Genomic DNA, 57,096 nt, shown 5'->3' on the forward strand with positions numbered 1-57,096 from the left:
AAAGAGCGTGTCATCGGTGAACCTGCGGTTTACAATGGCCTGAGTGTGGCTCCAAGTGATGACTATCTTTTGGTAAGCCAGCTTAAGCGTCCTTATTCTTACGCAGTACCTCATTATCGTTTTCCTGAAACTACGGAAGTCTGGTCACCTACGGGTAAGTTAGTTTATCAAGTGGTTGAGCAAGGGTTAGCTGATAACTTACCAATTGCGTTCGATGCCGTAGTGCAGGGACGTCGCTCGATTAGTTGGCGTAATGATGCGGATGCTACCCTGGTTTGGGCTGAAGCCGCAGACCAAGGTGACCCGGCGGTTGCTACTGAAGTACGCGACCAAGTGTTCCAGTTAGCTGCTCCATTTAAGGGCCAGCCGCAAAAATTAGCCGATTTGAGTAAGCGTTTCAGCGGCTTGCTTGCTGCAGATAACGAGCATCTTCTCATTTGGGAGCGCTGGTGGGCAGACCGTGACGAGAAACTTTGGTTGGTGGATGCATCAGGTAAGCGCAGCACCGAGCTGGTATGGGAGCGTTCATGGGAAGACCGCTATAACGATCCAGGCGCTCCGTTCACCGTACAAACCGATGAGGGGCGAACGCTGTTGTACCTGAAGGACGGTAACTTGTTACTGCGTGGTAGTGGAGCATCGGATGAAGGTGATCGGCCTTTCATCGACAGCTATAACCTGATGGATAAGAGCAGTGAGCGCTTATGGCGCAGTGAGGCGCCTTATTATGAAGCCCCTCGAGAACTGATCGATGCAGAAGCCATGACCTTCTTAACACAGCGAGAAGGGGTGAACGATCCTGCCGATTTCTTTATTCGAGATATTGATGATAATAAGCTCACGGCGTTAACTGAAACACCGCATCCGATGCCGCATACTTTAGGCATTACCCGCGAGCAAATTACCTATACGCGGGACGATGGTTTACCGATGTCGGCTGAACTGTATTTACCGGCTGGCTACGATAAAGATCGTGATGGCCCGCTACCAACGATTGTTTGGGCCTACCCGCGTGAATACAAGAGCTCAGCAGCAGCAGCACAAATTTCAGGATCACCTTATGAGTTTGTTCGCATTAGCTATTGGTCTCCTCAGTACTTGGCAACCCAAGGTTATGCCGTACTAGATGCTGCTACTATGCCTATTGTGGGTGAGGGCGATGCCCAACCAAATGATACCTTTATTGAGCAGTTGGTAATGAACGGTAAAGCCGCGATTGATGCTGGTGCCAAACTAGGTGTGACTGACCCAGAGCGAGTCGCATTAGGTGGCCACTCTTACGGTGCCTTTATGACTGCTAACATGCTTGCGCATAGTGATCTGTTTAAGACAGGTATTGCTCGCAGCGGCGCTTATAACCGTAGCCTGACACCCTTTGGCTTTCAGCGCGAAGAGCGCACCGTGTGGGATGATGCTGACTTATACATTCGCATGTCACCGTTCTTCCATGCCGATAAAATTAACGAACCTTTGTTAATGATTCATGGTATCAACGACAACAACTCAGGTACCTTCCCGATGCAGTCGGAGCGTCTGTATCAAGCCATCAAGGGACTTGGTGGCACCGCACGATTGGTGATGTTACCTCATGAATCACATGGCTACCGAGCTCGCGAGTCAGTATTACACATGCTGTGGGAGCAAACTCGTTGGTTAGATGAACACCTTAAGGGTGAGTAGAACCCAAACCAAAAGCCCAGCAACCATGCTGGGCTTTTTTATTTGTGCTTGCTTGTCACAATATCACTAACGTTTATTGCTTCACTAACCGTAAGTTATGAAAATCAAAGCTGAAATCAGTAAAATCAGCAACCGCTTCTAAGCGCGCGCCAGTAACCTGTTGCTCCCGGTTCACACTAAAATCAATAAAAGCATCGGCTTCTAGCAAGGGTTCATGCCAACGAATCACAAAAGTATCACCGCTATAATGTTCTAGCTGCCCCTGCAACATGGGGGTGTGCGCAAAACTAATGGCTAATTGATCGTCGTTAACACTAATGTTGACGTCACCGTACCAAGCATCCCGATAAGTGCCGCTATACGAGGCTAGGTCTAAGGCCGCACGTGTCGTACTCGGTGCCGGCAAGGTAAATTCGGCTTTAGCTTGGATCATATCGTCGTATTTAGCTTGTTCACTAGCTACCCAGTCTTTATCGGATAAATCGAGAACGAGCTCCAGTGCTTCTTCAGTGACGGCTGTTAAAGCGCCAAAAGCTTGCTGATTACTGATAACAGTGATAGCAAAATCATGTTCAGGAATAAGAGTGGTTAGTGAGAGCATGCCCAAAATACCGCCGCTGTGTGATACATGTTTCACCCCGTGGTAGTTTTTGACAAACCAACCGAGTCCGTAGCCGCGAAAGTGGGTACCCTGAGCGGCAGCTGCTGGTGGTACCCCAAGAGGTGTAGTTACTTGCCACATTGCCTGTACATTGCGCTCACTTATTAGCTGTTCGCCGGCAGGGCTGACGCCATGATTGAGAAGGGTTAGCAGCCACTGCGCAAAGTCCTCAGCATTGCTGGCAATCGCACCGGCTGCGCCAAAGTCTTCTAAATAATCTAGCGCAAAGCGATGGAGCTGCCCTTGTGCTTCAATCGATCCCACCGCGAAGTTCGTGTTAGTGGCTGGAATCGTTGAAAACCCAACGTGAGTGTTATTCATGTTGAGGGGCTTGAAGAATGTTTCTGCAAGGTAGTCGGCGTAACTCATTCCGCTAACACGCGCAATAACTTCGCCGGCAACAATAAACATCAGGTTGTTGTAGTCAAAGCGTTCACGTAAGCCGTGGGCGATAGGGACATGAGCCAATCCCGCCAGTAGATCGGCCGTGGTTTTATCAGTATTCGGCCAAATCATCAAATCTCCAGCACCTAAACCTAAGCCGGTGCGATGGCTCAGCAAATCACGTAGCGTTAGCTGCGCACTTAACTGAGCATCAGCCAACTTAAATTCGGGAAGATGTTTTACTACAGGATCATCCCAACTCACTTTGCCTTGATCAACTAGGGTTGCCATAGCGGCAGCGGTAAAGGCTTTAGTGTGTGAGGCAACCCCAAACAAGGTCTCTTTGGTAACAGGCAGCTGAGATTCTAGGTCGCGAATGCCAAAACCCTCAGCTAGCACTACTTTGCCTTGATGCACCGCGACTACCGCCATACCAGGTACGTTAAACGCAGGTAAGCTAGCGGCAGCGGATGCTCTAATATGTTCGGCTAAAGCTGGCTTTTCTGCCTCAACAGCGGTGTTCACAAGTGTATCGGTAGCTTGGGCATAACTGCTCAGGCTCGGCATCATAAGGAGTGCCAACGCTAAAACCGTTGGCTTCAGTTGTTGGGATAGTTTAACAACAGACATTTGCTTCATTAAAATCATCCTATCTCATTATCAAAAAAGTTTATTATCAGCCAAAGCTGTTTTTAACAACCCCAGCTCTGACCAACCCCAGCCATTACCATCCAAGAATGCGTGGCCAAACCTCATGCGCTTGTGTTTCAGTGATGACATGATAGTGGGTATGCATGGCAGCTGTGGCACAGGCATGGTTCGGCAAAATGCGCAGCAACTGACCTATGTCAAATTGCTCACAACGGATAGCCGCTGGCAGTACAATCACCCCATGCTCTTGGTTAACTCCATTAACCACAATGGGTTGATCCGCAGCTAAGGGCTGGCCTGCAATATCACAAACTAGTCCATAAGATGGCTCTTGTGCGTTACGAGTTGCGCCTAGATCGCGCGAGAGCGCCATCCATCCTGCATCGATTAAAAGCCAGTTTTTTTCATGATTGTAACCAATAACTGCAGTAACAACGCTCATCGCTATGTCGTCTAGCGCACATACTCCAAGTTGCTGCATCACTAAGTCAAAGGTGGTGTATACCCCTGCGCGAACCTCAGTGATACCAGTGAGGTCGTCAACGAAATGTGCGGTAGGAGTAGAGCCTACACTCAACATGAGTGGTTCGATACCAACTGCAGCAAGTTTAGTAGCAGCTGTGCGTACTGCTTGGCATTCAGCTTCAGCAACCTGTTTAATGGCGCTAACCGAATCAGTGTCGTAGGAGCCGCCTGCGTGGGTCATAAGCCCAGTGATTGCTGGGCCATGTCGATTAACCGGATAGGCAACTAGGTAGTTCGCCAAGGCGATGAGCACCGGATCTTCCGGGCTCAAACCACCGCGGTGGTCATCGCAGTCAATCTCAATAAAGACTGAAAAATCAACTTGATGCTGCTGTGAGTAGTGATACACCGCAGTTGCTTGTGCTAGGGTATCTAACAGAATATGTACCTTAGCACCCTGCTGAATTAAGTTGGCAATTCGGGTTAATTTGAGCGGAGTAATACCAACCGCATAGAGGACATCTGTATATCCGGCATAAACAAAGGCTTCTGCTTCAGCTAAAGTCGATACCGTGATAGGAGCCTGTGGGTTAGCGACCACTCGCTCAGCTGCGGGCAACGACCTTAGTGTCTTTAAATGTGGCCGCAATGCGCAACCTAACGCTGCCATACGCTGCTGCAAGCGCCGCACATTACGGTTTAACTTGCGCTCATCTATAAGCAACAATGGCGTGGTAAGTTGGGTTAACCAAGCGTCACTGGCAGTCATGAATTTTCTCCTTTGGATTCGATTGGTCAGACTAACCATTCTGCGGCAACTAATAAACCTAGTCTTGTCGCATGAATTAGACGATTTACCCGAACCGAGTTAAGTAATAAGCTGCACTGAGTAGAATGACAATCATGTCTACCTTAAGAGGATGTATCATGAAGTGGTTAAAAAGTCTTGCGCTGATGAGTGCAATGGTTATAAGCGTGGTAGCTCAGGCCAGTCCTGCTGCCATCAAACATCAGTTTACTGAGCAAACCAAGGCTGATGCCAAAGTGTCAGTGTTACTGGTTGGCGCCAATCAAACGGCACAAGTGACAGGTTGGAGTGCGGATACGCAAGCCATGGTCAGTGCTGCATTGGCAGCTAAAGATTTTACCGGAGCCCCACAGCAAATCGTTGAGATACTTGCACCGGTTGGTTTAGCCAGCGAGCGTTTACTAGTTGCTGGAGTGGGTGATAGCGAGAGCTTTAACCGCGTTGCCGCCGAGAAGCTTGGAGCCGCCTTATGGAGCTATTTACCTGAAACCGCTGATGCAAAGCATACCGTGAGCGTGGATGCTCGGTTGCTCAACAATGCCAACTTAGTTGCCGCGATCGCACATGGCATGGATCTGCGAGATTACCGTTTTGATCGCTATAAAAGCAATCCTGCAAAAACCGAAGTTAGACACGTGCAATGGGCGGTAAACCAAGCCCCGTCCGTAGCAGACCATTACGCTGACTATGCGGCTATCGCTGGCGGCGTATTCATGGCTCGTGACATCATCAACTTGCCAGGCGGAGACGGTTATCCACAGGCCATCGCTGAGATGGTGGAAAAAGCGGTCAAGCCGTTAGGAATTAAGGTGACGGTGCTTAATCCTCGTCAAGTTGAACGAGCCGGCATGGGAGCTCTTTACGGCGTAAGCAAAGGGAGTGAGCATAAGGCTTATCTGCTGGCTCTACAATGGCAGGGCAGCAAAGATGCACCTATTGCCTTGGTGGGTAAAGGGAATACGTTTGATACGGGTGGCTATAACTTAAAAACGTCATCAGCATCTATTTTACGGATGCAAACCGATAAAGCGGGCGGCGGCGCAGTGATTGGTGCGGTGATGGCTTTAGCGGGCCAGAAAGCTCCAGTAAACGTTGTCGCAGTGGTACCGTTATCGCATAACTTAATTTCTGGATCAGCGCTGTTACCGGGTGATGTGGTTACCGCAGGTGATGGTACTCGGATTGAAGTTGCTAACACCGATGCCGAAGGTCGACTTATTTTGGCTGATGGTATCTGGTATGCGCGTGATAAGTTCAAACCTCGCGTCATTGCGGATATTGCTACTTTAACCGGCTCGAAAGTGGGCGCTTTAGGCACAGCTTATTCAGCTGTATTTACGGAGCAAGACGATGTTTTGCGTAGTATGCAACAAGCCGGTGAAGCAACCGCAGAACTGGTCTGGCAATTACCTTTGGGGCCATACCCAGGGATTATCAAAAGTAACCTAGCTGATATTGCCAACGTGGGTTCACCGGGTGCACAGGCGGGTGCGGTATTTTTACAACACTTTGCTAAAGATACCCCATTCATTCATATCGACATGGCGGGAAATGCGTATAGCACGAGTGCGAATGGCATCCACCCTGCTGGCGGGAATGGTTACGGCGTGCGCCTACTGACTGAGTGGGTAAAAATCTACGCCGATATAGCTGAATAATCTGAAAGCCACTACTGAAAAGTAGTGGCTTTTTTTATCGTCCTGTTAAACCAAGACGCTCTTAGGTATGTTGCGTAAGCTATTTTTGCGCAGCTAGGTAGCTATCAATCACGTCTGTGATAGTCGTATCGGTAGGTGTTACCTTGCTCACAAAGCTTGATACTTGGCTTCCATCAGCGGCCACGATGTACTTATGAAAATTCCATTGTGGGCTTTGCTGTGCGGCAGCGCTTAAGGCTTGAAACACCGGGTTAGCATCACTACCGCGTACCGGTGTTGTGGCCATCATTGGGAAAGTAACGCCAAAATTCACAAAACAGACATCGGCAGTTTCAGCCTCGTCATTATGCTCTTGCATAAAGCTATCTGACGGAAAGCCAAGGATCACAAAATTCTCGTCTTTATAGCGCTGATATAAGGCTTCTAAATCTTCAAACTGGCCGGTGTAACCGCACTTGCTGGCGGTGTTAACCACCATCACCACTTTATCTTTCGTTAACTCACACAAGTCGTGAGAGTTCTTAGTATGCAAGCCGCGCAGCTGATGGTTAAACACAACTAAGCAGCCGTCACTTCCCGTACTAAACTGGTCGCTTGCTTGAGCACTAGGAATGATGTGTTTGGCTGGCTCGCCCGGTAGCGCAAATAACACCACGGCACCCACGACAGCTCCTGCAATGGCAAGAGATACCCCTTTTACTGCTGTTTTAAGACGAATTGCCATAACCTGTAACTCCAAACCTCGGACAATAATGAAAAGGAAAGTTTAGCTGACTTTTCTATGAGTCTAGATGAAATTAAGCGTTGTCACCTATAAAAGATCACTTTTAATGACTTTAGAAACATTTGCACACAGTTTAATCAGCTTTATTGATAGCAGCATTGCAGCAATATGGAATAATTGTACTTTACTGATGACAACCCATCATTCTTATAAAAATAAGTTGCTCACCAAAGCAAGGACCTGTTACATGCAAATTAAAGTGGAACAAGTGGTTAAAGACTATGCAACCGTGCGAGCGGTTGATGCAGTCAGCTTAACCGCAGTTGGAGGCGAAATTCTCGCGTTACTTGGGCCCAACGGGGCCGGCAAATCATCTTTAGTACGAATGATGGTGGGATTAACCCGGCCAGATAGTGGTAGCATTCACTACTTCAGCGATGCTAATCGCGGGCAAGCAGCTCAATTACAAACCAGCGATTTTGGCTATTTACCAGAAGATCGAGGGCTGTATCAAGATCGCACCTTGCTTGATAACTTGCGGTATATAGCAAGCTTACGCGGGCTTCCTAAAGCTACCGCAGCAGCAAACATTGATCACTGGTTAGCAAGATTTAGTTTAACTGAGCGGGCCAAAGAGCCCATGCGTCAATTATCGAAGGGCAATCAGCAGAAGGTACAATTAATCGCTACCTTGTTGCATCACCCCAAATTGGTTGTACTGGATGAGCCCTTTTCGGGTTTGGATCCGGTTAACCAAGAATTTGTGTTAACCGTATTAGACGAACTCAAACGGCAGGGCTGTACTGTGATTCTTAGCGCGCACCAAATGGCTTTGGTAGAGCGCATGGCCGATAAATTAGTCCTGATGAACAAAGGCCGAGTGATCGCTCAAGGCAGCTTGGCAGAAGTGCGTAAGCAATTACAGCAGCAGCATAGTCTAGAGGTCGCATTTACCCAGCCGGTCGCTATCCCTCAATTACAAGCTATGGTAGGTGTGGCCCAAGTAACTCAAGTGGATGAATACAGCTATCGTTTGGTTTGTACTGAGCAGTTGGTTGCCGCAGACTTATTGCAGCAACTACAACAGCTGGCGCCAGTAAAACAATTTAGTCCGCAGCAACAAAACCTTCACGAACTTTATCTTCAGGCGGTGCAAGCATGAATCGATGGCAACATATCTTACGCATTGGCGGGTTTGAATTTCGGCGCTTCTTTAAATGGAAGCAAGAGGTTTTTTCATTGGTATTGATGGGAGTGCTGTTTGCTATTTCAATAGGTTGGGGACAACTTAAAGTTGCCTTAGAAGAGACCCATCAAGTTGCAGTCGTGGCGCCTCTGACCATGCCAGAATTAGACAACATTACATGGGTGCCGGCCACGAATACCAGTCAAGCTATGACAGAGCTGGGAACAACTTATGCTGGGGTACTGACAATAACCGTAGACGCCGAGCAAGGTTACCTCGCTGAGTTGGCAGTATTAAGTAACGCTGGTTGGCAAGACCGTATGAGTCAGGCCATAAGTAGTTATTTGCAACAGCAGAAGCTCAACGACCTAGCTTTGAATGAGGAGCAGATCGCCTTTTTAAATCAACCGCCAAGTTTTGTGGTGGCAGTGCAAAACCAAGATCGGGCGCGAAGCTCTGCCAATAAAGCCTTACCCACGCTAATTTTGGTAAGCATCATGGTTGCTGTATTTGGTAGTTTTGGTCTGATGATGACGGCCATTACGCAAGAAAAACAACAGCGTGTTACTGAACAGTTGCTCACCTTAATTACCCCGAGCCAATGGATGGATGGCAAGATTCTTGGCATTACGCTGCACTGTTTGAAAAGCATGGCGACAATTTTGATCTTGATTGTGTTGGTGGTGTTAGTCATGAGTGTGGTGGCTGGTGATGCGATGACGTATCCAGAAGTGAGCTGGCAGTTGTTTGTCGCTACGACGTTATTTGCTCTGCTAGGCTTAGCTATGATTAATGCGATGATGGCAGGTTTTGCCGCTACTATTGACGATCCTAATCATTCAGGGCGTAGCGCCATGATGCTGATTCCTGCGTTGTTCGTTGGTGCGGGCTTTGGTGTGATGGATACCCCGCAAGGGTTATTGGCACAAATCTTAAGTTGGTTTCCGTTAACGAGCTTTGCGGTGATGCCTATTCGTGTCGCTGATGGCGGTGTTGCTTGGTGGGAATGGAGCGGTAGTTTAGTGGTGTTGTTCTTAACCACCTATATTATTCGTTCAGCAGCAGTAAGATTATTTACGTTAGGCATTACCATGTACGGCAAAGAACCATCGTGGCGATCCATGGGTCGAGCGCTTATCGGCCGCTGATCTTAAACCGCCGTTGCAGGGTATATTGAAGCTACCGCAAACATCGCAACCGGTATAAGGTAGTTATTGGTTATGTTACACATGGATTTTTCGCAACGCGTGGTGATTGATACCCATGCACAGGCTTGGCAACCAAGTCCAGCCGCAGGGGTGGAACGGAAATTACTAGAACGCGAAGAAGCTGAACGAGGGCGAGCCAGCAGCATTGTAAGATATGCTGCTGGGGCGCGTTTCAATACTCATCAACACCCATTAGGTGAAGAAATTCTGGTGCTTGAGGGTGTCTTCTCAGATGAAAACGGAGATTACCCAGCTGGTACCTACATTCGTAATCCGCCAGGGTCCGCTCATGCACCCTACAGCGAGCAGGGCTGTACTTTATTGGTAAAACTCCATCAATTTGATCCTGCCGATCTCGCCTCCGTGCGAATTCAAACCCAAACTGGGCAATGGTTGCCAGGGCAAGGCGGCTTAAAGGTGATGCCACTACATAGTTTTGCCACGCAGCACACAGCTTTAGTCAAATGGCCAGCGGGAGAGGTGTTTAAACCTCATCGTCACTTTGGTGGTGAAGAAATTTTCGTATTAACCGGAGAGTTTATGGATGAACATGGTCGCTATCCAGCGGGCTGCTGGCTGCGTAGCCCGCACATGAGCCAACACACGCCTTTTGTTGAGCAAGAAACCATCATCTTAGTTAAAACGGGCCATTTACCCTTAGCTGATGAGTCAGCAAAAGTTACAGCAATGAGGTTGTTAGAATGAATCAGTGGGATGAACGTTACAGTAAAGAAGATTATCACTACGGTACCGAACCGAATGACTTTTTACGAGACCATGCCGCAAGCCTATTGGAGCATGGAAAACAGCCAGCTAACATCCTTTGCTTAGCCGATGGTGAGGGGCGTAACAGTGTCTATTTAGCTAAGTTAGGTGCTCATGCAACGGCTTTAGATATTTCACAAGTTGGTTTGCAGAAAGCGCAGCGCTTGGCGCAAGCTGAGCAGGTTACCATTACCACTGAGTGGGCTGACTTGAGTAAAACAGAGCTTCCAGAACAGGCATATGATGGTGTCGTCATGATTTTTTGTCATTTACCCCGTGCCCATCGTCCTTTCTTGTACGAGCAGATAGCAAAAACTCTCAAGCCCGGCGGTTGGTTTCTGGCCGAATGTTACACTCCTGCTCAGCTAGGGCGGGGTACAGGCGGCCCACCAAGTGCAGACCTTATGCTAACAGCAGCAGAGTTTTATGAAGCTTTTCAAAGCTTTGAGGTTACCCATAGCCAGGAGCTAGTACGTTCGCTACATGAAGGAACTGGCCACACAGGTGCTGGTGCGGTGTGTCAGTTTATTGCTTTTAAACCTGCTTAACATAGGGCAATAAAAGCGCTTATATTGGGCTAGTAACAGGCGTATAATTTATGCACTTGTTCCTAGCCTTATTAGCTCTCATGGATACCCAGCATATTATTATCGTCGGTGGTGGTGCCGGCGGCCTCGAGTTAGCCACCAAACTTGGCAAGAAGTACCGTAATAATAAAAAGATTTCGGTCACTTTAATCGACCGCAATCTAACCCATGTCTGGAAACCGCTACTTCATGAAGTAGCAGCGGGCGCGCTTGATGCAGACATTGATGGTGTCGATTATCGGGTTCAGGCTGCTCACGCTGGTTTTAACTTCTTACCAGGTGAATTGAATGATATCGATACAACCGCACGTTTAATTAAACTCGCTGCTATTACTGATGATCAAGGACAGCAAATCGTTGCTGCCCGTGAGCTGCCATATAGCACACTGGTATTAGCCATTGGCTCCGTCACCAATGATTTCGGTACCAAAGGTGCCGGTCAGCATTGTTACTTCCTAGATAGTGTCAAACAAGCGGTGCGTTTTCACCATCGCCTCATGAATAAATTCTTATCGCTGCAAGCTGAGCGCTATCCACGTCCTTTAAAAGTAGCCATCGTGGGCGGTGGAGCGACCGGAGTTGAGCTTTCTGCTGAGTTATTTAAATCAGCAGAACTGATTAGGTCGTATGGGTTTGCTGACTTTGAGTTAAATAAACTGCAAATCACCTTGGTTGAAGCCGGACCACGTATTTTACCGGCGCTACCGGAGCGTATTGCCGCAGCTGCGCAACAGGAGCTAGAAAAATTAGGCGTACGTATTTGTGATAATACGCAAGTGGTTGAAGTAACAGACCAAGGCTTGGTCACTAAATCAGGCGAACTCATCGAGGCTAGTATTAAAGTATGGGCAGCTGGTGTAAAGGCCCCCGATTTTCTTGCCAAATTACCAGGTTTTGAAACCAATCGAGCCAATCAGATAGTGGTTAAGCCGACCTTGCAAGCCAGCACCAATGACGATGTTTTTGTGATAGGTGATTGTGCAGCATTTACCCAAGCTGATGGGTCTAGGGTTCCACCACGAGCACAGTCTGCGCATCAGATGGCGGCCACCGCCTATACCAATATTGTTGCTAAGCAAAAGCATAAACCCTTACGTACTTTTGTCTACAAAGATCATGGTTCATTGGTGTCGTTATCAAGCTACACCGCAGTTGGTAGTCTGATGGGGAACTTAACCAAAGGTGCCATGAAGGTTGAGGGCTGGTTGGCGCGTATCATGTACAAGAGTTTGTATCGTATGCATCAAGTGGCGGTACATGGCTATTTTAAAACCTTCTTATTTATGCTGATCAAGGGCTTAAGTCGACGGTTGCGGCCGCGCTTGAAGCTACATTAATCAGGGTTGAGTGCTTGCTACTCAGCTAGTACAGGTTAAACTGGCAATCTCGCTCATAAAACTCTATGTTTAAACATAAAGTTATCGACAAGAGATTGCCAATGCCCGCGAATCAGATACTGTCACGTTACTGCGTTACCCAACATGTCCAGCAGGTAAACCCTAATGACTCGGTACCCACCAGGGTGCTCTTCGGGCATGGCTTTGGTTGCGATCAGCTTATTTGGACCCCGCTGCTGGCCGAATTACCTTCATCAATAGCCCCCGTTACCTTTGATTTTTGCGGCTGCGGTCGTTCTGACTTTAGTTATTATGATGCTGAAACCTATTCAAGTTTCACCGGCTATGTCAACGATCTTATTGCAGTCATTGAAGCGCTTGAGTGCGGCCCTATTCATTATGTCGGGCATTCCGTTGGTGGCATGATAGGCATGCTCGCATCCATCAAGCGACCTGACTTATTTCGCCAGATTATTGCGATTGGGCCTTCTCCGCGCTATTTGGATACTGATAATTATCAGGGCGGCTTCAAGTTAGATGAGATTAACGAGCTATTGAGTTTAATGGAGCGTAATCATTTTGAATGGGCTGGCTATTTGGCGCCGATTGTGATGAAAAATAGTCACCGACCATAATTGAGTGAGCAATTGCGACAGAGTTTTGCTAACGCCGATCCAGCAATCTCAAGACGCTTTGCTGAATTGGTTTTTTTGAGTGACAACCGTTCACTACTACCACAAATTACCGTGCCCGTGAGTATCTTATATTGCGACGTTGATGTGATTGTACCTACTGCTGTGATTGATTATATGGCAGCTAGAATTCCCCATTGCGATACTGCAAAAATCGGCTGCAGTGGCCACTATCCCCATGTTAGTTCACCGCAATTAGTGCGCGATAAGATCATTGAGTGCCTCTTGAGATGACAAGTACTGTGTCTGATTTTTTTAATCCACAACAGGTGCCAGTAGGATTATTGGCAATCAACGCCGAGCGCCAAATAGTAGATATCAACCAGCCTTTATTAGAGTTACTTGCCTACCAAGTAAATGAGCTAATGGGGCAGTCGATTGATAAGCTGTTCTCGGGTGCTGGGAAACTGTTTTTTTTGACGCATGTTTTTCCGCTGATGCAGCATCAAGGTACCGTTGAAGAGATGTACCTTCGTTTAAAAGATAAACAAAATAATGAATTGCCAGTATTAGTGAACGCCGTCAAATTACCCGCAGCGAACAATGGCTTTGTTATGGTGTTACTGCCGATTCACCGGCGCTTTATCTTTGAAGACCAGCTAGTAGCAGCAAAAAAGGAAGCTGAGCGTGCGCTACGAGAGAAGCAACTGGTGGTGGCAGAATTAGAGCGTGCGCGGGCTGAACTAGAACACAAACATCAGCAATTAACTGAACTAAATAAACAGTTAGAACGTTTAGCAACCACAGACTCATTAACCCAACTGGCAAATCGACGCACCTTTGAGCAGCAATTAGAGCTTGAGTTGGAAAAGGTAAAACGTGGCTATGCCAGTGCTGCGTTGCTGGTGATGGATATCGATCATTTTAAATCGATAAACGATAATTTTGGGCATGCTGAGGGCGATGTTGTGTTACGGCGGATGGGACAAGTCTTAGCCGAGCAGACGCGTGCTATCGATACGGTTGCCCGCATTGGTGGTGAAGAGTTTGCATTGATTGTAAGCGGGGCAAGTTTGGCTGAAGCTGAACAAGCCGCACAGCGCATTCGCGAACTGGTTGAACAGACTGGTTGGGCTCATGGTCAGGTCACCATGAGTATTGGGGTGACCAGTATGCTTGTAGAGGATGATTTAGTAGCGGTCTTGCAACGTGCTGATCGAGCTCTTTATGAGGCGAAGCATAAGGGCCGTAACCGCGTTGAAGTTTCTGCTGAGAATTAAGAACTAGAGTATTGATAACAACGCCTTAGAGGTGCATGTGCGAAACGGAGAGTTAATTCAACAGCTTGCTGATCTTGAAAAGGACCAGCGGGTGCGGGTCTATTCTACATTCCACTTACCTTAGTGCTTTGGGCACTAGCTATCAGCGCAATGTGCCAAAGTACGATGCTTGTAGCAGTTCGGCTAGCCTCGGGTGTTGGTATTTACGAGTTAGCGTCACCGCATAAAAGTTTTCAAAAGCATTGGGCAGGTCAAAGCGTTTGACTAAGAGTCCGCTTTGCAACTCATCGCGCACAACTACTGCAGGCATGACAGCGAGGGCGCCACTGTCGCGAGCGAGTAACCGCAACATGGCCATGTCGTCAGCTTCCGCGATAATTTCGGGGCGCAATTGATGCTGGGTGCAGAAAAACTCAAATGCAGCACGCAGGGGCGATGCTGCACCTGGTACCACCCATCGCTGTTGTTGATAACTAGCGTCTACTTCCGCTGGCAAATGGGCAAGGCGACTAGGGGCAATAACACTCAAGGCTTGGCGCGCTAACAGCTGAGATTGCCACCCCACATCATCACCACTAGCAAGCTCTCGGTTAGTAAGAATCACGTCAAGTTGATGGTGTGCCAATAACTGTTCTAGCTCGGACTGCGGTCGCGCAATGAGCTGAAAGTGAACATCTAAGCCTTGGGTTAAAGGCTTGATAAAAGCATCGACAAAGTTGCGTGACATACTGGATAGCACCCCAATCTTTAAACTAGGCACGGTAGGTGTTCCTTGGCTGAGTAATTGTTGCAACTCTTCGCCGCGCTGATAAATATCCTCAGCATAATTCAGCACCGTACGGCCTAATTCGGTAAGCACCAGAGAACGACCGACACGATTGAACAGAGGTTGGCCAATGGTATGTTCTAACTGGCTAATTTGAGCAGATAAAGCCGATTGAGATAGTGCCAGTTGTGAAGCGGTTGCGGTGAGGTTGCCCTGCTTAGCTACCCGCCAAAAATAGTAAAGGTGATGGTAGTTAAGTCGTGCCATGGGAGTTATTCCTGAGTTTGTCTTAAAGAAAGAGTCACGATAAACCTATCGTTCTATTTTAGCGAACGAATAAATAAAATATATGTATTTTTATAATGTATTTGAATCACGCACAATGCCGCCACTTGCACTAATCTCAACATCAATGGATAACTTTTGGAGGCCATATGCGCTGGCGCATTAGTACCGCTACGATTGCTCTGCTATGTGGTTGCTTTCTGATCACCAGTTTGCTCATAGGTAACACGGGTTGGACAGAGGTTAAAGCCTTTGGTTTTGCGTTAACAACCCTGAGCACTGGATTTGCCGCAATGATCTGCTTTATCGGTTGGGTTGTGTTGCGTTTCGCCGCGGTTCAAGTGCGTGGTGAGCAAGAAGAACACCGGTTTCATCGCTGGTTGGTGTTGGTGTTGGTATCCATTCTGACCACGGCGTTAGCGGATCATTATCTGCTATTTTGGTTGGCTTGGGTGACCGTGAGCTTAAGTTTGCACCAGCTCCTATTATTTTATCCTCAGCGACCTCGAGCACAACTAGCAGCCCATAAAAAATTTATCTTTGCGCGTATCGCAGAGTTATTGCTGGGGGCGGCGCTTATTTGGCTGTGGTATCACACGGGTACCACCCATATCAGTCAACTAACCGAGCAAGGCTCCTTAATGAATCAACAGGTACCTGCGGTGCTGCTGGTACTGGTTGCCTTACTTAAATGCGCGCAACTTCCTGTACATGGTTGGTTATTGCAGGTGGTTGAAGCTCCAACCGCAGTCTCAGCCTTACTGCATGCCGGCATTATTAATCTAGGCGGATTCTTGTTGCTACAATTTGCACCAGTACTTAGCGATGCTCCTCTAGCGCGGTGGTTATTGGCCCTAGTTGCTGGATTGAGCATGTTAGTTGCAGCGGTAGTCACCATGACCCGGATTAGCATCAAAGTACGCTTGGCTTGGTCTACTGTGGCGCAAATGGCGCTGATGTTGGTTGAAATCAGCTTAGGCTACTACACCTTGGCTGTCCTGCATTTACTGGCACATTCTTGCTATAAAGCCTATGCCTTTTTAAGTTCAGGTAGCGCAGTCGAGTTGCGTGAGCGGCAGCGTTTTGTCGGACTAGCGTTACCACCGTTTAGCGCCGTTATTGTTACGTTAGTCAGTGTTTGCAGCTTAGTACTGATCACAGTTATGGAGTTGGATTTGCTTACGTATGTGGCGCCTTGGTTGGCGGTGAGTTTAGCGCTGAGCTTATGGCTAGCGAGCTATTTTGAACGCTTTGCGTGGGCTGAGTTCATACCAGCAATGGCTATCGCCATGATTTGGCTGAGTTGCTATGGCGCGGCACTGTGGTTATTAAAGCTGCATCTAGAGTTTGTTGAGGCTCCGCTTGTCGTTGGGCTGGATCTGTGGGTATCTAGTGTCTTAATCGCTATTACAGGAGTTTACCTATGGTTGTTGTACCGACCCCAAGCAGCCCATAGCAGTAAACTTTTTATCATGTTGAATGCAGGCTTGTACCTGGATGAATGGGCTACTCGCCTCACCTTAACGCTTTGGCCTTTACGAGTATCTTCTGCAACTACCGGAGTACCCCGTTAGTATGTTTACAAACTTCCATTCTAAACAAGAACAAGACGTGACCCGCTTGGCCAATTGGATACAACAAGCGACAGCTACGGTCGCTCCGGTATGGCCACTAGACCGTAGTATTGCTGTTAATCCTTGGTGGCAACAGCGTACCGAATCAATTCACGAGGTTGCGGCAGAGCAACTAGCATGGTTTAACATACCGCTTGTAAAAGGAGCTGAAGGGTTGTTGTCTGAAGGGAGGTTTCATGGCAGCGTGGCGGCATCTTACGATGCGACACAGGCTCAGCGTAAGCTGCGTACCTTACCGTGGTTAACTGAAATTCAGCAACAAATGAGCCAATTCTGTGCATTATGGGTTAATTATCCTGCGCAAGTGGGACAGCACCATGACATCAATCAACGTATGTTTAAACAATGGCTGAAGGTGGTGCGGCAAGACCGTGGCATCGCATTGTTGTTGAATCATAAAAACATACAACAGCATTTAGAGAACTTGCCAGAGGATATTTTCGAGCTTTACCCAATAGCCTTACATCAGCTTCCACTAACAGCAGCACAGTGGCCAATCTATCTGCAGGTACTGCTGCATGATCTGTATGGTTGGGCGAGTATTTTTTCCCAAAGGCGTTGGCAACGAGAGTTAACCCAGCAGCAGGATTTTAATGACGAGCTTAATCAGCTACTAGCGATTCGCTTGGCCTGGGACCTCGTTTGCTGGCAAAGCTCCGATGAGGCACTACAGCAACAATTCAAGCTAACCTGGAGTCATTATTTAGAGCGTAAGCAACAGGTCGCTATACAGTTACAACCGCTGTGGCAACAGCAATCAAAACGCGAGCAGGACTATCAGCAGCAGTTAACTACCCAATTGATGACGCCATCGACAAAGCAATCCGAGAACACGCTGGGTAAACCGCCAAAGCTGCAAGCTGTATGCTGTATAGACGTTCGCTCTGAACCTATGCGCAGAGCGCTAGAGGCGCAGCATGAGGGGATTCAGACCATAGGTTTTGCCGGCTTTTTTGGGTTACCGGTTGAATATCAAGTAAGCGCAGAATTGAGCAAGCCCCAACTGCCGGCTTTACTGGCACCTCAGTGGCAGGTGCAGTTATCCGGTCATCATGAAACGAGTGAGCAGGTGAGTAAAATCTGGCGTTCCGCCAGTTGGCACCGTGCTCACGAGAGCCCTGCAGGGGCTTATGGTTGGGTTGAAATGAGTGGCTTAGCAAAGATTGCTAAATTACTTAAGAAAACCTTAACCTACCAGCCCCAACAGCGTATCGCGGCAAGTTTGGTGAATACTGGGCCGTGGCTGATCACTCGTCATCAACAACCGGTCAGTAACCGTGAGTTAGCTCAAGTTGCTGCGCAAGTGCTAACGGGTATGAGCCTCACCGAAGCTTTTGCCGAGTCAGTGTTGCTGATAGGCCACACAGCATCAACTCATAATAATCCACATGCTGCTAGTTTGGAGTGCGGCGCTTGTGGCGGTCAGTCTGGCGCAGTTAATGCGCAAGTGCTGGCGCAAATCCTTAATGAGCCTTCAGTACGGCAGCTATTAACTGAACACCATCAGATCAGCATTCCCTCTCAGACACGCTTTATTGCAGCGCTTCATAACACCACATTACAGCAGCTACAGCTTTTAAGTGCAGATGTCCCTCAAGATGTGGCTACCTGGATAGCAGCTGCAAATACCCAAGCGCAACAAGAACAAGCCCAGCGATTATTGGGGCAGCAGGCTGCCACAGTCCCCCCTCAGCAATTGTTGCGACAACGGGCAGGAAGCTGGGCAGAAGTTCGTCCAGAATGGGGCCTCGCGCGTAATGCGGCCATTATTTTTGCACCGCGCAGTGTTACTCGCAGCTTGAACTTTGATGGTCGTGTTTTTTTACACGAGTATGTCGCCGAGCACGATCAAGACCAAAGCCTATTAACCCAGTTGTTAACGGCACCTATGGTGGTGGCTCATTGGATCAATATGCAATATTACGCGTCAACGGTGGCACCGCAGCAGTTTGGCAGTGGTAATAAGCTACTGCACAATGTTGTAGCTGATGGGTTGGGTGTCTTTGAGGGGAATGGGGGAGATCTGCGTATTGGCTTAGCACGCCAATCTGTACATGACGGACAAGATTGGTACCATGAGCCGTTGCGACTTACCGTTGTGATTGCAGCAGATACGGTCGCAATTGATCAGGTGATAGCTGCGCAACCGGTCGTCAAACAACTGGTTGACAACGAATGGCTGTGGCTATGGCAGTGGCAACCATCAACAGCAACGTTGCAACAACGCACCGCTACCGGGTGGGTAGCGGTACCTAAAACCTAAATCACCTTATAGAGCCATTGGTCAGAGCGAAATTTATTAGCAACAAGCTGTGCTGATGTCGCTAACTCTGCCGCGCTGTAATTGTCAGTATGGGTTTGATAAAGCTGGGTAAACTGCTCCATAAAGGCGTCGATAATCTGGGCTCGCGGTAAACCGGTTTGACTGCGCATGGGGTCGACCCGCTTGTTAGCACTTTTGGTGCCCTTGTCAGAGAGCTTTTCGCGCCCAGTACGGAGTACTTTGAGCATCTTATCGGCGTCAATGTCATAGGCGAGAGTGGCGTGATGCACAATCACCCCATTAGAAAAACGTTTTTGTGCAGCACCCCCAATTTTACCTTGGGTTGAGGCTATATCGTTTAATGGCACGTAGTGCGCCTTAATTCCCACTTCAGCTAGTGCAGCTAACACCCAAGTATCAAGAAATTGATAGGATCTTTCAATACTCATGCCATCTACCAAAGAACTAGGCACGGTTAACGAATAAGTAATACAGTTACCTGGCTCCATAAACATGGCGCCGCCACCAGTAATGCGCCTAACAACATTGATATTAGCAGCCTTGGCTGCGTCCATGTCTACTTCATTTCTAACCGATTGAAAACAGCCAATAACCACAACTGAATCATCCCAATCCCAAAACCTGAGGGTTGGTCCGCGCGTACCTTGTGCAACAGAGGTCGCAAGCACTTCATCTAGCGCCGCATGTTGTATCGCTGGTAAGGTGACAGGTGGAATCACAGCAAAGTCATGGTCAAACCAGCTGCTGGCTTTGCCTAAAGCGCGACGTACCGCCGTAGCTACTGCCTCAGCAGAGAAGCCAAACATCACCACATCGTCCGCTAGGGCAGCGGTAATGGCCTTACTAATAATGGCATGGCTAGCATCAATGGATAGGCCCACCAACGCTTGGTTAATATGCTCTAGTGCCGTATCAGGCTCCAAAAAGAAATCGCCAGAAATACTAGCTGAGGTAATAACCTCTTGATTAGTTTCAATATCTGCCACTACTAGCTTACCGCCAGGAACTTTAAATTCTCCGTGCATGATGCCACCTCTGCTATTCGTATCCAACGATGTGTAAGTTGCCCTGAGCTTAGCATTTTTAGCGGCTCGAATCTTTGCTCTAACCCGCCTTATTGAATCGCATGTGGTTATTACTGGCAGAACCCTCAATAAGGTCTAAAATTTAAGATGAAAGAGGATAGCAACACATTAGGGAGAAGCATGATGCAACCATACAGATTTTTCACCGCTCTATTAACGCTTGGGCTATTTACCGTTTTCTTGGCCCCGGTCTATGCCGTGGCTGCACAAGGTGGTAGTGCAGTCATGATAGACGATGGTGAGCGGATAAAGATAGAATATTCAGGCACAGATAAGTTACGAATCACTTCTGACTCCGATGACGGCTACATGATCATGCGTGATAACAAAATGTACACCGTAATGCAGCAAGGTGGTCAGACGATGGTTTTTGACTTAACCGCAGCAATAGCCTCAATGAATAAGATGCTTGATCAGGAAAGCGTTTGGGATGAAGAAATTCAGGATGTGCTCGAATTAAGTAATACGGGCAAATCTGAGATGGTGGCAGGCATTAGTGGTGAGGTTTTCACCATGACTTATGTTGATGGACAGGGACAAAAGCAAACCAGCACCATGGTTCTTAGCCAAGAAGATCATATCGTTGCGCTAGCTCGAGCGATGAATGCCATGACTAAATTGATGATTACGGCTAGCGGTCGTCAATTACCGCCCAGCGTGACTAAAATGGAAAAGCAGATTCTAGACCAAGGTTATGGTGTGTTGCGGCAAGGCAGTGAGTTTGTAATTACCAAGAGCTCTGCCACCACGCCGCCCGCAAGTTACTTTGAGCTGCCAGCAAAGCCGATGCAATTACCAGGAATGTAATCCCTTTAGCTCCTACCTTTCTGGCTCTAAACAAGTTCAGGAGGACTAAATCTCACTCCGTTTTGAGCCAGTAGGTGACCGATATGTAGTAAGCGCCCTTCATGATGATGAGGGGCGCTGATAGAAATACCAATTGGTAACCCTAGCTCGTCACATCCGCTGGGGACGGTAAGTACCGGCTGACCGCTTAAGTTATATAAGGCTACAAAAGGGAAACAATAATCCATGTAAGGTATTTGCTCTCCATCTAAAGCTATGCGTTGATGCTGATGATTATGCTGAAATGCTGGGCCTAAGGCGGTGGGGCTGAGAACCGCATCACAAGCCGCAAAACTTCGGTTGAGTTCTGCAATCACCTCACGGCGTCGATACAGCGCTCTGCTCAAATGTTTGAAGTCTAGGCTTAAACCACGTTTTAGCGCAGGAATGAGCGTCAATGAGCTATCTCTGAGGGCAGGACGAAACTTCATGTAGAAAATTTTACGAATCAGCCAGGGTAAATTTTGGGCGATTGAAAAACCGAATAATTCAGCCCATAGCTCCATCACCTGTGCAGCTAGCTGCTTGTCGATAGTAACGGGTTTCAGTGTGGCTCCCTGAGCCACTAATAGCTGCTTTAATTTGCCCAAACCTAGCTGCACTGATTGGCCAGCAGTAAGACCATGAAAGTTATCAAAGTAACCAAAGGTGTATCCGCTTAACGGTCTCCCTTCAAGCTTTAACTGCTGGTCTGGATAAAGCACTCGATAAGCGAGCTCTAAGTCTTCCGGGGCGCGTGCTAACGGGCCAGTACAATTCATCACACTAAAGCCGAGCTTATGCTCAGGTAAAGGGGGGACATGGCCATCATGGCTGTGCCCATTTTCGGTGGGTTTTAATCCGAACAGGCCGCAGTAAGCCGCTGGGTTGCGAATAGAGCCACCGATGTCACTGCCTAGTTCTAGTGCACACAAATCAGCTGCTAACGCGGCAGCACCACCACCAGTGCTTCCACCCGGAGTTCGGGTTACATCAAAAGGATTATTGGCGGTCGGGTAGAGAGGGCCAAAGGTTTGACTATCAGCAAGTAATTGCGGCACATTGGTCTTGCCGAGGATCACTGCTCCGGCATCAAGTAAGCGTTGAACCAAGGGGGACGTCTGCGAACCTTGGTAATTCTTCAACGGCGGATAATTGAGCGTCGTTGCAGTGCCCTGATACAAAAAGCACTCTTTAATAGAAATGGGAACGCCATGCAGCGGACCTAGACGGTTGGCGTTGTCATCGCGCTGTTTCGCTTGCACCAACGCTTGGCTGCGATAGGTATCTATGAAGGCATTCAGCTTTGGATTATGTTGCTCAATACGAGTTAAATAGTGCTCAGTAATCGCGGTAGACGTTAAGTCGCCCGCTTGAATCGCATTCGCTATGGTCGTTGCTGATAAATAGTTCATAGATGCCTTTTGCTGTCAGTTGCCGCTATAGTTTAAAGCGGGCATAGAGCGGATTATGATCAGACACTGCACTGGTATCAAGTGCCGCTGCCTGCTGCAATGACAAATTACGGTAGAAAATAAAATCCAACGGGTGTTGTCGATAGGTTTTAATATGATGAGGATCGGCCATAATGGCGTGCTTGAGGCCGATGCTTCGACAGAAGCGCAATAAACGAAGGCGGCGTTGGCGGCTCCAAACATTAAAATCGCCAGCAACAATAAGCGGCCCTTTGTGATCTAAAATCTCGTTCTTAATCAGCTCAATTTCTTGTGAAAATTGCTGTGTGCGCACAAAGTTAATCGCATGGATATTTACCACTAACAGCGCACCGCCTTCTGCTAGTGTGTGATAAGAAAGCATGTAGCTTTTGTGGGTAGCGAACATGCCCTCGCGCTTTCTACTTAATCGAGCTTGTGCTTCGGTAAACGCATACTGACTGGCTGTGAGCACACCATAAGTAGAACGCCGCATTTGCATATTTGGTGCGACAGCGTAAGACCAATGCGGTAAGAGCCAATTGGTTTTAGAGCTAAGCTTGGCTTCTTGTAGTAGTAAAAATAGGCAAGGAAACTGCGCTAAAAGGCGCATAAGAGTGCGCTGAAACTCGGGTGTATCTGTGAGTTTCTGCGTATTCCAACACAACACGCCAAACTCTTCGCCATGACGAATAGGTTGTTCGTGAAGGAACTGCTCAGGAACCAAAACTTTAGGTTTAAGCAAACGGGATCTCCGAAGGTTCTGTCTTGGCACATCGTACCACCTTCTAGTAGACCTTCTTCTAGTCATTTTGGTTCGGCTTGTTTCTATCTTAGTTGGATACTAACTAAGCTGTAAAAACCGATTGCCGCGATAGCTTTTATTCAACAACGGCGCTGGCAAAGAAGGGTAGAATAATGCAACCCATGGCATTAATGAACCAATAAGGAACACTTTACATGTCTGCACTTTTTCAGCCTTTTCAATTAAAAGACGTAACACTACGTAATCGTATTGCAGTTCCACCAATGTGCCAATATATGGCAGAACAAGGTGTGCCCAATGATTGGCATCTTAACCATTACGCCGGTTTGGCCCGTGGTGGTGCAGGTCTAATCATCGTAGAAGCAACCGCTGTCTCACCAGAAGGTCGGATCACGCCAAATTGTACCGGGCTTTGGAATGATGAGCAGGCACAAGCGTTTGTACCTATTGTCGAAGCTATTCAAGCCGCTGGCGCAGTACCAGGTATTCAACTTGGGCATGCTGGGCGTAAGGCCAGTGCAAATCGTCCTTGGGATGGCGACGATCATATCGCCGAAGCAGATGCCAAAGGCTGGCAAACCCTGTCGCCTTCTGCTATTCCATTTGGCGCTAACCTACCTCGGACGCCTATGGCAATGACCCTCGAAGACATCCAACGGGTACAACACGACTTTGTCGCTGCAGCCGAAAGAGCCCGTGATATTGGTTTTCAGTGGTTAGAACTACACTTTGCCCATGGCTATCTAGGACAAAGCTTTTTGTCGCCTCACGCCAATCAGCGTGACGACAACTATGGCGGTTCGTTCGAAAACCGTGCACGCTTTTTGGTAGAAACTGTGCGAGCTGTGAAGCAAGTTTGGCCAGATAATTTACCGCTCACCGCACGTTTAGGCGTGATTGAATTTGACGGCAACGATGAACAGCAACTTGAAGAAGCTATCGCACTGACCAACCTATTGAAAGCCGAAGGCTTGGATTTCTTGAACGTTAGTATCAGCTTTTCTACCCCAACCGCATCTATTCCTTGGGGACCCGGTTTCATGGCTCCTATCGCAGAACGTATTCGGCATGCGGCAGCCATCCCAGTTGCCTCGGCCTGGGGAATTGATGCTCCGCAACTGGCCGAGCATACAGTTGCCCAAGGTCAGTTAGACTTAGTGATGATAGGACGTGCCCATTTAGCTAATCCGCATTGGCCTTACGAAGCAGCTAAAGCACTGCGTGTGGAGAAACCATCATGGGTGTTGCCAGCCCCTTATGCACATTGGCTAGAACGCTACTGATGCTGGCAACCTTAGCCAACTTAAACCCAGTAAAACGTACTCCCGGGTACGTTTTACTGGGTCTACTCGGGCTTGAAGTTTGCTGATTTGCGCATGCCTGCAGCTCTAATGGCTTCTAATTGATTATCGATGGTTGCTCTATCAAGCCACTGGCCTGCCACCATGACACCAGAGCGTCCGGCGAGCGCTGCAGGGTCTTCCAGCGGATTTTGCTGTAACAACACCAAATCAGCACGGTGACCTTCTGCAACGCGACCGAACAAATCTTTATCGGCAAAATACTCCCCAGCTGCGACGGTTGCGCTGTGTAAAATTCCAGCCAGCGGAATTCCGGCGTCGTGTAATACTGCAATTTCACGTAAGGCTGAGAAGCCCGGAACACTGAATAATTGGGGCGCATCGGTGCCAAAAATCATGGGTACGCCACCGTCAAATAGGGCTCTAATTAGCCGCTGGCGATTGTCTTGTTGAATGGCGGCCGCTTCGGCGTTGAAGTACCCTAAACTTGGCTCTTCTAAGTAATTAAACCAGCCGGCTCGCACTGCTTCAGGTACATAGTCAATTTCTTCGTACTGGCGCAGCTGCTCTATGTCACTGGCACCAATAATCGTAGCCCACAATGCCTGGGTTGGCACCACCGCGGCACCGTGACGCAGGGTTAAGTCAACGAGGTAATCCAGTTCGTATTTACTAGCAGGCCGATTTAAAGCGTCGATGGCTTCCAAGTAGCCGTCTAAGTGGTCAATGGTACGTTGGCCTTCTGTTAATGCCACTTCAAGACCCACGTCTTTCGGTACATGACCAGTAAAGTCGATGTTTGCGTCACGCGCAGTTTTTGCCATTGCTTGATATTCGCTAAGCGTCAGCCCTGGATGGACTTTAAGTAAATCCCAGCCTTGATCACGTTGTTCAATAACGCGTTGAGTGGCCTTTCCTGGTGCGGACGGTTGAGCAGGCTCGCACGCTGCGATAAAGATTAGTAGGGTAACAAGTGTGATGAAGCGAACCATTGTGTTCATGATGTACTCTCAGTTGTCTAGCGCAGGGTATGATTAATCGCGTCGAGGCCGCACGCCTCGCACATCAAAAGGGCTGGTTATGACTATAACAACCATGAAACAAAACTACCAACGCGCAGTACATCTTGAAGAAAAATTAAGTGTGATGCCGAACGCCGATGCATTTGCGAAATAACTTTGGGACGCAACGCTTTACAGCAGTCTGTAAATTTCTGGTACGAGCATTTACGAGCCTTGGTAAGTAAGGTTAAAACTTACGCCGATCTACATGGCGAGGTTGCAAAAACCTCAACCAAATAGTCGATCATCGCTCTTACTTTGAGTGGTAATCGACGATCTGGCGCGAACAATACATGCAAGCCGCCGAGATCCAATGGGGGGTGATTCAATTCTAAAGCAACCAGAGCACCACTGGCCAATGCCTCCGACACGATAAAATTGGGTTGATATATGATTCCTTGGCCCTTAACGGCGGCAGCAAGAAGTGCGTCGCCATTGTTACACATGAGGTTGCCTGTTACGGGCACTTGAATTTGGCCATCTTGGCCGAATGCCCAGGTGCCGCTGCTTTGTGCTGAGGAGAGGTTGTAGCTCAGGCAATTATGGCTTGAGAGCTCAGCTACACGGTTAGGCTTTCCGTGTTTTTTCAAATACTCAGGAGAGGCACAAAGTCGCATCGGGCAATTACCGAGACGGCGAGCTTTGAGATTGCTGTCAGCGAGATGTCCGATGCGAATAATCAGATCCCAGTTCTCTTTCAGCAGATCCTGTTGGGTGTCGCTCAGGCCAAGATCCACCTCTACCAGAGGATAACGCTGGGTAAATTCGGGTATTAATGGTGCTATGAAGCGTGTGCCAAAGGATAGCGGTGCATTTAAACGTAATCGACCCATGGCTTGGTGCTGCTGCGAAGATACCTCGGACTCGGCTTCTTCAATATCTTGAAGAATGCGCTGACAGGCCTGTAGGTATTGCCGTCCGGCATCTGTTAGTGACAACTGTCGAGTCGTGCGATGAAGCAATTTGGTGCCGAGTCTAGTTTCCAAAGAATCCACATGTTTTGTGGCCATTGCTGGCGACATGTTGAGTTCTCGGCCTGCAGCAGACAGACTACCTTTGGAAACTGCCTGAATGAACACCTGCATGCTTGTGTATCGGTCCAGCATTTTATTTCCTACTTTTAGTTAAAATAGCTCCTTGTTTAAGTCTATTCTCCTTTTCTCGGTATCAGTATAACCTGTTCATTGTGATATCTGAACTATTCAAGCCTTTGGAGGTATGTCGATGTCTATGCAGTCAAAAGTGCCTAGAAAACAACCAGTTTTTTTTATTCCCCATGGCGCCGGTCCCTGCTTTTTTATGGACTGGAATCCCCGCAATACGTGGGACGGTATGGCCGAATTCCTCCGAAATATCAGTGGATGTTTGCCAGAAAAGCCGACGGCCATCCTGATGATATCCGCTCACTGGCGTACTCCAGAGTTTCGTGTGACCGCCGGCAGCCAGCCTCATCTGATTTATGACTATTTCGGTTTTCCGGACCACACCTATGAATTGACCTATCCAGCTCCGGGAGCACCTGAGTTGGCGCATCGCGTGAGTCGTCTACTGAGTGGGGCACAACAGTACACCCTCGAGGATTCCGTGCGTGGGTTTGACCACGGTATGTTTATTCCACTCAAAGTGATGTTCCCCGAGGCAGACATTCCTGTGGTTCAGCTTTCTTTACGGCAAGACTTAGATCCCGAGGCACACCTGCTGGCAGGCAAAGCTTTGGCGCCATTACGTGATGAAGGTGTGCTGATTCTCGGTAGTGGCATGAGCTTTCACAATATGCGTGGTTACGGCGACAGGCGGTTTACGCCGCTTTCCGAGGTGTTCGATGATTGGCTGACGGACACTGTAGAAGGTGACTCCAAAGTTCGTTATCAACGATTGAAGCAATGGTTTCAGGCACCTTACGCTCTCGATTGTCATCCGCGCGGAAACGAGGAACACCTAATCCCATTGCTGCTTGCAGCGGGTGCAGCGGACGACGAGCCCGGCAAGAAAATTTATTCAGAACGAGTGATGGAAACTCAATTATCGGCGTTTCAATTTGGTTGAGTGGCGTGGGCTTCTCAACAATCAATGGCTAGAGGAACAGAATGATGAAGATTGAATTAACAGGCAAACATGCGTTGATCACCGGATCTACCGCTGGTATTGGCTTGGCTATTGCTCAAGGGATGGCTCAGGCAGGAGCCTTAGTGACCATCGTGGGCCGCGACCGAGCCAAAGTGGATAAAGCCTTGACTCAGATAGCTAGCACCAGCGGCCGTGATGATACCAAGGGTATTATCGCCGACCCAGGCACCGCAGAAGGTTGTCAGACCATCATTGCACAGGTGCCAGAAGTAGATATTTTAGTCAATAATCTAGGTATTTATGGCGGCGTTCCATTCTTCGATATCGACGATGCCGCTTGGGAAGAAATTTTCCAGGTAAACGTGATGAGCGGTGTACGACTCGCTCGGCATTATGCCAGCGGCATGAAGACTCGCGGCTGGGGCCGCATCCAGTTCATTTCGAGTGAATCGGCGTTAAATATTCCATCCGAGATGGTGCACTATGGGGTGAGCAAGGCGGCGCTCCAGGGCCTCTCCCGAGGATTAGCGAAGGTTCTTGCTGGTACCGGTGTGACCGTGAATAGCATCCTGCCTGGTCCGACTCGTACTGAAGGAGCCAAGGCCATGATGGCTGACCTAGCGGCTGAGCGGGGAGTATCCCCGGAAGCAATGGAGGCCTTGTTTTTGGATGAAAACCGGCCGTCCACGCTGCTAAGGCGTTTTGCCGAACCGGAAGAAGTTGCTAGCATCTGTGTCTATGCCGCCTCTCCCCAGGCCAGTGCCACCACAGGTTCCGCCTTGCGTGTTGAAGGTGGCATTGTGGAAAGCATTACCTGAAGCTCCGTTCGTGAGAATATATTTATGAGGTTTACTCATGCTCACTCAGCGCGCAGCCGACTTGGCGGTACTTATTAAAGCGCAGAGAAAAGCGCTGAGTTATACGCAAGTCTTCCCCACGCTCGTGGGGGTGTTTCCCAACCAAGCTCGTTGTCTGGCACCTTGTCGAAGTCTTCCCCACGCTCGTGGGGGGGAGTAGCCAACTAATCTTGGCCACTGTTGTTTCAGAGTGCAAAGCCATTCTTCCAAATCGCTAGTGGATGGAATAGTGCCGGCAAGTTCGTTGTAGTACTGGTATCAACTAGGAGTAGGTCAGCTTTCATCCCCTCGGCAATGCGCCCTTGATGAGGCAGAGCAAAGGCCTTTGCTGGCGCGGCGGTTGCTGCGTGCAGGACTGATTCGAGCGGCAATCCAGCACGCTTTAATAGCTCGAGTTCTACCAGTAATGACCAGCCGTGAGCGGTGCTTGGGTTCGGTGCGTCGCTGCCAGCTAAAATCGGCACTCCTGCTTGGTAGAGCCGCTCAGTAGTGAGTAGCAGGTTGTCATAAAAGTGCGGTGGGAATTGAGTATTGCCAAACGACTGATTGAGGCTGGTCTGTGCGCTCGCTGGGAGCTTTATGTTTTCTGCGGTTAACAGCGTTTCGTTTAACTCACCTCGCAGCATACCCTCATACAGCGCCATGGTTGGGATGATAAAAGTCCCGTTGCTGCGCATCAATTGCACTAGCTCATCGCTCGCTGGGCGGTCAAAGAAACTATGCACCAGGCCGTCGGCACCCGCTTTGACGGCGTCCACTGCTGAAGCGTGATCGGCAACATGCACCACGGCAAGTTGCTGCGCTTGATGGGCGGCCTTAATGGTGGCTTCCAGTTCCGCATACGAAATCGACGGTGCATGTTGATAAACGGCATCAGCACGGGTGTAGACGATTTTGATAAAATCAGAGCCACTGTCGAGGCGTTTTGCGACAGCTTCGGGGGCTGCGCTAGGATCACTTAACGTGGGTACGCGAATACCGTATTGCGTGCCATGGCCGTTAGGTGCAGTGACTAAGTAGCCAGCGCCAAAGATATCAGCATGTTCAGCTTGCTGGGTCTTCGCACGTGCGGCTTTATGCTGCTGTAAAAAGCTAGGGTCACCGAACATATCGATCACGGTGGTCACGCCAAAGTTCAAACTTTGTTCAAGGGCATCGCCCCAGACGTGCACATGTGCGTCGATTAAGCCGGGCATCAGCACTTGGCCTTGGGTTTCACGGTAGGGTAAGTCAAGGTCAGGTCGTTGCATCGAGAGCTCAGTGATCCAGCCTTCATGCACAACCACGAATTTTTCATCGCGCCATTTTTCGCCGTCAAAGATGTTCACCGGACCGATCACGAAGCTGTTGTCGTTCGCCACGTCAGCAGTTTTCGGAGTTGGTAAATTCAATACGATAGCCAGTATAGCAACAACAGCGACAAGTAATAGAAGTATCTTTTTCATAGGTAACAGGCTCTCATTTAAATTAGTGCGAAAGGCGCTGGTAACGCCAGCGTACAAGCAGAACAAGTAACAGGGAAAAGCCGACAAGTGCAGCCAAGTGCAGCCAAATGCTATGTCCCTGACTCGTGCCAATCACAGCATGTGCCAACTGCGCATAGTGGTAAGCGGGCAGGCCATAGGCGATGTATTGCACGGCTTCCGGTAAGAATTGAATGGGCACCCACAAGCCGGATAAGAAGGCCATAGGTAAATAAACCAAGTTGACCACAGCGGGAGCGCTTTTGTCGGACAAGCATAGGCCCAGCAATAAGCCGATAAGGGCAAAGGGAAGGGTACCGATTAGCAATACCAGCAACAGCGCTAACCATTGCCAAGCGTAGAGTTCGACGCCAGCAAAAATCCCACCGGTGACAAACAGGATTAAGGCAATGCACAAGGCGAAGACCAAGCTACTGACATACTTAGCTGCTACGTAAGCGTTAAAGGGCATAGGCGCAACGCGCTTCAACGTAAGCCAGCCATGGGCTCGGTCACTGGCGACTGCGGTCGCATAGTTGAACATAGCCGGCCCCATCATACCGAAACAGGCATAAGAAACGAGCATGTACTGACCGCTACCCGAGCTGAAATTAAAAACGATACCAAAAAAGATATAAAAAGTGACTGGAAATAAAATAGCCGGCAAAAAGAACGCGGGTGTACGCCATAGACTTAGTAAATCATAGCCTGCTTCTTTAACGTATAAATTCGCATTAAACATAGCGCTGCTCCTGCATGTTGGCTAGGTAGGCTTGCTCGAGTGAACCATGATCAGCGATCACCTCGGACAAAGTGCCTGCAGCGATAACTCTTCCCTCTCGCAACATCGCGACACGGTCGGCCAAACGCTCGGCTTCTTCAATGTAGTGGGTGGTCAGTACAATAGCCGTGCCAGCAGAGCGGTATTTTTGAATATGCTGCCAGAGCGCATGACGCGCCTCGACATCCATGCCGACAGTCGGCTCATCAAGAAACAGTAAGTCGGGCTTACCAGCCACGGCGAGGGCGAAAAGGACTTGCTGGCGCTGGCCGCCAGAAAGTTTGCCAAAGCGTTGCTTGGCGATACTGCTAAGATTAAATTTGTTTATGAGCTCACCAACCTGAAAACCGTTTTGGTAATAGCTACAAAACAGGTCCAACTGCTCGTAGACAGTTAGATTGGCTGCCAGTGTACCGAGTTGCATCATGACGCCTAAACGCTGTCGTACCGCTAACGGTCGATGTTGGTTCAACATGGGGTGACCAAAAAGTTCAAGTTGATCTGCTTGATAGGCGTGGATGCCAAGCACGCTATTGATGAGTGACGTTTTACCCGCACCATTTTTGCCAAGTATTGCAAGAACCTCGCCGCTATAGGCGGTGAGATCCACATCGCAAAGCGCGCGATGCTGGCCATAGCTTTTGCTTAAGCCGTGAATAGATAAGTGTGCGACTGCCATGGGCGATCTCCAGTAAATAATGTTAGAGCCAAGTTTAGGGAGACAGGAGTTCGCGCGACAGTCGTTTTTGTCAGCAATTGAAGGTGACAAATGTCACTAGCCGAATGGGCTAGCAATGGCCATAATGAGGTAACTTCGAGCCAAAGAAGCAGATGATGATCAACGAAAAAACCAAACAAAAGGCCTCTAACGAAGAAGCGAAACATGCTTGGGTCTATCTATTTAACTTAGGTTTTTACATCCTACCGATGGTGCTATTCCCCTATACGGTCAGCGAAATCGTGTTGCTTTCGCTCGCCATGTTGGTATTTGTCGCTCTGTACTTTTATTGCTTCTATTTGCCTTACCAACGCATGCTTTGGCCGATTCTGGGTATGTTCGCTATTGCCTGTGTGGTAACGCCTTGGAACCCCGGCTCCGTTGCCTTATTCAGCTACGTCGGCTTTTTTGTGGGCTTTGCCTATCGTTGGCCCTATGCCTTAACCGCCGTGCTTGGTGTCATCGCTACCCTCGCAGTATTTCAGTGGGGTGTGGGTACGCATTGGGACCTGTTTTTCCATTACGGTACCGTTATTGTGGTAACCGTTGCGATCTTTGGCCGAGTTGAACGCTTGCGGCAACGCCACGCCGCCGCAGAACGCCGCAGTGCCGAAGAAATCGAACGCCTCGCAACGAGTGTTGAGCGCGAGCGCATCGCCCGCGACTTACACGATATCTTGGGGCATACACTTTCGAGTATTGTATTGAAATCTGATTTAGCCAAAGCGCAACTTGGTAAACAGCAATACGATGCCGCTGCGCAACAGCTACAGGAGCTCAGCGAAATAGCTCGTATTAGCTTGTCGCAAGTGCGGCAAAGCGTGTCAGGTTATAAACATCGTGGACTAGCGCTTGAACTGAAGCGGCTAGAACAGCGCTTACAGGATGCCGGTTTTCGCACCGATATCTTAGGTAAGCCACCGCTGTTTGATGCAGCGCGTGAAACAGCCCTAGTGCTCGCCATAACCGAATTAGTTACAAATGTGATTCGCCATAGTTCAGGCCAGCTCTGCACTATTCATTTTGATGAAAGCGCCGACGTCTATCGGGTGCAAGTAAGCGACGACGGTAATCATGCAGAAGTTCAAAGAGGTAACGGTCTGTTGGGAGTACAACAACGAATACAAGAGCTGGGCGGCTCCGTCGAAGTTTTCACCGCACGGGGCTGTGCCGTCGCCCTGCAGTTGCCGAAGCATGAAATACTCAAAGTAACCGGAGCAACGACATGAAAATTTTGCTTGCCGAAGACCAAACGATGGTGCGCACCGCGTTAGCTAGCTTGCTTCGTTTAGAGGCAGACTACGAGGTTGATGAGGCGGTCGACGGTGCAGCAGCGCAGCAACAACTGCAACAGGAGCACTACGACATACTCTTGACCGACATCGAAATGCCTCATCTTTCTGGGCTTGAGCTTCTGCAGTGGGTACAGCAGCATCAGCCAGCACTCAAAACCGTCATTATTACGACGTTTAATCGCGCGGGTTATATCAAACGTGCCGTTGATGCTGGAGTGAGCGGCTTCTTACTCAAAGATGCTCCGATTGCTACACTCATTGATTCACTTCACAAGGTCTGTGCGGGAGCGCGAGTAATAAGCAATGAATTACTGCTGCAAGCACTCGGCCAACAGGACCCACTAACGGAGAAAGAACGCAAGGCACTGCGCCTTGCAGGACAGGGAATGAGCACACAAGCTATTGCAGAAGCATTGTTTATTGCAGAGGGAACTGCCCGCAACTATCTCTCCGAGGCGATAAGTAAATTACACGCAAATAATCGCGTCGAGGCCGCACGCTTCGCTCATCAACAGGGCTGGTTATGACGATAACAACCATGAACCAAAACGACCAACGCTTAGTTAGTGCGGCAAATTTCTGGTACGAGCATTTGCTAGCCTGTTTCATGGCTATAATACGCCGCGTTTGGAGCCACAGGGTAGTGGGAAAATGTGTCATTACATCGTGAAGCTCACCGATGCTGCCCAAGTAGACGACGAGGTTAAGGCTTGGCTTCGTGCCGCATACACGGCTGCAGGTTGACTCGAGCGCTAGATACGCATCTAGCAGACGCGCTTCCGAAGCTCACGAATGTTGTCGCGAGCTGATTCATTAAAATCATACTTGAGCATTACACGCAGATATCGAGTAACGTACTGACAATGAAACTCTTTATTTGGAGGCAACCAATCGCGAGGGCCTTTTGCGCCTTTACTCCGATTAAGATTAGCTGTAACTGCAAAGAGATTGACGGGGTCGTTCGCGAAGTTTTTTCTTTCTGCATCTGTCCACTTATCCGCACCATGTTCCCAAGCCCACGCCAGTGGCACAAGGTGGTCAATATCCATCTTCGATGAATCAAAAAGTACGTTCCCCGAGTATGGGTCGTTCCAACGTCCACGAAGCACCCGACATCCATTTTCTGACATTGTTACTGGTCCAGTTGATAAGTCTTGTAAAAGCTCGTGACGAGTGTTTAAGCAATCACCATCGTCATCTGTCCAGTGCGCGAAAGCGCTCCTGGAGTAACTTTGTGATGTTGTAGAATTTGCAGGTTTAGTAACTCCATTCTTGTTGTGGTTGTGACTTCCTTTGGGGAGCTTTCCACCAGCGGCTAAGCAAGCTTCGATTGTTTCGAAAGCGGTGAAGTTTTTCGTTCGTGAATAATATTCACTCGAGCTGTCATGACAAATTTTGCTGGTGCTCATTTTGACTGGTTCGGCAAGCAATTCACCTGAGAAGATTATTAAGCAACATGAAATGAAAGAGATGATGGCCGATTTGAGTACAGGTCCAGTGTAAGTCGATTGCAAAGCGCTGTAGTGCATGTCGTATTCTCAGGTGCGGCATTAAATACCCGCAGTGTAAGCCATTTCTTACATTGAGTGTAACGTTGAGTAGCCACTTGAAGTCTTGCATACGCTAAGAAACGTGTATGCAAGCAGTACTGGAGAGATTCTAAAGAAGAGGACGTTGCCCTAAACGCTCAACTCGACAGCCGCGCGCTTATCACGTTACCACGATCGTCGTAACTAAAGGCCTGCGTAAGCTGTTGACCAAAAGATATAGTCACGAACTTGTTCAAGTGATCTTTGAGCAGCCTTATTGTCAACTAGTAATTTGGTCGAACGCGATATAGCCAAGCGTCAAACCGCTTCTGTATACCTTAAACAGCTCGTTGAAATTGGCATTTTAGAGGAGACAACCTCGGGCAATTTTCATGTGGAAAATCTTCCACCTCAAAACTCAGGCTTTTCCGGATATTTGTACTTATAAGGATTATTGTTGCAGTAAGCATATCGGTCAAAGCTATGCACTATGGCTCGTCTGGCAGACTATCAGCATCAGGCGTAGGAGTGTATTTGTATCCAGTCAATACCCAAACTCCATTTATATAAGTATAACTCCACGTCCTAGTTCCATCGGCTCTAGTCTGTGTGACTGTTTGCTTATCACCTTCTTTCGGTGTTGGGTCAGGATTTGGAACATTGCTAAACGTGTCAAAAGCACTTTCGGATCCTATATTAGACTTACCTACACCCGTACAGAAATGTTTCTTACTTATTACAGTATAAGGTTCGTCAAGGTCAAACGTGTTAGTGCTAATTGCTTCATACATTGCATCAATCAGCCCAGGACTGAGAGTCGGGGAGCCTTCTTCCTCTATCACTTGAGTACTGCAAACTGCTTTGGCATAAGTAGAACCGGAAAAGACTATAGATGAAACCACAAAGAATGATATATAAGTACCTAATTTGAACACATCTGACGGGTTCAAACGCACTCGATGGTTTTTAGTTGATAATGCAAATTCATGAATATATTGAATCACTTTACTGAAATTCCTTTTAATTTTTATGGTGAAAGTATAACTCCACAATAAAAATCTAGTCGTAACTCATGCAAATTACAAATTGCATCAAATGACAACTCGAAGATTAAATGCATTAAATCAATTAGTTGGCTCATATTCTTGCAACCTTTATCAGTGGCAATTGCTTGAACGTCAGTCAATGATGCTATTTCGGTGGTTCATGAGCGAGACGGAGATACCTACACCACCGAATACCAATGCAATACAAATCAAGCATCTAGTACCTATTTTATAATGACCCTGAATCACAGCGCAAATTGAAATACTCTCTTTTCCTTGGCCCTGCGGCAATTCTGAATGCGCATTTAAAGGCGGTCGAGCAATTCATACAGTGCTTTGTCGTTCTCCTGACCAAGCTGCTGTGCAAGTTGGCGATGTGCTTCAACACCCGCTTCGTTGTTGTCCAATTTCATGAGCTGAGCCATGCGAGCATGCGCCCAAGCAAGCTCTGGAAGTTCTAAGTCGTTGTCGAATGCAAGAATGTATGCTTCCATACTTTGAATTCCATCTTGCACATCAATGCCGCTAAACACTGCATTTCTAGCCACTTGATAGCGAGCGTTTAGTTGTGCTGCACGAATTTCTGGATGCTCCGAGAGCGCGCTGTCTGCCTGTAACATAGCGGCTTGTTTGAATAAGGTGTGAGCGCCTGCATAATCTCCCTCTGCTTGCTTTTGTAGCCCCAAACGAAGTTTGAGTCGGGGTTCATTCGGGTGTTTTGTCATGGCCTGGGTTAATGCAGCGGTATAATTGTTAGCGTCGAAAACGTTCACTACACGTAATTGCGCAAGTGTACCTTGAAGGTTGTCGAGCGTTGCTATATCAGCGGCCTTGGCCCGAGCCTTGGTCTCGCCGCCGCCTACAATAGAAGGTGCATTCAAGTAGTAGTTCAGCGCGGCTAGTTGGTACTTCATATTAGTTGGCTCGAGGGCCACGGCTTTTTCAATACACTTACGGCTTCTTGGTGCATTGCGCATAGCGCTCAATATGCCTTCTCCCGTACGTAGGCCATAAATTACACCACAGTAATAATTCACCTGAGGGTCCTCAGGATACTGCTCAAGAAGCCTTTCCATTAGGCGCTGCGCAGGGCCAAGTTCATTTGGCAAATGTGCTTCTATTTGCTGCAGCTGAGGCTCAAGAGCTTGGGAATTATGTTGGGCCCAAGTGTTTACAGTGGCAAATGTGCATGCAGCGACTGTGAGAATAAGTATGTGTTTCATAATCGGTCCTTATTTATGGCCTTAATTTAAAGCTTTGCGTGGCGGGTCATATTTCTTTGAGAGTTTGGCGATAAAGAATGATCCAATAACTCCAGGAGCGAACCAAAGGGCAGTTTGTACCCAGCCACTAGCGTGTAGTAACGAATTTCCACCAAACACAATGAAAGCGGTGTATGCACCAATTCCAGAGCCGAGATAAGCTCCCAAGTGTTCACGCAACCAAGCCGTTGGAGACACGCTTTTACGGTAGATATAAACCAAGTTAGACACACCAATCACCACTCCAAGTGCGCCGAATACAATGAGTAAAACGAGACTGTTAAAGAGTCCAAAAGCGCTAAGTGCTAATCCATTGATTGCAAACGCTCCGTTGATGGCTAAAGGCAGAGGCTTTTTCAAGCCATTACGGTTGCGTTTGTGCTCCAGCACTTGATTACCGTGAAAAATAGCGCAGTGAATCAACATGCCAAGATGAATAAGAAACCAAGCAAAAATATAAGTTTGTTTTAGGCGCACCTCGGTAAGGTGAGGAACCGCAGCAAGTTCAGGTTTAACGGCAGTATTGAATAACAACACCATTACGGAAGCAAAAATGCCAGTCAACGCAACCACGTGCATACTTGAGCCATAAATCTTGCCGAATTTTTTGTGATTTAAACCGCCTTTACGAGAAAGTACAGGCACCCAAAATAGGCAGACTGCGAGCGCTCCAGCCATAACGTGAATTGCTACGGTAAGTTGATAGATGGTTAACATAATTGCCATTCCTCCGAGAACATAGGGGTAAAGAGCAGGCCTCTTAAACCTTGGAGGAAATTTTAGGTGGCTATGAAAATGTATGTTAGTGACAGAAGTCACAACTTTAAAAATGACTTTTGGCCTATTGGTGATTTACGCAATTGCTTGCATACTCAGGCAATGGAACTGAAAAACTTAAAGCTAGATGCTGATCGACTAAGCGGTATTGGCACCGTGCTGGTAGTGGCCGCTTTCGACTTGTGGCTGTTACTCTCAACCACCAACGCAAGCACACCAAGGCTTACTTTGTTGGCGTTACTTTATGCAACTTTTACGGTTACATTTTTCATCAATACAAACGATGAAGTACCGCTCTCAAGATGGCCCCGGCACCTAATAATTGGTGGTCAATTTGTAGTCATTTGTTCAATAATGTACACCACACCCAATATGTTTAGTGCCATTTTATTAGTGGTGTGGTCGGCGCAGCTCCCTTATTTTATGCCTTTTCGCTGGGCGCTTTGGCTCACGCCACTGTGGAGCTTTGTTGCGTGGAGTACGCACTTTCTGCGTTGGCAGCCCGACGGCATTGTCATTACAGCAGTGCTATTAACGACGTTTAAAGTGTTCGCGCTCATTATGATGGAGTCGAGGCGTAATGCAGAATTTCAAAAAGAGCGCGCAGAGCAAGCGAATCGAGAGCTTATTGCTATGCAGTCACTTGTGAAAGAGGCGTCGCAGCAGGAAGAACGGCTGCGTATTGCCCGCGATATTCATGATCTTGTAGGCCATCATCTTACCGCGCTTACGGTGCAGCTCCAGGTGCTGGCGCGTAAGGTACCTGAAGCTCTGAAAGTTGACGTAGAGCGTTCTCGTGCTATTTCGAAATTACTGCTCGCAGACGTGCGTGTTGCCGTAAGCGAAATGCGTGAACATGAACAACTGAATTTGCGCGAAGCACTTGAGGCTTTGGTCGAAAAATTACCGGGCATTGAGGTTTCATTGGCTTTCCCGAACAAAGTTGCGGTACTCAATTTAGAACAAGCGCTAGCAATATTGCGCGGTGTGCAGGAAAGCGTGACCAATAGCGTGCGACATGGCAAAGCCACCAAGGTAGGAATTGAGGTGCAGCAATCTGAACGCGAACTTGTAGTGCGTGTTAAAGACAACGGGCAAAGCAGCAAACCGATCGAATTTGGCAATGGCTTGAACGGCATGCAGGAGCGGCTAAAAAGCTTTAATGGCACTGTAACTGCTGAGCGCCAAGCGCGCGGCTTTTTGGTGTGTCTTAGAATACCGGTGGGTTTATGAGCACTTTGCACTCACCCGAAAAGCACCGAGTTATGTTAGTCGATGACCAAAAATTAATTCGACAAGGCTTAGCGAGCTTATTGTCGCTTTCAGCCCATATTGAAGTAGCACATGAAGCAGCAGATGGCGAAGAGGCACTTGCGTGGATCAAAGCCCATGGCAGCGACATTGACATAATCCTGCTCGACTTAAGAATGCCAAAAATGAATGGTATTCAGCTTCTACAAGCCATGCGTACAGAAAACATAAAAATTCCGGTTTTGATTCTGACCACCTTTGACGACCATAATATGCTTCTTGAAGCGTTGAAAGCAGGGGCGCGAGGGTACCTACTTAAAGACGTAGAACTCGAAATGCTAGTGAGTGGTATTGAGCGAATAGTAGCTGGCGAGTCAATGATTCAACCTACCATTACCACCTCGCTTTTAAACGGATTACAAGGCTTACATTCCGAATTTGAGGCCTTTGCCGCGCCCGAGGCGCTTTCCGCTAAAGAGCTAGAAATATTACGCCTTATTGCCGCCGGTTGTTCCAATAAAGAAATTGCCGACGCTCTTTTTAAGTCGGAAGGCACCATTAAAAATCAAGTAAGCGCCATCATGGCGAAGCTTGGTGTGAGAGACCGGACGCGAGCAGTTTTAAGGGCTATTGAGTTGGGACTTATCGGGTTTTGTTAACGCTAAGGGAACCTATAGCTGTTCTCTGTCGCTAACTAGCTCCTTAAAATAACAAGTTCTAATCTTAAGTACCTCAGTGGTGCCGGCTAATTAACGGTATTATCGGACAGACGGCTCTGAAATTCTTTGATGGCGCACCCGAGACCTCTGCCTCCGGAGTAAATAGCGACTGGCTGACGTTAAATGGTGAGAGAAGGTACCAGCCGTGCAGGCCACGTCCTATAGGGGGCTTAGCGATATTTTAACGAGGCCATTTAGCCAGACTATCGGCTGCTGAACTTCCTGTATAAATCGGGTGTTTTTGGTTAAAATCCTGCTCCTTTTTCCCGCTTTAGGTGATCTGCCATGGCACTCAGTGAATTCGAAATTAAGAAATGTGAGAAAGAACTTGAAGCGTTCATGACGATACGAAGACCGCCGGTGCACATACGACCAGAGCTTGACCTTGGTTACCGAATTGAAAATCAGAGTATTGAGATTTTCGAGATCAGACCGCAATGGCAAAATCCTACTGAAACCATGGAACTGCCGGTAGCAAAAACAACCTTTGTGAAAACGCAAAACTGCTGGAAAGTCTATTGGCAGCGTGCTGACTTAAAGTGGCATGCATACGAGCCAGTGCCTAAGGTTAAGCAACTTCGTGAGTTTTTAAAACTTGTGACTGATGACCAGCACGCTTGTTTTTTTGGTTGACCTTAATCTGGTGCATTACGCTGACTGGGTGCTTGCTTAAAATCACTGATGAGCTGATGAGGATCCTGTGCGTCACGTTGTTTGAGGCTTGCCTCACACCACCAACGCAACTGCAAAAAAGTACGATTGAAGTAACTATCCCAACGGTCTGCATCGCTAACAGATTCGAGATAATCGCCACTTTCATCAAATACCTCTTGAGCTTTCGGAAAATGAAGCATGGCCGAAACCGGTAAGCAGCCGAGCTCGCTTAAAAAGGCTCTCATACTAACTGATGCTCTTGCGCCGCCCCATTGACCCGCTGAATAGGTCACGATCGCACTGGGTTTGTAAGAAAATAACGAAGCACCAAAGTGATTAAGAAGATTCGCTAATGCTGGGCTCATAGAATGATTATATTCAGGGCTGACCGTTACATAAGCATCGGCTGTTTCGATTTTATCTGCAAGCTGGCTTAATTGCTCTGGGGCAGATTGACTTGAATACGCAAAGTGCGGTTTAAAAACCGGATCGAGTTCAATATCCAGCGGGTCAATAATCTCAACGTTCATGTCTGGAAAGTTTGCTTGTAACACACGCTGACAAGCTAAAGCCACTCGCTCGCCCAGTCGCGCTGGTTTTGGTGGGGTACTTTGTCGAACACTGCCAAGAAAAATAAGTAATTTCATAATTTATCCATTTGCATTGTGTTTCATAAGGTTGCCTTCGCTATCTAATATTTGCTCACCATCTTCTTTAAAATAGGGCCCAGGAGGCCACTCATCGAGTAGTGTTAGCACCGCTTCACTGGGTCGGCAAAGCTTAACGCCTTTCGGGGTGCAAACGATGGGGCGATTCACTAGTATCGGATGTTTAAGCATTGCGGACACTAGCTCGTCGTCACCAACGTTTTCATCAAGTAAGCCAAGCGCTTCTGCTGGCGACTTAGTCACCCGCAAAGCTTGTCGCGGCGTTAAGTCAGCGGCCGCAAATAGCGCCAAAAGCTGAGGTTTGCTCCATCCTTCGTGCAAGTAGTCGACCACAATGGGTGAGTAACCTGCATCCTTGATAATCTGCAACACATTTCTGGATGTGCCGCAATCGGGATTGTGGTGAATAACGATCATGGTAACCTCAACTCTGAAAGTGGTGGCGTGTTTTATTCGCGATTCGAACAAGGGCCAGCATCAGCGGCACTTCCACCAAAACACCAACCACAGTGGCTAACGCCGCACCGGATTGTAAGCCAAACAGCGCAATCGCTACCGCGACCGCTAGCTCGAAGAAATTGCTGGCACCAATCATGCCGGCAGGCGCTGCAACATTATGCGGAACTTTCCATTTTTTCGCCCAGCCGTAGGCGATAAAGAAAATCAGGAAGGTTTGAATGATTAACGGGATCGCAATCAACAGGATATGCAACGGGTTGGCAATAATCACATCACCCTGAAATGCAAACAGCAACACTAAGGTCGCAATTAATCCTATAGGTGTAACGCGAGAAATGCGCTTCATAAAAACGTTTTTAAACCACTGATTACCTCGACGTATAATCAACACCTGTCGCACGAAAACCGCTGCCGCCAATGGAATCACGATATAAAGCACGACCGACAAAATAACCGTGTCCCAGGGTACTTGAATATTAGAAACACCAAGCAACAGCACCACAATAGGCGCAAAAGCCACCAGCATGATGAGGTCATTAATCGCAACCTGAACCAAGGTGTAAGCAGCGTCACCCCGCGTGAGATAACTCCAAACGAATACCATAGCTGTACAGGGCGCTGCACCTAACAAAATGGCACCCGCCAAATATTGGCTTGCAGTTTCAGTGGCTAGAAAAGGTTCAAACACCACCATGAAGAAGAACCAGGCAATCGCGAACATGGTGAACGGCTTAATTAGCCAGTTTACTGTGGTGGTGATGACAAGACCTTTGGGTTGCCGGCGCACATTTTTGATTGAGGTAAAGTCAATTTGCAACATCATCGGGAAAATCATGGCCCAAATTAAAATCGCAACAGGAATCGACACCTGAGCATATTCAAACCGTGAAAGTGTTTCGGGAATAGTTGGAGCAAACTGCCCGATTAGCACGCCAGCAACAATGGCCAGTGCCACCCATAACGATAAGTAGCGTTCAAATAAACCCATGCCCTCGGACGCAGACGGTGTTTGCAAAGCTTTAGTCATTACCAACTCCTTAAATTGAACGCAGATTTACGCGCTGGCTTAACGCATCGGCACTTTCAACACGCTCAGAATACCGGTCAACAAGCAGTGACTGGTTATCGCGCAACAGGAGCGTGAACTTCATCAATTCCTCTAAAACATCGACGATGCGATTGTAATAGGGTGAAGGTTTCATACGATCATTGTCGTCAAACTCAAGATAAGCTTTGGCGACCGATGATTGATTCGGAATGGTGAACATGCGCATCCAGCGGCCTAGCACGCGCAGCTGATTCACAACATTGAACGACTGGGAACCACCACAAACCTGCATAACCGCAAGGGTTTTCCCCTGCGTTGGGCGGACACTTCCTATGCTCAATGGCACCCAGTCCAACTGGGTTTTAAAGATGCCAGTCATGGCGCCATGCCGCTCGGGTGAGCACCAAACCTGACCTTCAGACCAGGTCATCAGGTCACGCAGCTCTTGTACCTTTGGGTGCTTCTCGTCTTCCGTGTCCGGCTGGGGTAACCCTTCAGGGTTAAAAATTCGCACCTCGGCTCCCATGAGGGTCAACAGTCGAGCGCTCTCCTCAATCACTAAACAGCTGAACGAACGTTTCCGAAGCGAGCCATATAACAAGAGGATACGCGGTGGATGCACAGATGCGGATGCTGAAAAGTTGGGCCGAATCGGTGTCTGAATTCGTTCAGCGTTTAAATTTGGCGTATCTAGTTGCTCGTTCATTGGCTCTGTCCATTTACCGCTGTGTCAGAAGATATTTGGCATTGTTTAAAATCAATAAAAGCTCGCTGAAACTCAGTTCTGTTGTTGTCGAGCGTCGATTTAATGACGGCACGGGCCCAATTCGGAAGCTCAGGCGACAATTGGTAGTACATCCATTTCCCCCGACGCTCACTTGTAACGAGCCCACACTTTCGCAACTGCCCTAAGTACTGGGATGCTTTTGGTTGGTCAACGCGAAGCGCGTCTGTGATTTCGCAAACGCAAGCCTCTCCCGCCTCATGTATTAGGCAAAGGCAGGTCAGCCGATTGATATCAGAGAGGCATTTATAAAACTTAATAATATCCATACGTAACACATTCACAAATTAACATATATAGATTATTGCATGTGTTGGTTTAGTATTCAACCATCAGTATGGTTCTAAAAGTCATGTGCACGAAGGGCGGCAACTCGAAGTCGCATGCTTGTTTCTTTGGTTGAACATCAATCTACTCCTAACTGTTTAAAAATTTAAATTATTGGGTACTGTAACTACCCCGTAAAATAATACAGATTACTCGTAGAATTTCTTTTAAGCTAAAGCAAAGCAGCTGCTATTGGCGTTACTGATCAGCGTAAATACGTCGTTGAAATGCGTGCCTTGCAATGTTTTGGTCGTCGCACCCAGTTGGGATTTTATATAGCCATTGACGTGTGCAATGGTTAAATCTTGCGCGAGAATAACGAGCCCGATGGGTATATTTTCATCTAATGCTATTAGCAATTTGGTTAACTCAGAAGAGTTGTGCATTAACGGCCTATCCAGCTATAACTAAAATCATACTATGGAATAAGTAATCCCTCTCGAAGATAACAATAATGTAAACATATGATAATGTAATACGAATAAGCACGCAGTAAACAAAAAAGACACAGAATTTGTCACGGTATTAGCGGTACTTTTCAGGCATCCCAAAAATGGAACGTTGGGTTGATAATTTACTATCTAGTACCATTTTCGTAATTGCTTTAAGATCCTAAGCAATACTAAAGAAGCATCAGCCACGCAGGCGATGTATTACGAAAAGGGGTTTTACATGATTGATAATTCAGCCATTAAGTTATTTACGAAGCGTAGAAGCCAATATGTTTTAGGCAAGAACGTTGAACTTAGCCAAGAGCAATTAACACAATTGATTAAAGAAGCTGTGCGTCAAGCGCCTTCTTCATTCAACTCACAAAGCTCACGTGCGGTGATTCTGTTCGGTGAGCAAAGTGACAAGTTTTGGGAATTGACCAAAGAAGCGTTGCGCCCATTGGTGCCAGCTGAGGCATTTAGTGCGACCGAAAATAAATTGAAATCATTTGCAGCGGGTGTGGGTACGGTGCTGTTCTACGAAGACCAAAACGTGGTCAAAGGCTTACAAGAGCAATTCCCACTTTACGCAGATAACTTTCCAGTTTGGTCTGAACATTCAACTGCTATCGCACAGTTCGCGGTGTGGACTGCATTAGCAGAAGCAAATGTTGGTGCGAGCTTGCAACACTACAACCCAGTCGTCGATGAAGCAGCCGCAAAAGAATGGAGTATCCCAGCGTCATGGGTCTTACGCGCACAAATGCCTTTCGGTTCAAATGAAGGCGAGTTTGGCACCAAAGAATTCATGAACGATGATGAACGTTTCCTGATTTTTTCTTAAGCATTTATCACAGCGCACAACCCCCAGTAGCCCATAGCTACTGGGGGTTTTTTCTTAGAAGCAGCTTTCCAAATGCTTGGCCGGATCAGTGTCGCGTGCTTGTAGCGCATCGGCAACCGTTAATCCTAATGCATTGGCAACCCCTTCGGCATAGTCAGGGTGACAATGATGACACAAGCGAATATGACGATACTTGATGAAATTCTCCGCATCACCCATTGCTGCCGCAGTGTTCTGAAAGAGCGCTTGTTTTTGTGCATCGCTCATTAAATTAAACAAGGCGCGTGGTTGACTGAAGTAGTCATCGTCGTCTTTACGGAAGTTATACCGTGCTCCATCGCCGTTAATCCGTAATGGTGGTTCATGGTACTTCGGTTGTTCCTGCCATTGCGCAAAGCTGTTCGGCTCATAATGCGGACGCCCACCATAGTTTTGATCCACTCGCCCTTGGCCATCACGCGCGTTACTATGAACTGGGCACTGCGCTTGGTTAACCGGGATTTGATAATGGTTAACCCCAACCCGATAACGTTGTGCGTCAGCATAGTTGACCAGACGCGCTTGCAGCATTTTATCCGGTGACACACCAATACCACGTACTACGTTACTCGGTGCGAACGCTGCCTGCTCCACATCAGCGAAGTAGTTCTCAGGGTTACGATTAAGCTCGAACTCACCGACTTCAATCAGTGGATAATCGCCTTTGGGCCACACTTTGGTAAGGTCAAACGGATGATAAGGCACTTTTTCCGCATCTTGCTCAGGCATAACTTGTACGTACATCTTCCATTTCGGGAAGTCACCCCGCTCAATGGCTTCGTACAAATCACGCTGATGACTTTCACGATCTTGCGCAACTACCGCTGCTGCATCTGCGTCGGTCAGGTTTTTAATACCTTGCTGCGTACGCAGGTGGAATTTCACCCAGTAGCGTTCGCCCTGCTCGTTCCAGAAGCTGTAGGTGTGCGAACCAAAGCCATGCATGTGACGGTAGGAAGCTGGAATACCGCGGTCACTCATAACAATAGTTACCTGGTGGAAAGACTCAGGTAGCAAGGTCCAGAAATCCCAGTTATTGGTTGCGGAACGCAAGTTAGTACGTGGGTCACGCTTCACTGCTTTGTTTAAATCAGGAAACTTTAACGGGTCGCGCAAAAAGAACACTGGGGTGTTGTTCCCGACCAAATCCCAGTTCCCTTCTTCGGTGTAAAACTTCATCGCGAAGCCACGAATATCACGCTCGGCATCTGCTGCCCCGCGTTCTCCTGCGACAGTACTAAAGCGAACAAACATCTCCGTTTTATTGCCCACTTCACTAAAAATTTTTGCGCAAGTGTACTTGGTGATGTCATTGGTGACCGTAAAAGTGCCAAATGCACCCGAGCCTTTAGCGTGCATCCGACGCTCTGGAATAACTTCGCGAACGAAGTTGGCCAACTTTTCATTCAACCATAGATCCTGCGTTAATAACGGACCACGCTGCCCAGCCGTTAAGCTATTTTGGTTATCCGGAACCGGAGCACCCGCATTGGTAGTTAACGGCGTAGGATCAAATGGACACTTTTTATCACTCATTCCATGACTCCTTCATGTTGAGGTTACAATGCAACAACTGCATCGTTAAGAATTAGCACATTATTGTGATAATTAGTAGGAATTCCGCCTCAATTACACGACTTGTTTGATGTGCGTCGGTAAAAGTTCCGCTGCCTCGGCATCGACCAAAATACGCAAATGAGCGTGCTGCTTCAGTGCCGAAGCTGGCAACTGCTCATCAATAGCACTGCTATATAGGCGTGCCATGATTTCGTACCCGAACCTGATTGGCGATAGCTATGAAGGCGGGCATTGGTTGGGTAGCTTTGCGATTCAAGCGCTGAACCAAGCGGCATTACAACCGTGAGGCACAAAAATGCCTCGTCGTTGTTCCCCTATTTGTTAATCACAAAAATTATTAAAAGGGGTTTCTTTAGTTGAAAAGCTAATGTACATTTAGACGTCCAAACGCCTAAACGTCTAATAATGTTGTCGCAATTCACTAAAGAAGAGGTTTTCAATGTCTAAGAGTTTTACGTCCTACCTAGCTGTGTCGATTGTAGGCGTCGCTGCTGCAGCAGCATCTCCACTGTCTTTAGCAAATCAGAATGAAGCCAAAGTTGAGCGTATTCAGGTCACGGGTTCGCACATTCGCCGTACCCACAATGAGGATGCTACACCGTTGCAAGTGGTGTCGGCGGAAGATATCGCATTAAGCGGAAAAGTTACGTTAACGGATGTGTTACGTGATTTAACGGTCAATACAGGCAATAGCTACGACGAGCAATTTACCAGTAGTTTTTCGGCTGGCTCAGCGTCGATTGCCTTACGTGGGTTGAGCCCCAAAAACACCTTGTTATTGGTGAATGGTCAACGGGTGTCAAACTATGGCTTTGCGTTGGGTACGCAAGATACCTTTGTCGATTTGAACGCCTTGCCACTCAGCGCCGTGGCGCGTATTGAAGTACTCAAAGACGGCGCCTCAGCCGCTTATGGTTCCGACGCGATAGCTGGCGTGGTCAACATTATTTTGCGGCGCGATCATCAGGGCACACAAGTTTCTGCTTCGGCAGGGACAGCCACAGAAGGCGGCTTGAATCAATACAGCGCGGGGATCGTGACGGGTTTCGGTTCGCTCAATGCTGATGGTTACAACATCACCCTGAGTCTGGATGCGTTGGAGCGTGACGAGCTGAATGCCAGTGAACGCGAGCTGACGCGTAGCGGCGATTTTCGTGATCAACCGGGTGGGCGTCTTGCGGGGTGGTCTACCCAAGGTGGCAACTATTTGGATGATCCGCAGCAACCACGGCCGTTTGCCGAGTGTCCCGGTGAATCAGAGCTACGCGACTGGAGTGATTTCACGCCTAATCGTGACGGTCAAGTTTGTGCGTTTAATGCGCAGCCCTACAATACCTTGCAACCCGAAGTGAGCCGTCGGCAACTGTCGGTGCAAAGTACGTATTTGGTCAACAGTGAGCTTGAATTGGTCGGTGAAGTTCTCTACAGCGATAACAAGTCCAGTCACACCTTTGGTGCGCCACTTAGCGTCGGCGCAGGTTTACGTGCCTACGACCGCGCAACGGGCACTTTAGTGAATATTCCGGTAGAGCTGCCAGTGGGTCACCCTGACAACCCCACCGACGCGCCATTGCCGTTTGAACATACCTTTTTTGATGTCGGTGCGCGATTGAAGTCCAATCATCAGATCTTTAACCGCTTCTTAGTTGGTGCTCGCTACTCTGGAAATGTTTGGGATGTTAATTTGAACGTCTTGCAGTCGCAGAGTCGTCAGCGTGAATACGCAAGTAATTTTGTCAATCGTTACACGTTCGAAGACTATTTAGCCAGTGGTGAGTACGATTTCTTTGGTGGTGAAAATAGTGCGGAGTCGATTGCTGCGCTGCGCATCGCAACTCGCCGTCCAGGGTTTTATCAACTGCAATCGGCTAACCTGACGGCCTCTCGCGTCTTGGCGTATTGGCCACATGGCGACGTAGGGTTTGCTACCGGAATTGATTGGCGGAACGAGCAAATGGATGCTGGCACATCTGAAGAGGTCTTGTCTGGTACCGAATTACGCCCGGCGATTAACTTGATAAATGGCGAACGCGAAGTGATTGCCGGTTATGTCGAACTTGATCTTCCTTTAGCTGCCGGACTGAATGTGAATACTGCCGTGCGCGCAGATTCCTACGATGATTTTGGTAGTGCGGTTTCGCCAAAAGTATCGGCCTACTACTTACTCAATGACGCATGGTTGTTCCGTGGTTCATGGTCACGCGGCTTCCGCGCTCCGGGATTGCCAGAAATCTCACAAAGTAACACCATTAGTTATGGTTCTGTCATTGACCCAAATGATCCGGTTGAACCGGGCGTGCGCCGCGGTTTTACGCAATTGCGCAGCGGCAATGCTGATTTAGAGGCAGAGCGTTCAACCAACGTTAATTTTGGCGCCGTCTGGTCACCGACGCGCGCGTTCAGTGCCGCCATTGATTACTTCAAAATTGAACAAGACGACATTATTTCGCCAGACAATGCCCAGTACATTATCAACAATGAGGCAGCGTTTGCGGATCGTGTGCAACGCGATGAGGCAGGGCGCTTGCAGATCATTACCAATCAATATGCCAACCAAGGAACGCGCACAGTATCTGGCATCGACGTGGACTTAAGCTATCGCTTTGCAGCCTTTGGTGGAGCAGCTGAAATTGTCTCGAATTGGTCGCATTTGCTAGATTACGAGCAAGCATTAGTGGTCGGTGTAACGCCGATTGATGGTGCTGGTAGTAACCAGTTCGGTGCACTGCCAAGTTGGCAAGGGCGTACCGTGGCCAAGTGGCAGCGGAACCATTGGACGCTCGCACTCAGTGCTGATTACACCCATAGCTACCAACAGCGCGTTGCGACTGCATCGAGTAATCCAGGGCTGCGGCCAGAAGTCAGTAGCTATACCGCATTGAATACCAAAGTCAGTTACGCGGGATGGCAGGACACAGTGGTCAGCGTCACCGTACAAAATCTAGCCGATCGTCAGCCGCCCTTTGACCCAGCAGCAGGCGCGTACTTTTACGATATCACTCAGTACAATGCGCGCGGCCGCTCCATTGATGTAGCTGTGAGCTATCAATTTTAAGCACAATTGACGAGCTAGATCTGAGTCGATTGAGTTGATAGATCTCTCTAAGCTTACGCGGTCAATTATTTAGTAAAAAAACTATCGCTTTGATAGTCCTGTTATGTGGCGCACCCGACAGGAGTCGAACCTGTGACCTCTGCCTCCGGAGGGCAGTCACGGGTTCGGTGGTAAATCGTTAAAGCTAGGCGTGGCAAGGGGTTAAGCGGTGTTGTGGCTTTTAATTTTGCGTCGAAATCGACACTTTTGAGACCGTTTAATGACAAAATTGGTCACAGGATACCGACTCTGAAATTTCAATTTTTGACCTTTGCCTCGCGACAAAAAATTTTGAACCTTCCGAAAAACCTGAGTTTTTAGGTGGAAAAAATTCCACCTTTAAACTGGACTTTGGGTACGTAGAGTAGCCTATGATTTAATCATTTCAATATGAGGGACATGGTAATGAAAACCACAAAAACTCATGGCAACAAACGAGAGCGCTTTGTTCCAAATATCGAGAACTTTAAAACCAGCCTTCGGTACGAGGGGCTCAAGATGAAAGAGCTTCCTTAAGTTTGTTATAAGCTAGCCGATGCCTTTCCTCACTCATTTTTTCAAGGTTATTCAGTTTCCAACGAACAGCAGGCAACTGCTGAACATTGGCAAGTCCGAGTAATGACCAATCCGGTTTGCGTGACTTAAACGTCAAAAGAAAGGACCTCTCCTCGTCAGTAAATGCCGCATGCATGCGCTCTACAATTTCCTCGCGCGCAGCCACAAGCTCGGCTAATGGGATATCATTGTCCGCCATCGACTTAAACTCCCCTTCATAGAGGCCGGTAATATCTTTAAATTTAGGTCGTAATAATTCTGAAATAGGGCGCGGGTGGCTGAGCGTATAAACAATTAACGCTTTACGTATATCATCCGTGAGGCCTTCATTATCCAAGAGTAGTTTGACGTCAAACAAGTCCCTAGGATGTTGCCGATCGAGAGCGGCGCAAATTTTACCAGCATAGAGGTCGGCAAAACTGACCACTGAAATTTCCGCGAACCCGAATTCATTTTCAATCGCTTCAGTAACACTCAAAGCGGTTGATTCGTAGACCGTTCCTCGAAGAACAGGTGACAGCTCTATTTTTATCTGAACCTTTCTACCGCCAACATCACGCTCCACCAATAAACGGAGCGCGTCCTTTTTAACTTCAAATGAGCGTATGACAGTAACATCTTGCAGCTTTGCTGTGAGGTTTCCCGCTATTTGCTCTAGGTGACTTGTGATTGTTTGAAGTGCCTCATCCCGATCCATCATAGGTAAAAAGACGAGGTCAATATCAACGGACAACCTTGGAAAATCTCTGACAAATAGGTTAATCGCTGTACCGCCTTTGAGCGCAAAACAGTCATGAGCAGCAACAAATGGTAGCACCTGCATAAGCAACTGAACCTGGCGATAATAAATACTATTTCTATCCATGATAATTTACATCTCCTTGGGAACCGTAATTTGCCATTTGTTTTCTAGGCGACCATTTACCGCTACGACTCTCTTACCTGCTCCTAAATCGTAATCCTCTGACTTCAAGTATTTAAACCAGGGCTGTTGATTGCGCTCCGCTAGCCAAAAGAATAACCGTTTCACTTTTACATTAAGACAGTTCTTTAGCAGCGTATCTAACTTCCGGGGGGATAAGTTATGTAACCCCTCAAGCAGCGCATCAGCATGCTCAAAACTTACATGCTTAGGCACCTCATTAATTATTTCCAGATAAGCTTTTTCAACACATGAATACGTTATTTCCGGCAAGCCTTTTGCCCATTCATAATGACGAAACACACTTTGATCAAGCAGTAATGACTCAGGCCACAGGCGCTTCGTGCCATGCCATGCAAAAGTAGCTCCCACATCTATCTTATTAACCCATGCAGGGAGCTTACCGGGAGAGTATAAGTTAATTACAGGATTACCACGTTTATTTACGAAATGGCTTACGCCGTTTACCGCTAACGCACTCAACCCACCGACATGAACAGGCAGCTTAGCCATTTGTTGCAGTGAAGCGACCACGCCCTGCCAAGTCGGGCGGGCTTCATCTCGATAATAAACACCGGGAACGGCTACGACTAAGGCTCCTCTTCGAACGGCATTGTCGATGTAATGCAAACTTAACCCCTGCTCTTGTAGCCAACGTTTCGTTGCGACCATACCAAGCGGAAGTTTTTGTTTTAGCGTTTTTCCTGCTTCGTGATTTAGCATGTGATGCTCTTTTAGGTTCACAATATTAGTTATATACGTTAATTATTGACGTGAACTCGACATTAATCAAACTAATTTGGTTTGACAATAAAGCTAAACACGTCGATAAACAACGTATATTTGTTGCTTTTCAAACTGATTGAGCTCAATAACATCGTGCAGCCGACATAAATAGTGCAGCCGACATAAATAGTGCTCATTTAGCTGTATGCTTTCGCGGGGTATATACACTACAGACCTTATTCCAAAAGACCTGTAACTCAAAGATGTTCTCCAAAGTACCGAATGTTTGTTAGACTGGCACTCAAGTTTTCCTGATGCGCAAATATCACATGGCCAGAATCGGTAGAAATGATCCATGCTTTTGTGGCAGCGGTAAGAATTTCAAAAAATGCTGTATAGACGCTGTAGGCAAGCAGCATAATGAAATTTACGACGAGCTAGAGCAAACGTTAGCCATGATCCCCAATCTTTCCCTCGATGAGCTTAACTTAGTGGCTGAGCGAATGATGAATGATCGGAATAATAAACCTGTCGACGATTTCTGTGGTCTTTCACCCAACCTGATGCAGAATTGGCTTTACGCGCCAATGAATCAGTTGCAAGGGCGTACGGTTGAGACGCCGACTGTATTCAGCCATTGTCCGGTTGTGCGTTACTTAGAGCTAATAATTAATGTAGCTATGGAAAACGGTGGTAAGTTTAAAGCTACATCGAAAGGGAATTTACCAACGTTTATTGTGAAGCAAGCCACTGAATTTTGGTCTGAACTGCCCACGTCCGATTACCTAACACATATCAGCATAAGCGAGTTCGCCGGTGCAAACGTTTCGGTTTGAAAGTTTATAAGTTTAAGCACTCAACCATCAGGTGGAGTTCGTTCCAGCTGCGCATAACAGCGGTTTAAGCTGATGTCATGAGTTTCATCAGGCGAGGATTCACAAATAGCTTCTCCTTACCTGAAGTTGTCTCTTCTAATATGCCAATTTCAACGAGCTGTTTAAGGTAAACCGAAGCGGTTTGACGCTTGGCTATTTCGCGTTCCACTAAATTACTAATTCGACAATAAGGCTGCTCAAAAATCACTTGAACAAGCTCATAGCTGTATATTTTCGGTAACTGCTCGCGAATCCTGTTTGTAGTCTGCTCCATTAACGCTCGAATAGCAGCGATCTTCTCACAAGTCCAAAGCGACGTTTGCTCAACACCACGCAACATGAATACCAGCCAGTCTTCCCAGTTTTGTTTCTGAGTTACTTGATTCAGTAATCGGTAGTAATCTTGCTTGTGCGCAACAATGTAACGGCTAAGGTACAATATCGGCAGTGTCAAAAGCTTCTGCTCAATCAAATAGAGGACATTTAGAATTCTGCCAGTACGGCCATTGCCATCATAGAAAGGGTGAATGGCTTCAAACTGATAGTGGCTCACCGCCATTTTTATCAGCGGATCGATAGTATCGGTACTGTGCAGAAACTGCTCCCAGTTACTGAGTAAATCGCGAATAACCTGTTCGCCAACCGGTGGTGTATAAACCACTTCATTTGTGGTGTGATTACCAATAATGGTGCCAGGTAGCTTCCGTAATTCCATCGCCGTAGTCTTCAACGTACTACACACTTCAATGGCTGTTGTGGTACATAGAGGTTTGTGCTCTAACTGCATGAAGCCTTGATAAAGTGCTGTGCGATAACGAAGCGCTTCTTTGGTTGCTTGATCAGCACCGCTGTCTTGTTGTGCATATCGAAATAGCTGATCGGTTGTGGTGACAATATTTTCAATCTTCGAACTGTCTTTAGCTTCTAACAGAGGAAGCAAATTGATCAGCATACTTTGATTAGGGAGTAGCGCGCCAGCTTGTTTCAATTCGGCAAGCGCAGCGCGAGCAGAGATGCATGCTTTCAATACATCGCGCGTTTCGATGAGCTCTAATTTTGGCGGTAACACCGGCAAATCGTTATAGGGTTGGTCAGCTCGCCACGTCATCTTTAAATTCCTTGAAAATTTAGACACACTGTGATGTTAGTTGCAGTGTATGTCGATTCTATCGACACGACAAGTTTATTTGTCGATTATTTATTGCTTTATCGACATGGTGGGTTTCTCAAGTATGTACAGAATATGTAGGTGATGATGGGTATCACAGGAGTGGAGCTGGATTTCCTATTTAAAATGACCTTGAATATTACAACTAATCACTTTATCAATGCATGTGTAATGTGGGGGGATAATCCCCCACAATAAGTAAAATAAATGAGAGAGGAAAAATGGATTCTGGTGTTTTAAGTGGGATCATTGGTGGTGTTATTGCAGTAGTTATTTGCAGCATTGTTTCTGCAAAGGTGAGACTGTAAAAGATTTTGTGTAAATGGCTAGTTGCACTGTTAAATCCGATCCTGGTACATAATCTCGAACTGCGCCATGGCCGGTTTCCAGTTGCGTATGGGCATCGTCCACTTTTTTGAAGCCTGATGCAAGGCCAAGTACAACACTTTCATGACCGCTTCATCATTCGGGAACGAACGGCGAGTTTTGGTGATTTTTCGCAGTGACGCGTTCAGCGACTCAATCGCATTGGTGGTATAGATAGCTTTGCGTATCTCGACTGGGTAGTCGAAAAACACGCTTAAACGCTCCCTGTTCGCGCGCCATGAGCGGCTGATGGTGGGATGCTCAGCGTCCCATTTTACAGCGAAGTCTTCCAACGCTTGCTCCGCTTCAGCGCGAGTGGCCGCGCCATAAATGAGTTTTAAATCAGCGGCAATAGTCTTGCGCTGTTTCTAGTTTACGTACCGCAGCGAGTGACGAATTTGATGTACGATACACAGTTGCACTTGAGTTTTCGGGTAAACCGTCTCAATCGCTTCCGGGAAGCCTTTGAGGCCATCGCAACAGGCAATGAATATGTCATCGACGCCGCGGTTTTTGAGCTCGTTCTGCACAACGCCAGAATCACGACTGCGAACCACCAGACAGTCCAAATAAACTACAGGGTATAGCTTTCCTGTGCTGCCAGGCTTTGACTTCATCCATCACCGCATTGATCACCTGAGAAATGAACGCGGGTGAAACTTCGACATCACCGTTGGTGCTGCGAACCGTTTTCTTAGTTTTGCCGTTGCGAGAGTTGTCGCTGTTGTTGCCGGCTGAGTCATTTGGTGCGTAGCCTAAATGAGCTTCCATTTCAGCCTCTAGCACCCGCACTGCCACCTTCTTGGTAAGCTGTTTGAGTAGGCCGGCTTCGCCTAAGATGTCTTCTGGGGAATCACAGCCATCAAGCAGCTGATCGATAAACTGGTCCCAATGTGGTCCCATAAAACATTTAGTTAGCGGACACTATCGCTTTGATATTCCTGTTATATGGCGCACCCGACAGGAGTCGAACCTGTGACCTCTGCCTCCGGAGGGTACCCCCACGAAACTGGATTAAATCGGGGTAAACTCCAAAAACCGGTGCTATTAGGTATGACGTGGCCTGCAGAGCGATTTCAACGAGGCCATTTAGCCAGATAGCAAGCCTATTGCCCCACGTAACAAATCAAAACGCTGCAAAACTTGCCACATTTTACTATGCCAAAATGGACATTTAGCCAGAAAAACACCCAACTTTACCGGCCCAGATACTGATTTAAGCCTCCTTTAACCCTAAAAATGACAGTTCAGAAAGTACCTGGTTCTATGTGATAGAATAATTATCGAAGGCAATTAAAACTAACTTACATTTAGACCGCATGGCCCCTCTAGGCACTCGTGTGGGAACTTTTATTGTCCGCTCGCCACTAACTGAATTCAAAAGATACAAGTTATGACATGATGAAAGCCTATTTACTGCTCGTCGTTTTAACGTTTTTAAGCGCTCCTGCAGCCGCCGCTAATGAGCGGTATTACCGCGAGGATGGAACTGAAATCCGTTATTATTTGGATAATGCTGACGCCGAAAACTTGTTGGTTATATTCCAAGGTTCTGACTGTAACAGTGTCCGCCATATGAAATCGGTCAATACGATATGGGAAGCATTCGATACAGATTCGGCGCTACTAACCATAGAGAAATACGGTATCGACGACAGCTTAGCTTACGCTTCCGGCGAACGGGATGACTGCCCCGCTGACTATCTTCAGTACGATACAATGGCACAACGAATTAACGATGGAGTTCAACTCATTGAGGCTTTGAGGTCTTCCTATCGTGAAATTACCTTAGCAGGCGGCAGCGAAGGCGGCTCCATTGCCATCGGCGTCGCTTCACAAATCTCAAACTTCCATGCAGTGCTCGCGTTAAATTCATGCTCATCCAGCTTCCAACATGACGTGGAGTTTAGCATCCAACAGACCGTTCCGACGGAGCACCTTGATGAGGTTCTGACCGGCTTCCGGCAATTCGTAAAACAAATAAAGAATAGTGATGAGCCGTTTCCGGTTGAAGTGAGCGGTCACGGTTATGCGTTCTGGAAGGATGCTCTAGCGCGAGACTTGCTCCAACCACTTAGAGAAATCGACGCGCCTGTGCTCGTCATGCAGTCGGCAGATGATAAAAGTGTGGACCCCGAACGAACCCGGCAAGAGGTTGAAGAAATTATTGCCGGTGGCGCAACAAACGTAGAATTGGAAATGATGCTGGGACTTGACCAGGGTTTTCGTTATTCAAGCGATACATCCAGATTACGGGAGAAAATCGAATAAGCCGCCACATTAATAAAGACCAAGTCGTTTTGTTAGGTGGTTTAAGATGAATTATGCATCCCAATTAATGACGTTTCTTATGAAATAATTAAGTGAAGAGTACTTGTACCTATCATCACCTGACATAGGCTAGAAAGTAATCCGAAGGTGTTCATTCGTTGAGGTTGAGTCTAAGGTCCAACCCGCCGGTGACTGAATAATAGATTGACCAAATTGCAGCTTTAAATCGTTCATGCTTTCTAAAGCATCAATGGTGATTATGGGTGATTGACTCCAGAAGCTGTATGTCACTTCGCGCTCCCCCAGTTTACGCATGTCGGCAAGTACTGGTGCGTTGCGAACATCAATCATGCTGTCCGGCATGGTTAATTGGAACGTTTCTGCATTTGGCAGGAACAGCAAATTCTCCTCAAGTTGATGAAAGCCCTTGTCACCGCCAAAAAAAGACATAGGGAGCTCTGCACGACCGTCATTTATGACCACACTCAGGGTGATATCTAACCGATACGGGTACGAGGCTTCAATATCCGCTACCGTAACGAGGTCAGATTTAGTCGTTTGCGCGCGAGCCATATAGTCAGAGAAGCCATGCTGCGCGATGACGTCATTAAATCGCGCAATTGCTTCTTCGGTCGAAATACCAAATATCTGCACGGCTAACTCGTATGGCGTTTTGCCCTGTTCGATTGCGTCGCGCCAGTTGTTGTCTGAATCAGAGAAGTCACTAACAAGATCTATCAAAAGCGCTCCGGTGACATAGGCAGAAGAGCGGATTGCAAAGGTGGTATCAAAGAGTTCTGGGAAATTGTTGGAAAAGTTGTTGAGATTATCGCGGTAATGTTCTGCTGAACTTGCTTGAATACCCACCCAATGCGCAGTTCCTTCATAGCGTTCTACGTCACCGAGATAGACTGAGACTTCCGAGGCGATGACTTCGCTTAACGCCACTCGAACGGTTAGCCAATCGCGGATATCCTCCTCCTCGCGGCTTTCATGTGCTTGTTTTGCAAGAGCGAACTGCAACTGAAGCATGGCGCGAATTTCAGCTTCATCAAG

At 47.7% G+C, this 57,096-nt stretch carries 53 protein-coding genes and 2 pseudogenes (2 of these 55 running past the window's edge); 27 read left to right on the forward strand and 28 right to left on the reverse strand.

All coding sequences use genetic code 11. The features are described from left to right. Window positions 1–1,680: the 3' portion of a S9 family peptidase gene (locus ACQ661_RS05910; RefSeq protein WP_431667916.1), read on the forward strand. The gene continues 750 nt to the left of window position 1, outside the view; only the last 1,680 of its 2,430 coding nucleotides appear in the window; its start codon lies beyond the left edge, outside the window; its stop codon occupies window positions 1,678–1,680. Window positions 1,681–1,753: 73 nt separating this feature from the next. Here the strand turns inward: ACQ661_RS05910 and ACQ661_RS05915 are convergent, their stop codons facing one another. Further along, on the reverse strand, window positions 1,754–3,364 hold the full coding sequence (locus ACQ661_RS05915; RefSeq protein WP_431667917.1) for a serine hydrolase: 1,611 nt from the start codon (window positions 3,362–3,364) through the stop codon (window positions 1,754–1,756). 85 nt (window positions 3,365–3,449) lie between these two features. Beyond that, window positions 3,450–4,610, reverse strand: coding sequence for an alanine racemase (locus ACQ661_RS05920; RefSeq protein WP_431667918.1), 1,161 nt, complete (start codon window positions 4,608–4,610; stop codon window positions 3,450–3,452). A gap of 158 nt (window positions 4,611–4,768) precedes the next feature. On the opposite strand from ACQ661_RS05920, the gene ACQ661_RS05925 reads away from it, so the two are divergent. After that, window positions 4,769–6,307 (forward strand): leucyl aminopeptidase family protein, encoded by a 1,539-nt coding sequence (locus ACQ661_RS05925; RefSeq protein WP_431667919.1) that lies wholly within the window; start codon window positions 4,769–4,771, stop codon window positions 6,305–6,307. Between the two features lie 79 nt (window positions 6,308–6,386). On the opposite strand, the gene ACQ661_RS05930 is transcribed toward ACQ661_RS05925, so the two are convergent. Next, entirely contained in the window at window positions 6,387–7,031 is a 645-nt protein-coding gene (locus ACQ661_RS05930; protein ID WP_431667920.1) for a glutathione peroxidase, read from the reverse strand. Window positions 7,032–7,278: 247 nt separating this feature from the next. On the opposite strand from ACQ661_RS05930, the gene ACQ661_RS05935 reads away from it, so the two are divergent. From ACQ661_RS05935 to ACQ661_RS05970, 8 genes are all read left to right on the forward strand, one after another. Then, window positions 7,279–8,193 carry an ABC transporter ATP-binding protein gene (locus tag ACQ661_RS05935; RefSeq protein WP_431667921.1) on the forward strand — a complete coding sequence of 305 codons (915 nt, stop codon included), beginning with the start codon at window positions 7,279–7,281 and terminating at the stop codon, window positions 8,191–8,193. Beyond that, window positions 8,190–9,365, forward strand: coding sequence for an ABC transporter permease (locus ACQ661_RS05940; RefSeq protein ID WP_431667923.1), 1,176 nt, complete (start codon window positions 8,190–8,192; stop codon window positions 9,363–9,365). Before ACQ661_RS05935 ends, ACQ661_RS05940 begins: the two co-directional genes overlap by 4 nt. Window positions 9,366–9,437: 72 nt before the next feature. Next, complete coding sequence (locus ACQ661_RS05945) at window positions 9,438–10,130, forward strand: cupin domain-containing protein (RefSeq protein ID WP_153826587.1); 693 nt, start codon at window positions 9,438–9,440, stop codon at window positions 10,128–10,130. Then, window positions 10,127–10,738, forward strand: a complete 612-nt coding sequence (locus tag ACQ661_RS05950) for an SAM-dependent methyltransferase (RefSeq protein ID WP_110075644.1) — start codon at window positions 10,127–10,129, stop codon at window positions 10,736–10,738. Before ACQ661_RS05945 ends, ACQ661_RS05950 begins: the two co-directional genes overlap by 4 nt. Before the next feature lie 50 nt (window positions 10,739–10,788). Next, on the forward strand, window positions 10,789–12,114 hold the full coding sequence (locus tag ACQ661_RS05955; protein ID WP_313932727.1) for an NAD(P)/FAD-dependent oxidoreductase: 1,326 nt from the start codon (window positions 10,789–10,791) through the stop codon (window positions 12,112–12,114). Window positions 12,115–12,215: 101 nt separating this feature from the next. After that, complete coding sequence (locus ACQ661_RS05960; RefSeq protein WP_431667924.1) at window positions 12,216–12,749, forward strand: alpha/beta fold hydrolase; 534 nt, start codon at window positions 12,216–12,218, stop codon at window positions 12,747–12,749. Then, on the forward strand, window positions 12,750–13,040 hold the full coding sequence (locus ACQ661_RS05965) for an alpha/beta fold hydrolase (RefSeq protein ID WP_431667925.1): 291 nt from the start codon (window positions 12,750–12,752) through the stop codon (window positions 13,038–13,040). After that, entirely contained in the window at window positions 13,037–14,026 is a 990-nt protein-coding gene (locus tag ACQ661_RS05970; RefSeq protein ID WP_431667926.1) for a sensor domain-containing diguanylate cyclase, read from the forward strand. Before ACQ661_RS05965 ends, ACQ661_RS05970 begins: the two co-directional genes overlap by 4 nt. A gap of 142 nt (window positions 14,027–14,168) precedes the next feature. Here ACQ661_RS05970 and ACQ661_RS05975 read toward each other — a convergent pair whose 3' ends face one another. Continuing rightward, a complete protein-coding gene (locus ACQ661_RS05975) occupies window positions 14,169–15,059 on the reverse strand; it encodes a LysR family transcriptional regulator (protein WP_110076890.1) in 891 nt (296 codons plus the stop codon). 167 nt (window positions 15,060–15,226) lie between these two features. Here ACQ661_RS05975 and ACQ661_RS05980 point away from each other — a divergent pair, with 167 nt between their 5' ends. Next, window positions 15,227–16,651 (forward strand): NADH-quinone oxidoreductase subunit L, encoded by a 1,425-nt coding sequence (locus ACQ661_RS05980; protein WP_431667927.1) that lies wholly within the window; start codon window positions 15,227–15,229, stop codon window positions 16,649–16,651. Between the two features lies 1 nt (window position 16,652). Beyond that, complete coding sequence (locus ACQ661_RS05985) at window positions 16,653–18,974, forward strand: DUF2309 domain-containing protein (protein ID WP_431667928.1); 2,322 nt, start codon at window positions 16,653–16,655, stop codon at window positions 18,972–18,974. Here ACQ661_RS05985 and ACQ661_RS05990 read toward each other — a convergent pair. Beyond that, the gene (locus ACQ661_RS05990) at window positions 18,971–20,020 is read right to left on the reverse strand and encodes a lipoyl protein ligase domain-containing protein (protein WP_153826592.1); all 1,050 of its coding nucleotides are present in this window, start codon (window positions 20,018–20,020) and stop codon (window positions 18,971–18,973) included. The two genes, ACQ661_RS05985 and ACQ661_RS05990, sit on opposite strands and share 4 nt — an antisense overlap. Before the next feature lie 180 nt (window positions 20,021–20,200). On the opposite strand from ACQ661_RS05990, the gene ACQ661_RS05995 reads away from it, so the two are divergent. Next, window positions 20,201–20,887 (forward strand): hypothetical protein, encoded by a 687-nt coding sequence (locus ACQ661_RS05995; RefSeq protein ID WP_153826593.1) that lies wholly within the window; start codon window positions 20,201–20,203, stop codon window positions 20,885–20,887. Between the two features lie 26 nt (window positions 20,888–20,913). Here ACQ661_RS05995 and ACQ661_RS06000 read toward each other — a convergent pair whose 3' ends face one another. Further along, window positions 20,914–22,320 (reverse strand): amidase, encoded by a 1,407-nt coding sequence (locus tag ACQ661_RS06000; RefSeq protein WP_431667929.1) that lies wholly within the window; start codon window positions 22,318–22,320, stop codon window positions 20,914–20,916. Between the two features lie 25 nt (window positions 22,321–22,345). Next, window positions 22,346–23,083, reverse strand: a complete 738-nt coding sequence (locus ACQ661_RS06005; RefSeq protein WP_431667930.1) for an endonuclease/exonuclease/phosphatase family protein — start codon at window positions 23,081–23,083, stop codon at window positions 22,346–22,348. A gap of 215 nt (window positions 23,084–23,298) precedes the next feature. Here ACQ661_RS06005 and ACQ661_RS06010 point away from each other — a divergent pair, with 215 nt between their 5' ends. Continuing rightward, the gene (locus ACQ661_RS06010; RefSeq protein ID WP_431667931.1) at window positions 23,299–24,387 is read left to right on the forward strand and encodes an NADH:flavin oxidoreductase/NADH oxidase; all 1,089 of its coding nucleotides are present in this window, start codon (window positions 23,299–23,301) and stop codon (window positions 24,385–24,387) included. A 62-nt stretch (window positions 24,388–24,449) separates the two neighbouring features. On the opposite strand, the gene ACQ661_RS06015 is transcribed toward ACQ661_RS06010, so the two are convergent. Beyond that, window positions 24,450–25,406, reverse strand: coding sequence for an amidohydrolase family protein (locus tag ACQ661_RS06015; RefSeq protein WP_431667933.1), 957 nt, complete (start codon window positions 25,404–25,406; stop codon window positions 24,450–24,452). 254 nt (window positions 25,407–25,660) lie between these two features. Continuing rightward, a complete protein-coding gene (locus tag ACQ661_RS06020) occupies window positions 25,661–26,551 on the reverse strand; it encodes a LysR family transcriptional regulator (RefSeq protein ID WP_431667934.1) in 891 nt (296 codons plus the stop codon). 145 nt (window positions 26,552–26,696) lie between these two features. Between ACQ661_RS06020 and ACQ661_RS06025 the strand changes: the two genes are divergently transcribed. After that, window positions 26,697–27,512, forward strand: coding sequence for a DODA-type extradiol aromatic ring-opening family dioxygenase (locus tag ACQ661_RS06025; protein WP_228759515.1), 816 nt, complete (start codon window positions 26,697–26,699; stop codon window positions 27,510–27,512). Between the two features lie 41 nt (window positions 27,513–27,553). After that, complete coding sequence (locus ACQ661_RS06030) at window positions 27,554–28,351, forward strand: SDR family NAD(P)-dependent oxidoreductase (protein WP_431667936.1); 798 nt, start codon at window positions 27,554–27,556, stop codon at window positions 28,349–28,351. A gap of 224 nt (window positions 28,352–28,575) precedes the next feature. Here ACQ661_RS06030 and ACQ661_RS06035 read toward each other — a convergent pair whose 3' ends face one another. From ACQ661_RS06035 to ACQ661_RS06045, 3 genes are read right to left on the reverse strand one after another with little or no spacing between them, the layout of a single operon-like run. Next, a complete protein-coding gene (locus ACQ661_RS06035; protein ID WP_431667937.1) occupies window positions 28,576–29,835 on the reverse strand; it encodes an amidohydrolase family protein in 1,260 nt (419 codons plus the stop codon). 22 nt (window positions 29,836–29,857) lie between these two features. Then, complete coding sequence (locus ACQ661_RS06040) at window positions 29,858–30,595, reverse strand: ABC transporter permease (RefSeq protein WP_110076879.1); 738 nt, start codon at window positions 30,593–30,595, stop codon at window positions 29,858–29,860. Further along, window positions 30,588–31,313 (reverse strand): ABC transporter ATP-binding protein, encoded by a 726-nt coding sequence (locus tag ACQ661_RS06045; RefSeq protein ID WP_431667938.1) that lies wholly within the window; start codon window positions 31,311–31,313, stop codon window positions 30,588–30,590. The genes ACQ661_RS06040 and ACQ661_RS06045 overlap by 8 nt, the downstream gene beginning before the upstream one ends. Window positions 31,314–31,465: 152 nt before the next feature. Between ACQ661_RS06045 and ACQ661_RS06050 the strand changes: the two genes are divergently transcribed. Both ACQ661_RS06050 and ACQ661_RS06055 read left to right on the forward strand, forming a co-directional pair. Next, the gene (locus ACQ661_RS06050; RefSeq protein WP_228759584.1) at window positions 31,466–32,581 is read left to right on the forward strand and encodes a sensor histidine kinase; all 1,116 of its coding nucleotides are present in this window, start codon (window positions 31,466–31,468) and stop codon (window positions 32,579–32,581) included. Further along, window positions 32,578–33,174, forward strand: a complete 597-nt coding sequence (locus ACQ661_RS06055; RefSeq protein WP_110076876.1) for a response regulator transcription factor — start codon at window positions 32,578–32,580, stop codon at window positions 33,172–33,174. The genes ACQ661_RS06050 and ACQ661_RS06055 overlap by 4 nt, the downstream gene beginning before the upstream one ends. 237 nt (window positions 33,175–33,411) lie before the next feature. On the opposite strand, the gene ACQ661_RS06060 is transcribed toward ACQ661_RS06055, so the two are convergent. After that, window positions 33,412–34,176, reverse strand: a complete 765-nt coding sequence (locus tag ACQ661_RS06060) for an HNH endonuclease family protein (protein ID WP_431667941.1) — start codon at window positions 34,174–34,176, stop codon at window positions 33,412–33,414. A 224-nt stretch (window positions 34,177–34,400) separates the two neighbouring features. Here ACQ661_RS06060 and ACQ661_RS06065 point away from each other — a divergent pair. Next, window positions 34,401–34,624 (forward strand): annotated as a pseudogene (locus tag ACQ661_RS06065) (hypothetical protein); the annotation flags it as partial. A gap of 40 nt (window positions 34,625–34,664) precedes the next feature. On the opposite strand, the gene ACQ661_RS06070 reads toward ACQ661_RS06065, so the two are convergent. From ACQ661_RS06070 to ACQ661_RS06080, 3 genes are all read right to left on the reverse strand, one after another. Beyond that, complete coding sequence (locus ACQ661_RS06070) at window positions 34,665–35,180, reverse strand: hypothetical protein (RefSeq protein WP_431667942.1); 516 nt, start codon at window positions 35,178–35,180, stop codon at window positions 34,665–34,667. A gap of 347 nt (window positions 35,181–35,527) precedes the next feature. After that, complete coding sequence (locus ACQ661_RS06075; protein ID WP_431667943.1) at window positions 35,528–36,445, reverse strand: hypothetical protein; 918 nt, start codon at window positions 36,443–36,445, stop codon at window positions 35,528–35,530. A 21-nt stretch (window positions 36,446–36,466) separates the two neighbouring features. Further along, the gene (locus ACQ661_RS06080) at window positions 36,467–37,201 is read right to left on the reverse strand and encodes a hypothetical protein (protein ID WP_431667944.1); all 735 of its coding nucleotides are present in this window, start codon (window positions 37,199–37,201) and stop codon (window positions 36,467–36,469) included. A gap of 72 nt (window positions 37,202–37,273) precedes the next feature. On the opposite strand from ACQ661_RS06080, the gene ACQ661_RS06085 reads away from it, so the two are divergent. From ACQ661_RS06085 to ACQ661_RS06095, 3 genes are all read left to right on the forward strand, one after another. Beyond that, window positions 37,274–38,494, forward strand: a complete 1,221-nt coding sequence (locus ACQ661_RS06085; protein WP_431667945.1) for a sensor histidine kinase — start codon at window positions 37,274–37,276, stop codon at window positions 38,492–38,494. Between the two features lie 32 nt (window positions 38,495–38,526). Beyond that, window positions 38,527–39,171: a response regulator gene (locus tag ACQ661_RS06090; RefSeq protein WP_431667947.1), complete on the forward strand. Its 645-nt coding sequence runs from the start codon at window positions 38,527–38,529 to the stop codon at window positions 39,169–39,171. A 345-nt stretch (window positions 39,172–39,516) separates the two neighbouring features. Next, window positions 39,517–39,864 (forward strand): DUF3024 domain-containing protein, encoded by a 348-nt coding sequence (locus ACQ661_RS06095; protein WP_313932703.1) that lies wholly within the window; start codon window positions 39,517–39,519, stop codon window positions 39,862–39,864. Window positions 39,865–39,866: 2 nt separating this feature from the next. Here ACQ661_RS06095 and ACQ661_RS06100 read toward each other — a convergent pair whose 3' ends face one another. Genes ACQ661_RS06100 through ACQ661_RS06120 form a run of 5 tightly spaced genes read right to left on the reverse strand, consistent with a single transcriptional unit; the run spans window position 39,867 to window position 43,113 of the window. Next, the gene (locus ACQ661_RS06100; RefSeq protein WP_431667948.1) at window positions 39,867–40,532 is read right to left on the reverse strand and encodes an NADPH-dependent FMN reductase; all 666 of its coding nucleotides are present in this window, start codon (window positions 40,530–40,532) and stop codon (window positions 39,867–39,869) included. 3 nt (window positions 40,533–40,535) lie between these two features. Next, window positions 40,536–40,970, reverse strand: a complete 435-nt coding sequence (gene arsC, locus ACQ661_RS06105) for an arsenate reductase (glutaredoxin) (RefSeq protein WP_092593989.1) — start codon at window positions 40,968–40,970, stop codon at window positions 40,536–40,538. A 7-nt stretch (window positions 40,971–40,977) separates the two neighbouring features. Continuing rightward, window positions 40,978–42,000, reverse strand: coding sequence for an ACR3 family arsenite efflux transporter (arsB, locus tag ACQ661_RS06110; RefSeq protein WP_110076892.1), 1,023 nt, complete (start codon window positions 41,998–42,000; stop codon window positions 40,978–40,980). Between the two features lie 49 nt (window positions 42,001–42,049). Then, the gene (gene arsH / locus ACQ661_RS06115; protein ID WP_313932701.1) at window positions 42,050–42,766 is read right to left on the reverse strand and encodes an arsenical resistance protein ArsH; all 717 of its coding nucleotides are present in this window, start codon (window positions 42,764–42,766) and stop codon (window positions 42,050–42,052) included. Beyond that, on the reverse strand, window positions 42,763–43,113 hold the full coding sequence (locus tag ACQ661_RS06120) for an ArsR/SmtB family transcription factor (protein ID WP_313932700.1): 351 nt from the start codon (window positions 43,111–43,113) through the stop codon (window positions 42,763–42,765). Before ACQ661_RS06120 ends, arsH begins: the two co-directional genes overlap by 4 nt. Window positions 43,114–43,843: 730 nt before the next feature. Here ACQ661_RS06120 and ACQ661_RS06125 point away from each other — a divergent pair. Then, the gene (locus ACQ661_RS06125; protein WP_153827275.1) at window positions 43,844–44,446 is read left to right on the forward strand and encodes a nitroreductase family protein; all 603 of its coding nucleotides are present in this window, start codon (window positions 43,844–43,846) and stop codon (window positions 44,444–44,446) included. A gap of 54 nt (window positions 44,447–44,500) precedes the next feature. Here the strand turns inward: ACQ661_RS06125 and ACQ661_RS06130 are convergent, their stop codons facing one another. Both ACQ661_RS06130 and ACQ661_RS06135 read right to left on the reverse strand, forming a co-directional pair. Continuing rightward, window positions 44,501–46,021: a catalase gene (locus ACQ661_RS06130; RefSeq protein ID WP_313932699.1), complete on the reverse strand. Its 1,521-nt coding sequence runs from the start codon at window positions 46,019–46,021 to the stop codon at window positions 44,501–44,503. A 93-nt stretch (window positions 46,022–46,114) separates the two neighbouring features. Continuing rightward, entirely contained in the window at window positions 46,115–46,249 is a 135-nt protein-coding gene (locus ACQ661_RS06135) for a hypothetical protein (RefSeq protein ID WP_313932698.1), read from the reverse strand. On the opposite strand from ACQ661_RS06135, the gene ACQ661_RS06140 reads away from it, so the two are divergent. Then, window positions 46,248–46,349, forward strand: coding sequence for a DUF2891 domain-containing protein (locus ACQ661_RS06140; protein WP_258306660.1), 102 nt, complete (start codon window positions 46,248–46,250; stop codon window positions 46,347–46,349). The genes ACQ661_RS06135 and ACQ661_RS06140 overlap by 2 nt on opposite strands. Window positions 46,350–46,502: 153 nt before the next feature. Next, a complete protein-coding gene (locus ACQ661_RS06145; RefSeq protein ID WP_313932697.1) occupies window positions 46,503–49,118 on the forward strand; it encodes a TonB-dependent receptor in 2,616 nt (871 codons plus the stop codon). Window positions 49,119–49,650: 532 nt separating this feature from the next. Here the strand turns inward: ACQ661_RS06145 and ACQ661_RS06150 are convergent. Next, on the reverse strand, window positions 49,651–50,577 hold the full coding sequence (locus ACQ661_RS06150) for a nucleotidyl transferase AbiEii/AbiGii toxin family protein (protein WP_313932696.1): 927 nt from the start codon (window positions 50,575–50,577) through the stop codon (window positions 49,651–49,653). A 6-nt stretch (window positions 50,578–50,583) separates the two neighbouring features. Beyond that, window positions 50,584–51,357: a type IV toxin-antitoxin system AbiEi family antitoxin domain-containing protein gene (locus tag ACQ661_RS06155; RefSeq protein WP_313932695.1), complete on the reverse strand. Its 774-nt coding sequence runs from the start codon at window positions 51,355–51,357 to the stop codon at window positions 50,584–50,586. A gap of 332 nt (window positions 51,358–51,689) precedes the next feature. Here ACQ661_RS06155 and ACQ661_RS06160 point away from each other — a divergent pair, with 332 nt between their 5' ends. Then, window positions 51,690–52,196: a YecA family protein gene (locus tag ACQ661_RS06160; protein ID WP_313932694.1), complete on the forward strand. Its 507-nt coding sequence runs from the start codon at window positions 51,690–51,692 to the stop codon at window positions 52,194–52,196. Window positions 52,197–52,260: 64 nt separating this feature from the next. Here the strand turns inward: ACQ661_RS06160 and fic are convergent, their stop codons facing one another. Next, window positions 52,261–53,343 carry a protein adenylyltransferase Fic gene (fic, locus tag ACQ661_RS06165; protein WP_313932693.1) on the reverse strand — a complete coding sequence of 361 codons (1,083 nt, stop codon included), beginning with the start codon at window positions 53,341–53,343 and terminating at the stop codon, window positions 52,261–52,263. A gap of 398 nt (window positions 53,344–53,741) precedes the next feature. Further along, a pseudogene (locus ACQ661_RS06170) lies at window positions 53,742–54,672 on the reverse strand (IS256 family transposase). Between the two features lie 495 nt (window positions 54,673–55,167). Between ACQ661_RS06170 and ACQ661_RS06175 the strand changes: the two are divergent. Continuing rightward, window positions 55,168–56,040: an acyl-CoA thioester hydrolase/BAAT C-terminal domain-containing protein gene (locus tag ACQ661_RS06175; protein ID WP_313932692.1), complete on the forward strand. Its 873-nt coding sequence runs from the start codon at window positions 55,168–55,170 to the stop codon at window positions 56,038–56,040. Window positions 56,041–56,169: 129 nt separating this feature from the next. Here the strand turns inward: ACQ661_RS06175 and ACQ661_RS06180 are convergent, their stop codons facing one another. Further along, window positions 56,170–57,096, reverse strand: partial view of a hypothetical protein gene (locus tag ACQ661_RS06180; RefSeq protein ID WP_431667949.1) — the 3' portion only. It continues 474 nt past the right edge of the window; 927 of the gene's 1,401 nt are visible here — the last part of the coding sequence; its start codon lies beyond the right edge, outside the window; its stop codon occupies window positions 56,170–56,172.

The sequence above is a fragment of the Pseudidiomarina sp. WS423 genome (assembly GCF_050750165.1).
GTDB lineage: Bacteria > Pseudomonadota > Gammaproteobacteria > Enterobacterales > Alteromonadaceae > Pseudidiomarina > Pseudidiomarina fusca.

Excerpts from the sequence above, each read along its gene's own strand:
- ACQ661_RS06055 (WP_110076876.1), top strand. The coding sequence starts at position 32,578 with ATGAAAATTTTGCTTGCCGAAGACCAAACGATGGTGCGCACCGCGTTA.
- ACQ661_RS05940 (WP_431667923.1), top strand. The coding sequence starts at position 8,190 with ATGAATCGATGGCAACATATCTTACGCATTGGCGGGTTTGAATTTCGG.
- arsC (WP_092593989.1), bottom strand. The coding sequence starts at position 40,970 with ATGATCGTTATTCACCACAATCCCGATTGCGGCACATCCAGAAATGTG.
- ACQ661_RS06090 (WP_431667947.1), top strand. The coding sequence starts at position 38,527 with ATGTTAGTCGATGACCAAAAATTAATTCGACAAGGCTTAGCGAGCTTA.
- ACQ661_RS06050 (WP_228759584.1), top strand. The coding sequence starts at position 31,466 with ATGATGATCAACGAAAAAACCAAACAAAAGGCCTCTAACGAAGAAGCG.
- fic (WP_313932693.1), bottom strand. The coding sequence starts at position 53,343 with ATGACGTGGCGAGCTGACCAACCCTATAACGATTTGCCGGTGTTACCG.
- ACQ661_RS06135 (WP_313932698.1), bottom strand. The coding sequence starts at position 46,249 with ATGGCACGCCTATATAGCAGTGCTATTGATGAGCAGTTGCCAGCTTCG.
- ACQ661_RS06020 (WP_431667934.1), bottom strand. The coding sequence starts at position 26,551 with ATGCAGGTGTTCATTCAGGCAGTTTCCAAAGGTAGTCTGTCTGCTGCA.
- ACQ661_RS06120 (WP_313932700.1), bottom strand. The coding sequence starts at position 43,113 with ATGGATATTATTAAGTTTTATAAATGCCTCTCTGATATCAATCGGCTG.
- ACQ661_RS05985 (WP_431667928.1), top strand. The coding sequence starts at position 16,653 with ATGTTTACAAACTTCCATTCTAAACAAGAACAAGACGTGACCCGCTTG.
- ACQ661_RS05970 (WP_431667926.1), top strand. The coding sequence starts at position 13,037 with ATGACAAGTACTGTGTCTGATTTTTTTAATCCACAACAGGTGCCAGTA.
- ACQ661_RS05990 (WP_153826592.1), bottom strand. The coding sequence starts at position 20,020 with ATGCACGGAGAATTTAAAGTTCCTGGCGGTAAGCTAGTAGTGGCAGAT.
- ACQ661_RS05975 (WP_110076890.1), bottom strand. The coding sequence starts at position 15,059 with ATGGCACGACTTAACTACCATCACCTTTACTATTTTTGGCGGGTAGCT.
- ACQ661_RS05930 (WP_431667920.1), bottom strand. The coding sequence starts at position 7,031 with ATGGCAATTCGTCTTAAAACAGCAGTAAAAGGGGTATCTCTTGCCATT.
- ACQ661_RS05995 (WP_153826593.1), top strand. The coding sequence starts at position 20,201 with ATGATGCAACCATACAGATTTTTCACCGCTCTATTAACGCTTGGGCTA.
- ACQ661_RS06010 (WP_431667931.1), top strand. The coding sequence starts at position 23,299 with ATGTCTGCACTTTTTCAGCCTTTTCAATTAAAAGACGTAACACTACGT.
- ACQ661_RS06075 (WP_431667943.1), bottom strand. The coding sequence starts at position 36,445 with ATGAAACACATACTTATTCTCACAGTCGCTGCATGCACATTTGCCACT.
- ACQ661_RS06095 (WP_313932703.1), top strand. The coding sequence starts at position 39,517 with ATGGCACTCAGTGAATTCGAAATTAAGAAATGTGAGAAAGAACTTGAA.
- ACQ661_RS06025 (WP_228759515.1), top strand. The coding sequence starts at position 26,697 with ATGCAGTCAAAAGTGCCTAGAAAACAACCAGTTTTTTTTATTCCCCAT.
- ACQ661_RS05955 (WP_313932727.1), top strand. The coding sequence starts at position 10,789 with ATGCACTTGTTCCTAGCCTTATTAGCTCTCATGGATACCCAGCATATT.
- ACQ661_RS06045 (WP_431667938.1), bottom strand. The coding sequence starts at position 31,313 with ATGGCAGTCGCACACTTATCTATTCACGGCTTAAGCAAAAGCTATGGC.
- ACQ661_RS06125 (WP_153827275.1), top strand. The coding sequence starts at position 43,844 with ATGATTGATAATTCAGCCATTAAGTTATTTACGAAGCGTAGAAGCCAA.
- ACQ661_RS05935 (WP_431667921.1), top strand. The coding sequence starts at position 7,279 with ATGCAAATTAAAGTGGAACAAGTGGTTAAAGACTATGCAACCGTGCGA.
- ACQ661_RS06080 (WP_431667944.1), bottom strand. The coding sequence starts at position 37,201 with ATGTTAACCATCTATCAACTTACCGTAGCAATTCACGTTATGGCTGGA.
- ACQ661_RS06150 (WP_313932696.1), bottom strand. The coding sequence starts at position 50,577 with ATGGATAGAAATAGTATTTATTATCGCCAGGTTCAGTTGCTTATGCAG.
- ACQ661_RS06140 (WP_258306660.1), top strand. The coding sequence starts at position 46,248 with ATGATTTCGTACCCGAACCTGATTGGCGATAGCTATGAAGGCGGGCAT.
- ACQ661_RS05950 (WP_110075644.1), top strand. The coding sequence starts at position 10,127 with ATGAATCAGTGGGATGAACGTTACAGTAAAGAAGATTATCACTACGGT.
- ACQ661_RS06035 (WP_431667937.1), bottom strand. The coding sequence starts at position 29,835 with ATGAAAAAGATACTTCTATTACTTGTCGCTGTTGTTGCTATACTGGCT.
- ACQ661_RS06030 (WP_431667936.1), top strand. The coding sequence starts at position 27,554 with ATGATGAAGATTGAATTAACAGGCAAACATGCGTTGATCACCGGATCT.
- arsB (WP_110076892.1), bottom strand. The coding sequence starts at position 42,000 with ATGGGTTTATTTGAACGCTACTTATCGTTATGGGTGGCACTGGCCATT.
- ACQ661_RS06015 (WP_431667933.1), bottom strand. The coding sequence starts at position 25,406 with ATGAACACAATGGTTCGCTTCATCACACTTGTTACCCTACTAATCTTT.
- ACQ661_RS06145 (WP_313932697.1), top strand. The coding sequence starts at position 46,503 with ATGTCTAAGAGTTTTACGTCCTACCTAGCTGTGTCGATTGTAGGCGTC.
- ACQ661_RS06000 (WP_431667929.1), bottom strand. The coding sequence starts at position 22,320 with ATGAACTATTTATCAGCAACGACCATAGCGAATGCGATTCAAGCGGGC.
- ACQ661_RS06085 (WP_431667945.1), top strand. The coding sequence starts at position 37,274 with ATGAAAATGTATGTTAGTGACAGAAGTCACAACTTTAAAAATGACTTT.
- ACQ661_RS05920 (WP_431667918.1), bottom strand. The coding sequence starts at position 4,610 with ATGACTGCCAGTGACGCTTGGTTAACCCAACTTACCACGCCATTGTTG.
- ACQ661_RS06160 (WP_313932694.1), top strand. The coding sequence starts at position 51,690 with ATGGCCAGAATCGGTAGAAATGATCCATGCTTTTGTGGCAGCGGTAAG.
- ACQ661_RS06175 (WP_313932692.1), top strand. The coding sequence starts at position 55,168 with ATGATGAAAGCCTATTTACTGCTCGTCGTTTTAACGTTTTTAAGCGCT.
- ACQ661_RS06155 (WP_313932695.1), bottom strand. The coding sequence starts at position 51,357 with ATGCTAAATCACGAAGCAGGAAAAACGCTAAAACAAAAACTTCCGCTT.
- ACQ661_RS05945 (WP_153826587.1), top strand. The coding sequence starts at position 9,438 with ATGTTACACATGGATTTTTCGCAACGCGTGGTGATTGATACCCATGCA.
- ACQ661_RS06100 (WP_431667948.1), bottom strand. The coding sequence starts at position 40,532 with ATGAAATTACTTATTTTTCTTGGCAGTGTTCGACAAAGTACCCCACCA.
- ACQ661_RS06040 (WP_110076879.1), bottom strand. The coding sequence starts at position 30,595 with ATGTTTAATGCGAATTTATACGTTAAAGAAGCAGGCTATGATTTACTA.
- ACQ661_RS06060 (WP_431667941.1), bottom strand. The coding sequence starts at position 34,176 with ATGCACTACAGCGCTTTGCAATCGACTTACACTGGACCTGTACTCAAA.
- arsH (WP_313932701.1), bottom strand. The coding sequence starts at position 42,766 with ATGAACGAGCAACTAGATACGCCAAATTTAAACGCTGAACGAATTCAG.
- ACQ661_RS06130 (WP_313932699.1), bottom strand. The coding sequence starts at position 46,021 with ATGAGTGATAAAAAGTGTCCATTTGATCCTACGCCGTTAACTACCAAT.
- ACQ661_RS05915 (WP_431667917.1), bottom strand. The coding sequence starts at position 3,364 with ATGAAGCAAATGTCTGTTGTTAAACTATCCCAACAACTGAAGCCAACG.
- ACQ661_RS05980 (WP_431667927.1), top strand. The coding sequence starts at position 15,227 with ATGCGCTGGCGCATTAGTACCGCTACGATTGCTCTGCTATGTGGTTGC.
- ACQ661_RS05960 (WP_431667924.1), top strand. The coding sequence starts at position 12,216 with ATGCCCGCGAATCAGATACTGTCACGTTACTGCGTTACCCAACATGTC.
- ACQ661_RS05925 (WP_431667919.1), top strand. The coding sequence starts at position 4,769 with ATGAAGTGGTTAAAAAGTCTTGCGCTGATGAGTGCAATGGTTATAAGC.